The 57671-nt window shown below is 42.3% G+C and carries 50 protein-coding genes and 2 pseudogenes (1 of these 52 running past the window's edge); 27 read left to right on the top strand and 25 right to left on the bottom strand.

What is annotated here, in order from left to right; all coding sequences use genetic code 11:
• Window positions 1-926: the 5' portion of an alpha/beta fold hydrolase gene (locus tag FTU65_RS01550; protein ID WP_180065738.1), read on the bottom strand. It extends 346 nt beyond the left edge of the window; the window shows 926 of its 1272 coding nt (coding positions 1-926); it begins with the start codon at window positions 924-926; its stop codon lies off the left edge, out of view.
• 116 nt (window positions 927-1042) lie between these two features.
• Here FTU65_RS01550 and FTU65_RS01545 point away from each other — a divergent pair, with 116 nt between their 5' ends.
• Together FTU65_RS01545 and FTU65_RS01540 are read left to right on the top strand one after the other, a co-directional pair.
• Entirely contained in the window at window positions 1043-1819 is a 777-nt protein-coding gene (locus tag FTU65_RS01545; RefSeq protein WP_180066227.1) for a class I SAM-dependent methyltransferase, read from the top strand.
• Window positions 1820-1828: 9 nt separating this feature from the next.
• Window positions 1829-2404, top strand: a complete 576-nt coding sequence (locus FTU65_RS01540) for a hypothetical protein (RefSeq protein WP_306669868.1) — start codon at window positions 1829-1831, stop codon at window positions 2402-2404.
• A gap of 127 nt (window positions 2405-2531) precedes the next feature.
• Here FTU65_RS01540 and FTU65_RS01535 read toward each other — a convergent pair whose 3' ends face one another.
• The 3 genes from FTU65_RS01535 to FTU65_RS01525 form a co-directional block, all read right to left on the bottom strand.
• Window positions 2532-2942 carry a GFA family protein gene (locus tag FTU65_RS01535; protein WP_180066047.1) on the bottom strand — a complete coding sequence of 137 codons (411 nt, stop codon included), beginning with the start codon at window positions 2940-2942 and terminating at the stop codon, window positions 2532-2534.
• A gap of 73 nt (window positions 2943-3015) precedes the next feature.
• On the bottom strand, window positions 3016-4221 hold the full coding sequence (locus FTU65_RS01530; RefSeq protein ID WP_180066045.1) for a TIGR03862 family flavoprotein: 1206 nt from the start codon (window positions 4219-4221) through the stop codon (window positions 3016-3018).
• 6 nt (window positions 4222-4227) lie between these two features.
• On the bottom strand, window positions 4228-4878 hold the full coding sequence (locus tag FTU65_RS01525) for an SAM-dependent methyltransferase (RefSeq protein WP_180066049.1): 651 nt from the start codon (window positions 4876-4878) through the stop codon (window positions 4228-4230).
• Window positions 4879-4961: 83 nt separating this feature from the next.
• Between FTU65_RS01525 and FTU65_RS01520 the strand changes: the two genes are divergently transcribed.
• Window positions 4962-5147, top strand: coding sequence for a DNA gyrase inhibitor YacG (locus FTU65_RS01520; RefSeq protein ID WP_180066224.1), 186 nt, complete (start codon window positions 4962-4964; stop codon window positions 5145-5147).
• Between the two features lie 93 nt (window positions 5148-5240).
• Here FTU65_RS01520 and FTU65_RS01515 read toward each other — a convergent pair whose 3' ends face one another.
• The 5 genes from FTU65_RS01515 to FTU65_RS01495 form a co-directional block, all read right to left on the bottom strand.
• Window positions 5241-5885 (bottom strand): MBL fold metallo-hydrolase, encoded by a 645-nt coding sequence (locus FTU65_RS01515; protein ID WP_078189772.1) that lies wholly within the window; start codon window positions 5883-5885, stop codon window positions 5241-5243.
• A 12-nt stretch (window positions 5886-5897) separates the two neighbouring features.
• Window positions 5898-6920: a ferrochelatase gene (gene hemH / locus FTU65_RS01510; RefSeq protein ID WP_180066221.1), complete on the bottom strand. Its 1023-nt coding sequence runs from the start codon at window positions 6918-6920 to the stop codon at window positions 5898-5900.
• A 65-nt stretch (window positions 6921-6985) separates the two neighbouring features.
• Window positions 6986-8014 carry a DUF4062 domain-containing protein gene (locus FTU65_RS01505; protein WP_180066041.1) on the bottom strand — a complete coding sequence of 343 codons (1029 nt, stop codon included), beginning with the start codon at window positions 8012-8014 and terminating at the stop codon, window positions 6986-6988.
• 122 nt (window positions 8015-8136) lie between these two features.
• Complete coding sequence (gene murI / locus FTU65_RS01500) at window positions 8137-9024, bottom strand: glutamate racemase (protein WP_168377950.1); 888 nt, start codon at window positions 9022-9024, stop codon at window positions 8137-8139.
• 49 nt (window positions 9025-9073) lie between these two features.
• A complete protein-coding gene (locus FTU65_RS01495) occupies window positions 9074-9682 on the bottom strand; it encodes a DUF1285 domain-containing protein (RefSeq protein WP_168377951.1) in 609 nt (202 codons plus the stop codon).
• Window positions 9683-9876: 194 nt separating this feature from the next.
• On the opposite strand from FTU65_RS01495, the gene FTU65_RS01490 reads away from it, so the two are divergent.
• On the top strand, window positions 9877-11589 hold the full coding sequence (locus tag FTU65_RS01490; RefSeq protein ID WP_180026642.1) for an electron transfer flavoprotein-ubiquinone oxidoreductase: 1713 nt from the start codon (window positions 9877-9879) through the stop codon (window positions 11587-11589).
• Between the two features lie 560 nt (window positions 11590-12149).
• On the opposite strand, the pseudogene FTU65_RS01485 reads toward FTU65_RS01490, so the two are convergent.
• Window positions 12150-12338 (bottom strand): annotated as a pseudogene (locus FTU65_RS01485) (transposase); the annotation flags it as partial.
• Window positions 12339-12694: 356 nt separating this feature from the next.
• Here FTU65_RS01485 and FTU65_RS01480 point away from each other — a divergent pair.
• Both FTU65_RS01480 and FTU65_RS01475 read left to right on the top strand, forming a co-directional pair.
• Complete coding sequence (locus FTU65_RS01480; RefSeq protein WP_111885928.1) at window positions 12695-13471, top strand: hypothetical protein; 777 nt, start codon at window positions 12695-12697, stop codon at window positions 13469-13471.
• A 4-nt stretch (window positions 13472-13475) separates the two neighbouring features.
• The gene (locus FTU65_RS01475; protein ID WP_180066218.1) at window positions 13476-14021 is read left to right on the top strand and encodes a hypothetical protein; all 546 of its coding nucleotides are present in this window, start codon (window positions 13476-13478) and stop codon (window positions 14019-14021) included.
• 167 nt (window positions 14022-14188) lie between these two features.
• On the opposite strand, the gene FTU65_RS01470 is transcribed toward FTU65_RS01475, so the two are convergent.
• Together FTU65_RS01470 and tusA are read right to left on the bottom strand one after the other, a co-directional pair.
• On the bottom strand, window positions 14189-16936 hold the full coding sequence (locus tag FTU65_RS01470; protein ID WP_180066215.1) for a type VI secretion system Vgr family protein: 2748 nt from the start codon (window positions 16934-16936) through the stop codon (window positions 14189-14191).
• A 133-nt stretch (window positions 16937-17069) separates the two neighbouring features.
• Window positions 17070-17327, bottom strand: coding sequence for a sulfurtransferase TusA (gene tusA / locus FTU65_RS01465; RefSeq protein WP_111885617.1), 258 nt, complete (start codon window positions 17325-17327; stop codon window positions 17070-17072).
• Between the two features lie 200 nt (window positions 17328-17527).
• Between tusA and FTU65_RS01460 the strand changes: the two genes are divergently transcribed.
• Both FTU65_RS01460 and lnt read left to right on the top strand, forming a co-directional pair.
• Complete coding sequence (locus FTU65_RS01460; protein WP_078189781.1) at window positions 17528-18367, top strand: HlyC/CorC family transporter; 840 nt, start codon at window positions 17528-17530, stop codon at window positions 18365-18367.
• Complete coding sequence (gene lnt, locus FTU65_RS01455) at window positions 18364-19923, top strand: apolipoprotein N-acyltransferase (protein WP_180065772.1); 1560 nt, start codon at window positions 18364-18366, stop codon at window positions 19921-19923. Before FTU65_RS01460 ends, lnt begins: the two co-directional genes overlap by 4 nt.
• An 83-nt stretch (window positions 19924-20006) precedes the next feature.
• Here the strand turns inward: lnt and FTU65_RS01450 are convergent, their stop codons facing one another.
• The 4 genes from FTU65_RS01450 to gspF form a co-directional block, all read right to left on the bottom strand.
• A complete protein-coding gene (locus FTU65_RS01450; RefSeq protein WP_180065770.1) occupies window positions 20007-20345 on the bottom strand; it encodes a tRNA-binding protein in 339 nt (112 codons plus the stop codon).
• Between the two features lie 250 nt (window positions 20346-20595).
• A complete protein-coding gene (locus tag FTU65_RS01445; RefSeq protein WP_078192809.1) occupies window positions 20596-20931 on the bottom strand; it encodes a hypothetical protein in 336 nt (111 codons plus the stop codon).
• A 283-nt stretch (window positions 20932-21214) separates the two neighbouring features.
• Window positions 21215-21652, bottom strand: a complete 438-nt coding sequence (gene gspG, locus FTU65_RS01440) for a type II secretion system major pseudopilin GspG (RefSeq protein ID WP_078189784.1) — start codon at window positions 21650-21652, stop codon at window positions 21215-21217.
• Window positions 21653-21688: 36 nt separating this feature from the next.
• Window positions 21689-22894 (bottom strand): type II secretion system inner membrane protein GspF, encoded by a 1206-nt coding sequence (gene gspF / locus FTU65_RS01435; RefSeq protein WP_078189785.1) that lies wholly within the window; start codon window positions 22892-22894, stop codon window positions 21689-21691.
• A gap of 150 nt (window positions 22895-23044) precedes the next feature.
• On the opposite strand from gspF, the gene FTU65_RS01430 reads away from it, so the two are divergent.
• The 11 genes from FTU65_RS01430 to FTU65_RS01380 all read left to right on the top strand — a co-directional run bounded on the left by FTU65_RS01430 (window position 23045) and on the right by FTU65_RS01380 (window position 32633).
• Window positions 23045-25267 (top strand): primosomal protein N', encoded by a 2223-nt coding sequence (locus tag FTU65_RS01430; RefSeq protein ID WP_180066212.1) that lies wholly within the window; start codon window positions 23045-23047, stop codon window positions 25265-25267.
• A 78-nt stretch (window positions 25268-25345) separates the two neighbouring features.
• The gene (locus tag FTU65_RS01425; protein ID WP_180066209.1) at window positions 25346-27187 is read left to right on the top strand and encodes a monovalent cation:proton antiporter-2 (CPA2) family protein; all 1842 of its coding nucleotides are present in this window, start codon (window positions 25346-25348) and stop codon (window positions 27185-27187) included.
• A 50-nt stretch (window positions 27188-27237) separates the two neighbouring features.
• On the top strand, window positions 27238-28113 hold the full coding sequence (gene hslO / locus FTU65_RS01420; RefSeq protein WP_180066207.1) for an Hsp33 family molecular chaperone HslO: 876 nt from the start codon (window positions 27238-27240) through the stop codon (window positions 28111-28113).
• 246 nt (window positions 28114-28359) lie between these two features.
• A complete protein-coding gene (locus tag FTU65_RS01415) occupies window positions 28360-28812 on the top strand; it encodes a DUF2147 domain-containing protein (RefSeq protein WP_180010246.1) in 453 nt (150 codons plus the stop codon).
• 284 nt (window positions 28813-29096) lie between these two features.
• Window positions 29097-29561 carry a DUF2147 domain-containing protein gene (locus FTU65_RS01410; RefSeq protein ID WP_168377964.1) on the top strand — a complete coding sequence of 155 codons (465 nt, stop codon included), beginning with the start codon at window positions 29097-29099 and terminating at the stop codon, window positions 29559-29561.
• A 189-nt stretch (window positions 29562-29750) separates the two neighbouring features.
• Window positions 29751-30215 (top strand): DUF2147 domain-containing protein, encoded by a 465-nt coding sequence (locus tag FTU65_RS01405; protein WP_078192815.1) that lies wholly within the window; start codon window positions 29751-29753, stop codon window positions 30213-30215.
• Between the two features lie 141 nt (window positions 30216-30356).
• Window positions 30357-31319 (top strand): DnaJ C-terminal domain-containing protein, encoded by a 963-nt coding sequence (locus FTU65_RS01400; RefSeq protein WP_180066322.1) that lies wholly within the window; start codon window positions 30357-30359, stop codon window positions 31317-31319.
• 10 nt (window positions 31320-31329) lie between these two features.
• Window positions 31330-31668, top strand: a complete 339-nt coding sequence (locus tag FTU65_RS01395) for a chaperone modulator CbpM (RefSeq protein ID WP_111885626.1) — start codon at window positions 31330-31332, stop codon at window positions 31666-31668.
• Between the two features lie 81 nt (window positions 31669-31749).
• Window positions 31750-32013 (top strand): YdcH family protein, encoded by a 264-nt coding sequence (locus FTU65_RS01390; protein ID WP_078192816.1) that lies wholly within the window; start codon window positions 31750-31752, stop codon window positions 32011-32013.
• 184 nt (window positions 32014-32197) lie between these two features.
• Entirely contained in the window at window positions 32198-32398 is a 201-nt protein-coding gene (locus FTU65_RS01385; protein ID WP_180066204.1) for a hypothetical protein, read from the top strand.
• 28 nt (window positions 32399-32426) lie between these two features.
• Window positions 32427-32633, top strand: a complete 207-nt coding sequence (locus FTU65_RS01380) for a DUF2147 domain-containing protein (RefSeq protein WP_180066201.1) — start codon at window positions 32427-32429, stop codon at window positions 32631-32633.
• 35 nt (window positions 32634-32668) lie between these two features.
• Here FTU65_RS01380 and FTU65_RS01375 read toward each other — a convergent pair whose 3' ends face one another.
• The 6 genes from FTU65_RS01375 to FTU65_RS01350 form a co-directional block, all read right to left on the bottom strand.
• Complete coding sequence (locus tag FTU65_RS01375) at window positions 32669-33937, bottom strand: magnesium transporter CorA family protein (RefSeq protein WP_180066198.1); 1269 nt, start codon at window positions 33935-33937, stop codon at window positions 32669-32671.
• Window positions 33938-34075: 138 nt separating this feature from the next.
• Complete coding sequence (pnp, locus tag FTU65_RS01370; RefSeq protein WP_171262611.1) at window positions 34076-36163, bottom strand: polyribonucleotide nucleotidyltransferase; 2088 nt, start codon at window positions 36161-36163, stop codon at window positions 34076-34078.
• A gap of 273 nt (window positions 36164-36436) precedes the next feature.
• Window positions 36437-36706 carry a 30S ribosomal protein S15 gene (rpsO, locus tag FTU65_RS01365; protein WP_005007057.1) on the bottom strand — a complete coding sequence of 90 codons (270 nt, stop codon included), beginning with the start codon at window positions 36704-36706 and terminating at the stop codon, window positions 36437-36439.
• 868 nt (window positions 36707-37574) lie between these two features.
• Window positions 37575-39362 carry an exodeoxyribonuclease V subunit alpha gene (gene recD, locus FTU65_RS01360; protein WP_373886719.1) on the bottom strand — a complete coding sequence of 596 codons (1788 nt, stop codon included), beginning with the start codon at window positions 39360-39362 and terminating at the stop codon, window positions 37575-37577.
• A gap of 134 nt (window positions 39363-39496) precedes the next feature.
• Complete coding sequence (locus FTU65_RS01355; RefSeq protein ID WP_180066195.1) at window positions 39497-43267, bottom strand: UvrD-helicase domain-containing protein; 3771 nt, start codon at window positions 43265-43267, stop codon at window positions 39497-39499.
• A complete protein-coding gene (locus FTU65_RS01350) occupies window positions 43264-47049 on the bottom strand; it encodes an exodeoxyribonuclease V subunit gamma (RefSeq protein ID WP_180066193.1) in 3786 nt (1261 codons plus the stop codon). Before FTU65_RS01350 ends, FTU65_RS01355 begins: the two co-directional genes overlap by 4 nt.
• Before the next feature lie 179 nt (window positions 47050-47228).
• On the opposite strand from FTU65_RS01350, the gene FTU65_RS01345 reads away from it, so the two are divergent.
• Entirely contained in the window at window positions 47229-47750 is a 522-nt protein-coding gene (locus tag FTU65_RS01345) for a hypothetical protein (protein WP_078189799.1), read from the top strand.
• Window positions 47751-47889: 139 nt separating this feature from the next.
• On the opposite strand, the gene FTU65_RS01340 is transcribed toward FTU65_RS01345, so the two are convergent.
• Complete coding sequence (locus FTU65_RS01340) at window positions 47890-49308, bottom strand: phosphate--AMP phosphotransferase (RefSeq protein WP_180066188.1); 1419 nt, start codon at window positions 49306-49308, stop codon at window positions 47890-47892.
• A 205-nt stretch (window positions 49309-49513) separates the two neighbouring features.
• Between FTU65_RS01340 and FTU65_RS01335 the strand changes: the two genes are divergently transcribed.
• From FTU65_RS01335 to FTU65_RS01305, 7 genes are all read left to right on the top strand, one after another.
• Window positions 49514-50227: a hypothetical protein gene (locus FTU65_RS01335; protein WP_180066185.1), complete on the top strand. Its 714-nt coding sequence runs from the start codon at window positions 49514-49516 to the stop codon at window positions 50225-50227.
• A 225-nt stretch (window positions 50228-50452) separates the two neighbouring features.
• A complete protein-coding gene (gene ubiE / locus FTU65_RS01330) occupies window positions 50453-51397 on the top strand; it encodes a bifunctional demethylmenaquinone methyltransferase/2-methoxy-6-polyprenyl-1,4-benzoquinol methylase UbiE (protein WP_180066183.1) in 945 nt (314 codons plus the stop codon).
• A 16-nt stretch (window positions 51398-51413) separates the two neighbouring features.
• A complete protein-coding gene (locus FTU65_RS01325) occupies window positions 51414-52082 on the top strand; it encodes an SCP2 domain-containing protein (protein ID WP_180066180.1) in 669 nt (222 codons plus the stop codon).
• Window positions 52083-52100: 18 nt separating this feature from the next.
• A complete protein-coding gene (locus tag FTU65_RS01320) occupies window positions 52101-53720 on the top strand; it encodes an AarF/ABC1/UbiB kinase family protein (RefSeq protein WP_180066177.1) in 1620 nt (539 codons plus the stop codon).
• Between the two features lie 353 nt (window positions 53721-54073).
• Entirely contained in the window at window positions 54074-54229 is a 156-nt protein-coding gene (locus FTU65_RS01315) for a hypothetical protein (protein WP_171263744.1), read from the top strand.
• Window positions 54230-54335: 106 nt separating this feature from the next.
• Window positions 54336-55415, top strand: coding sequence for a patatin-like phospholipase family protein (locus FTU65_RS01310; protein ID WP_180065746.1), 1080 nt, complete (start codon window positions 54336-54338; stop codon window positions 55413-55415).
• Window positions 55416-55487: 72 nt separating this feature from the next.
• Window positions 55488-55802: a hypothetical protein gene (locus FTU65_RS01305; RefSeq protein ID WP_078189807.1), complete on the top strand. Its 315-nt coding sequence runs from the start codon at window positions 55488-55490 to the stop codon at window positions 55800-55802.
• 71 nt (window positions 55803-55873) lie between these two features.
• Here FTU65_RS01305 and FTU65_RS01300 read toward each other — a convergent pair.
• Window positions 55874-57433, bottom strand: a pseudogene (locus FTU65_RS01300) (carbonic anhydrase); the annotation flags it as partial.
• 4 nt (window positions 57434-57437) lie between these two features.
• On the bottom strand, window positions 57438-57671 hold a 234-nt coding region (locus FTU65_RS01295; RefSeq protein WP_218949630.1), incomplete at its 5' end, for a transposase.

Here is a 57671-nt window from a genome sequence, read left to right as displayed (position 1 = left end):
ACTAAACCATGATCAAACTGGTCGAGTAACAGGTTACGATTATCCTGAGGTAAAAAGGTCGTGATTCCCAACTTTTGCAGATCTTGCTCACTGACTTGTTTGTTATTAAATAATACCCGTAATAAGGTCTGTTTTTGTTTGGCATCAAAAAATTGTGGATCAAGCTGAAACGAATTGCTTTTTAAAATTTCACCCAAGGCATCTCGATGGCGAGTCAGTAAATTTTCGATAACTTTTCGATAATAAAATTTGCTGTTTTTCTTAACCCGACGCATTTTTTGATAAAAATACGGCGCATCAAAAGGATGTCTCAAGAAATCATTTAACAGTTCAGAACTCGCCAACACTGCAATGGCATCATGCCCTGTAAACGGCAGATGCAACACATGCACATGCGGAATTAAAGCCTGTAGTTTTTCAAAGTGAGCGCGATCTTCTGGACAATAAGGATCATACACCACGATATATTCGCGTGTAGTCGATACATCTTCAGCAAGTACTCGCATATTGGCATGCAGATTAGGTTGAAAGAACATGCCATAGCGTGTATCGACAATGTCTTCAGGGTCTATGGAGTACTGCGGCACCATACTGACCACACGATGGAATCCAAATAAATTGGCATACTTAATGGCAGCATAGCCGCCCATGGAACCACCATAGGCAATACGCATCTCAAATTGTTCGAGGATCGGCTTGATGGCTTGATACATCGGTTGCATTGACGATGCTGGAAACCACGATTTTTGTTTCGGCATCACACCGATCACATTAAAATCATATTTTTGCAAAGACTTCTCGGCATTGATGCTCAAACCCTTGGCACGGGTAATCAAATCACCGAAGGAGAAAATAAGCTCACGAGAATTGCCAGGCTGAAAAATGACACGAATTTGATCATCTTCAAAAATGATGTGCTTTTCCATTGTGCTTTGCTCCAGTCCTTGTTGCGTCACGCTTTTCCTTCCTTGTTGCATTCAAAGTTTATCTTGTTCCGAATATGCTATTTTATAGAGGCCATACAGATTAAAAAGTGCAGAATATGACACATTCAATACATCCTGCCGCACAACAAGGCTTTAGCTCTGCAGCTGAACTCTATCAACAAGCCCGTCCTGACTACCCGATTGAAATCAGTGCGTGGCTACAACAACATTTAGCTTTAGCCCCTCAAGCCCATCTGGTGGACTTAGGCTCAGGTACAGGCAAATTTCTCGAGTATATTCGCCCACTCAGTGAAAATATCACCGCGATCGAACCTGTGCATGAAATGCTGCAACAATTGCAGAAAAAACATCCGCATATTGCAACTTTAGCCGCCCAAAGTGATCAGATTCCACTGCATGATCATTCTGTGGCAGCGGTATTTTGTGCCCAATCTTTTCATTGGTTTGCCACCCCTGAAACCCTCAATGAAATCAGTCGTATCTTAGTTCCCCATGGGGATCTTGTATTGATTTGGAACCAACGTGATATCCAAGTCAATTGGGTCAAACAACTCGCTGATGTCTTGAGTGAGCTCGAAGGTGACACACCACGTTATCATAGTGGGCAATGGCAAAAAGTGTTTGAGCAGCAGCAAAAATTTAAATTAATTGCCGAAACGACCTTTCAACAATTGCATCATGGTACAGTGGAACACGTGGTTTCCAAACGATTATTGTCCACCAGTTTTATTGCAGCGTTAAGCATGGATGAACAACAAAAACTGAAACAACAATTTGAAAATATCGTGGCTGAATCAACCCAAAAGACTGCACAGGATTTCATTGATTTCCCCTATATCACGCATGTCTATATCTTTAGAAAAACACATTAGGACACGATTATGCTCATGCCAATCTCTTTTAAAAAACTCTGTGTCATCTTCCTCATGGGTACGGTGCTAGGACTCACTGCATGTGAAAAATCATCAAAAACGGTGGAACAAAATAGTGAAATCAGTTCCGATGATCAAATCATGAAAGAACTGAATAGTGATCCTATTAAAAACTTTGCCAAGACCCCAGATGATCTACACGACCTCACGCTTCTGACGCAATATGACGAGAGCTTTAGTCAAATTAGCGATGAGATGGAAGATGAGCTGATGAAACTGCGTGAGGAAGGCAAACTCACTGATGAATTTGCCACACAGCGTAAGCGTGACAACATCAAGTCGGCGCTGAATATGCTCAAAGAACTCGAAATGAAAACTGAGCAAGGCCGTTATATTCAAGGTTTGATGTATCAGTACTGGGACAATCAATCACAAATTTATCGTGAGAAAAATCAAGCAGCCGATGGTGAGTTAAAAAATCCTAGTGATAGTGTCAAAGGTCTCGGTCAGTTTATTCATGCTCAAGAACAATTGGGACATTGGCAAGAACAATATCCTGAACTACAAAAAACTCGACAACCCTAATCATCCACCCTGTTGCAATCTATGCACCCAAATTCAACATGGATGAATGAGAAGGTGACACGAGCTTAAAACTCAACCTCAAGGGCAAATTCATGCCCTTGAGGTGATTGCTCAATCTTAATTTGCGCTATGGTCGTTCAGCATATTGTGGTAAATCGCCTGCGATATCATCCCATTCAGCTTTGGATGCAACAAAGATATGACACATCGGTTTCTGCGTCATAGGTGTATCTAAAGTGCCTATTCGTAGACGGTAATAATCAGGCGTTTCAGCCTTAATACTGATGATCGGCGAACCACATTCACTACAAAAACAGCGCTGCGTGGTTGCCGTAGACGCATATTGTTTCAGAAACTGCTCACCAGCCACAATTTTAAAATCTGCTTTCGCAATCGGGGCATTGGTTGCAAATGCCGTGCCATTGGCTTTGCGGCACCGAGAACAATGGCATTGCACGATCTCACCGATCGGACCATTGATCTCATAACAAACCGCTCCACACAAGCAGCTTCCGGTATATTGTTCTTGTACGCGCATAGTGGTCTTTCTTAGAAGAATTTCATCTCAAAATATCACAACTCCTCAGCAAGATTGTGACAATTTGAAGCGCTTAGCTCTGCAAAGAAACCAAATAGTTTTGAACCCCTTCACCCGCTGCTCGACCGGTTGCAAGGCATGCTGTCAGCAAATAGCCCCCAGTAGGCGCATCCCAATCCAACATTTCCCCGCAGACAAATACTGCAGGATTGCTCTTCAATTGTAAGCCATCATTTAGGACTGAACGCTTCACACCACCCGCGCAGCTAATCGCCTCATCTATCGGGCGAAATCCGTCAAGTTGAATATTTAAGTGTTTAATTTTCGCTGCAAGTAAGGCTGGCTCATGCCATAAAGATTTATCTACCAATTCACGGACCAGCGCAGCTTTCGCCGCATCTAAACCAGCTTTACGCCAAACATTGGTTAAAGACTGCTTCTTCGAAGGCTGTAGTTTCTTTGCCAATTGCTCAACACTTTGATCTGGCAATAAGTCCAAAGTTAGCTGCATGGGCTGAGCAGATTTCACCTGTTGACGCAGTGCTCGACCTTGTTTGTAGATCAATCCACTTTCCAGTCCATAGTGTGAAATGATGATATCACCTTGGGTCGGCTCGGCTTGCTCGACCCATGCATTGACCCGCTTTAAAGGCTGTCCAAACACGGGCTGCATGAACTTCGACCAAACGCGTTCCACACCGGCATTACTGGCCTGAAAAGTTTCAATACTCTCAGGCTGCAGCCATTTTTGCCATGCGCCATCACTGCCTAAACGTGACCAAGACACAGCCCCACATGCCATAATAATCGCATCAAAGCCAAGCACTTGACTTGATTCATCAACAAGGTTTTGAATCGTTAGCTGATTGGACTGTAAGTCCAAAACTTGATGTCGATAATGAAACTGCACCCCGTCTAGACTGAGACGTTTTAACCATGAACGCAGTAAAGGCGCAGCTTTCATTTCAATAGGAAAGACCCGACCCGATGAACCAATATAGGTTTCAATACCCAGTCCCATCATCCATTGTTGAATCCATGCTGCATCCCACTGCTTAACCCATGGACTCAGCCATTCCACTTGATCATAGCGCTGCACAAATTGTTCAACGGGTTCTGCATGCGAAATATTCAGCCCCGTCTTGCCCGCCATTAAAAATTTACGGGCTGCCGATGGTTTTTGCTCATAAACATGAATATCATAGTCAAATTGGCTAAGCACTTCCGCAGCCATCAATCCCGCAGGCCCTGCCCCAATGATTGCAATACGCTGAGTCATGCCCAATTATTCCGCAGATGCTTCGGTGGGTTGCTTGCCTTGTAGCGGCTGAAAATCATCAAAACGTGTGGTGTAATCTACAGGCTTGGTAATGATTAGCTGCTGACAGAGTTCACCACGTTCTAGATATTTAATCTCAAAGTGTGTACGTGCTGAAGTCTCTGCAATGCGTTCTTTGACAAAAGGTAGCTTCCAAACATCGATTAACTGCTGCTGCGCTTCCTCAATATATTCAGGAATATTACTCGCCAAGGTAATCTGACCACCCGGCTGCAAACGCGACAATAGAAATTCAAAAAACGGCATATTTAACCAGCGCTGTGCAGGATTATGCGGTTCAGGGTTTGGGTACAAAATAAAGAATTGCTGTACTTGCGCAGGATGTAAGGCATGTACTACCCAAGGCAATGCATCAGCATGAATTGGAGTTAAATTGTTTTGCCCTTCAAGTTGATGCTGCTTTTGCATTGCCACAAATTTTTCACATGTACGCTCAACAGCAATCAATTGAAATTCAGGATGATTGGCTGAAAACAATAATGCGTGTTTACCTTTACCAGCCCCAATTTCCACACAAATCGGTGTGGAATCAATCGGCTGAAAATCACGGGGAGCTCGCATACGCTGCGCTTGAAATTGACGAATAGGCATAAACAGATCAAACTAAACAGAACGGCATAAGTCTAACAACTGCGACTGTATTTGCCTAATTGAATCATCCGTTTTTGCTGGAGTTAAGCATGCCCACCACCATGAATTGTCCACGCTGCGGCGCATTGACGACTTGGGAAAATAATGAATATCACCCGTTTTGCTCAGATCGCTGTAAATTGATTGATCTCGGTGCATGGGCCAATGATGAATATCGTCTGCCGACACAAGATGCACCTCAGGCCGATGGTGGCCGTGAAGAAGACCAATTCTAAGGACTCAAGTGCATAACCCTATTATTTAGGTAAATAAAACAGGAATCCGTTTGGATTCCTGTTTTGTTAATTTAAGTTTCTCAATCTAGTTGCTTAACCCGCTTTACCAGCAACGAAAGGATTATGTTGTTTTTCATAACCAATGGTACTCATTGGACCATGCCCTGAAATAAACTGCGTGTCATCCGGCAAGCTAAAACATTCACGCTGAATGGAGTCGAGTAATTGTTGATGGTTACCGCGTGGAAAATCTGTCCGGCCTATCGAGCCTTTAAATAACACATCCCCCGTCCAGAGCACGGCATATTTTGCGTTATAGAACATGACATGACCTGGTGTATGCCCCGGTGCAAAACGAACTTCAAACTCTTCTGCACCCAGCTTCAAGGTTTCGCCGCCTTCCAACCATTGGGTCACATGGACATTTTCAGGGATCGGGAAACCGTATTTCGCAGAAACCTCCTGAATCATGTCCAACCAAAACGCATCTTCTTTATGCGGGCCAATCACTGGAACATTCCAAGCTTGGGTTAATGCCCCAACCGCACCTGCATGGTCTAAATGGCCATGCGTTAACCACAAGGCTTTGACCGTTAAACCGAGCGCTTCAACTTCGGCTTTTAATTTTTCAGGCTCTCCCCCTGCATCAATCAAGACCGCTTCTTTCGACTCAGAGTCCCAAACAATGGAACAGTTTTGTTGAAATGCCGTAACGGGCACGATTTTAACTTGCAACATAGGGCGAAAACCTCAAGGCGATGAATGGGCTAATGTTTGCTTTAAGGCATCAAGATTAGCTTGAAGTAATAAATTGAGCAATGCGACATGATCATCCCGCGCGTTTAATGCAGGAATATAACCATATTCACCACCGCCTGCAGCTTGGAAAATTTCAGCATTTTGCAGCGCCAACTCTTCTAGCGTTTCCAAACAATCCGCTGAAAATGCAGGGCTCATAACCTGTACCGATTTCACGCCTTGTTTGCCCCATGCGTCCAAAGTGGCATCAGTATAAGGTTTCACCCATTCTTGCTTACCAAAGCGAGATTGGAAACTGATTTCATATTGATCTTCAGTTAAACCAAGCGCTTGCGCGACTAAATGTCCTGTTACACGGCAACGGTCAGCATAGGGATCACCCTTGTCTGCATAAGGCTGTGGAATGCCATGAAAAGACATCAATAACTTATCCGCGACCCCATGCTCCGCTTGATAATCACGCACACTTTGCGCCAAGGCCTGTATAAACACAGGATGCTGGTAATAGTCACGAATAATGCTCAGACCCGGTAAATTGCGTTGCTGCGGAATCCATTGTGCGATCGCATCATATAGCGGCGCAGTCGATGTTGCTGAATATTGTGGGAATAGTGGAAACAGGACGATGTGGTCTTGTGGCTGCTGTGCCAATTGATCTAAAGCTGCTTGAATGCCTGGATTGCCATAGGTCATGGCAGGAACCACCTTCAGTTCAAATTCTGGATACGCTTGAGTTAAATGTGCTTTTACAGCGTCAACTTGCGCCAACAATATTTCACGCATAGGCGAATCATTGCCCCAAACCATTTCATAGGCATGCGCCACACGCTTTGGTCGAAATGGCAAAATGAACAAACGTAGAATGATTTGCCATATCGGTTTCGGGATTTCAATCACCCGCTGATCTGACAAAAACTGTTGCAGAAAACGACGCACTGCGGGTACAGTTGGCGCATCAGGCGTACCTAGATTCGCCAGAATAATGGTGACTTTAGCTTTCTCGACAGGCAACATTACGCTTTTTCCATCAATTTGAATGACGCTAATGTAGCAGCTTTTTATCCATTTAATAAAATTGATTAATATGCAGATTTAAATTGAAAAACTCGATCATTATCAAGCAAATTACTTTCTAACAATTTTTGACCTTTACTGGTTACTTGCCACAACATCCGCTGACGGTCATCTCGGCCATTGGGCACAATCCAGTCATTCTGCCGCATCTGGCTTTTAATGCTGTGTAAAGCACGAATATTCACTTGTGCCCGCGCAACCGCATGAGCACGTGGCATCTCAATACGTGCATCATCCAGACCTGTTTCATTCAAAAACTCATTCATACGTTTAGAGAAGAATTCTTCAGGGGTTGGATTAACAAAGGTTGCGCCTAAAATCGACAAGAGCTGCGCCCACGTCATTTTCTTCTGTACTTTTAATTCTTTGAAATTACCATCTTGATAAGCGTGCATGCGGTATTCAAATGAAAATAGTTCATGCATCGACACTTTTGGTAAAGATAAGAATGGATCAACTTCGCGTTTTCCAGACTCTGTTTCGAGTTGAACTAACTGGGCTTTTAAGCGATCAATTTCATCATGTAAAGCTTGAGTATTCTGTGGGCGCACCCAACCTGTAACAGGATAGCGTTCTAGCATTTGTGGCATGTTCAATCGAACTGCCATTTCTAAATCACGCAAGGTTCGATAGCTAAAGACTTGATCCACTTCATTTTGCAATAGCTTACGAAAGTCTTTGAATTTTTCACGTAGCTCAGGCTTTTCATCATGCAAAGAAAGATCACGTGAATTTGGATCTTCATGCATAAACACAATGACCGGCTTTTGTTTCGTCACTGCATAAATATATTCAAGGTGCATATAACCCACACCTGAAACAGACTGCTCGCCATACTGACTACCCAGTAAGATCACCACATAATCACAGTCATCAATTTGACGACGCGCAAAAGCCGTACTTAATGGTGTGCGCTGTTCCAACCCCCAAGAGAAAAAACCCATCCCTACAAGAGTCTGTGCCAATATGATCCGTTCTGGCTGCATTTCACTGCCAGATGTGGAAATGAATACTTGATAACGCTTATCGAGCATTAGAGATCCTCTTCCCGTTGCACGCTATATCCAGCACTCAAAAAAGTGGTTGCTGAAACATACAGCATGACTACCCCAAATAGATTTAAATTGTTTTATCTAAAATCGTTCAATCACAATGATTAAAATTCTAAACTTGCCGCCTGAATATTGCAGATTTTCCAAGTGATTTGATCATCTTGAATTAAGCGTGCTACCACAGGTGTTAAGTTTTCCGCATTATTTCCACTGACATAACATTCGATACGCAGTGAATCTTGGCGGTTATGCTCAAATAATAACTCATTTTTAATCAAAATTTGGGCTGTTTGTCGTGCAACCGCAAATCCTGAGTCAATTAATGTCAGCTTCTGACCAAAAATATACTGAATTGCCGATTTTAGGAAGGGGTAATGCGTACATCCAAGCACTAAATAATCTGCACCTGCATCTACAACTGGCTGTAATATCTCAGTTAATGTCTGCAGGCAAGGCTCAGTCATTTGCGCCCCCGCTTCAACAAAGGGCACCAATTCCAAAGAAGTCACTGACAAAACTTGCACCCCTGCAGGTTCAGCAAATCGCTGCATGACATCTTTGATTAATTTACCCCGAAAAGTCGCAGGCGTTGCGAGGACAGCCACAGTTTTACTTTTGGTCTGTAATACCGCGGGTTTTAAGGCTGGAACCAAGCCAATAATCGGAAAATTTTCACCGTAGTGTTCACGCAAATAATCCAAACTAAATGCCGATGCCGTATTGCATGCCACCACCGCGACTTTACACCCCTGACGGTATAACCACTCAATCGCATGTGCAGTCAGTTCACGGATGTCCTGATCTTGACGCGGTCCATAAGGGACATGTGCCGTATCTGCAAAATAAACAATCCGTTCATTCGGTAAATAACGTGCAATTTCCAACGCAACAGACAAACCACCAATACCTGAGTCAAATACCCCAATAGGCGCATCAGCAGTCGCTTTTGGCATGGGTACATTTAAGGGGTAAATGGGATGAATGGCGGTCATAGGGTCACTTTAATTTAGATTCAGAATGACAAGGTGGAAAGCTTAAACCTCAGGTGCCTAATTGCAAGTGCAAATCACCACTTTGTAACACTAAAATGGACTCCCCTTGCTCATTTTCAAGCAGCTCACCCATCTCGACTAAATGAAAAAATGCAGCACGTTGAATTAAGGCATTTATACCAAAACGAACATGCACATAAGGACGTAGTTCACCCTGATATTCACGCATAAAAATCGGATGTTCCTGATCAACAATAATCAGGTCTTGGGTGGTTGTGGTGAATTGAATATAGTTTTTAGCGTCAATCTCAACGTGATCCACCTGATTGACAAATAAAGGCTCATCTTCCACCTGTATTTCAATTTGTTCCACAGGGGTTTTTAAATAGAATTTCCCATCTTCTTTCCAAAGCACGGTTGAGAACAGATCTATGAGCGCTTGTCGCTTGATCAATTGACCATCGTGCCACCATTCTCCATTGGCTAAAACCTTCAAATCCATTGCACCACAATGCTTTGGATGCCATTGATCTAATGGGGGGATTGACCTTTTGTGACCGGACTGTCCATCTTTTAAGTATTGTGCAATGTTCATTAAATTTCTATCATCCCTATTAATGAATTTTTTCGTCGGGTTTTCGTTCAATTGCTGCTTCATCCGCCTAATAAATACCTTAGTGACGGAAAAATAATATGATTCAGCCAATTGGCTAGAACTCGGTTTAAAACTATACTAGCCCACAATATCAAAGACACGATAGAAAAATTGTGTCTGGGCATTAAGAACACTCATGGCAGCACCATTTAAATGAATTGAATGGATGCCACCTTCCGAAATATGAGGAGTCCTACATGGAACACATCGAACGTGAATCGATGGAGTTTGACGTAGTTATCGTCGGTGCAGGTCCTGCCGGCCTATCTGCTGCGATTAAAATTCGTCAACTTGCAATTGAAAATAACCTAAACGATCTGTCCGTTTGTGTCGTGGAAAAGGGCTCCGAAGTGGGTGCGCATATTCTATCGGGTGCTGTGCTTGAACCCCGCGCGATGAATGAATTGTTCCCAGATTGGAAAGAACAAGGCGCACCGTTAAATGTGCCTGTGACTGAAGATAAAACCTTCTTCTTATTGTCTGATGAAAAATCACAAGAAGCACCGCATTGGATGGTGCCTAAAACCATGCATAACGATGGCAACTATGTTATTTCGTTAGGTAACGTTGTTCGTTGGTTGGGCGCTAAAGCTGAAGAATTAGAAGTATCTATTTTCCCAGGTTTTGCCGCTTCTGAAATCCTTTACCATGAAGACGGGACTGTGAAAGGTATTCAGACTGGCGACATGGGTATTGGTAAAGATGGCGAACCAACGCACAACTTTACCCCTGGCTATGAACTTCATGCGAAATACACATTATTTGCTGAAGGTTGCCGTGGTCACTTGGGTAAACGTCTGATTGCTCAGTTCAACTTAGATAAAGATGCTGATCCGCAACATTACGGTATTGGTATTAAAGAACTTTGGGAAATCGATCCTGCTAAGCACAAACCAGGTTTGGTGATGCACGGTGCAGGTTGGCCTTTAAGTGAAACAGGTTCTTCAGGCGGTTGGTGGTTATACCACGCTGAAAACAACCAAGTGACATTAGGTATGATCGTTGACTTGTCATACACCAATCCACACATGTATCCATTTATGGAAATGCAGCGCTGGAAAACACATCCACTGATCAAGCAATATCTTGAGGGTGGTAAGCGTATTTCTTATGGCGCACGTGCGGTTGTAAAAGGTGGTTTCAACTCATTACCTAAATTCACTTTCCCTGGTGGTAGCTTAATTGGTGATGACGCAGGTTTCCTAAACTTTGCGAAAATCAAAGGCTCTCATACAGCAATGAAATCAGGTATGCTGTGCGGTGAAGCTGTATTTGAAGCGATTGCTGCGGGTGTGGAAAAAGGTGGTGACCTTGCCATTGCACGTGTGACTGAAGGTGAAGACTTCTTCACTAAAGAGTTAACTGCGTATACTGACAAGTTTAACAACAGTTGGTTGAAAGAAGAGTTATATAACTCTCGTAACTTCGGCCCTGCTATGCATAAGTTTGGTCAATGGATGGGTGGTGCGTTCAACTTTGTTGATCAAAACATCTTTAAAGTGCCATTTACACTACATGACTTACAGCCCGACTTCAGCGCTTTAAAAACTGTCGATGCTGCGAACTTCAAACCGAATTATCCAAAACCAGATGGTAAAATTACATTTGACCGTTTGTCTTCTGTATTTGTATCGAATACGGTACATGAAGAAAATCAGCCTGCGCATTTAAAACTGACAGATGCTTCTATTCCTGTAAATGTGAACTTACCAAAATGGGATGAGCCTGCTCAGCGCTACTGCCCTGCTGGTGTTTATGAAATTATGGAAGAGAATGATGGTTCTAAGCGTTTCCAAATAAACGCGGCAAACTGTGTTCACTGTAAAACGTGTGACATCAAAGATCCGTCTCAAAACATTACTTGGGTAACACCTGAGGGTGGTGGTGGTCCTAATTATCCTAATATGTAATCTCTTTTGAGATTGAAATAAACCCGCTTAGTGCGGGTTTATTTATTAAGCTTCAACATAACCAGGTGAGATTTTTTAAATAGAAAAAGGCTTTGTTGCATAAATATGTAAGCATCTGATTTAAATAAATTTAATTTTGGATCAAAAAATAATCAAAACCTTTAAAATCATATAGTTATGAAATCTTTGTGCAACAAAACCATAGAAAAATATAAAATAAATAAACCCGCAAACAGATACGTAATAAAACTATTTGAATTACTCTCTTCTTCTAATCCACTAGATTTAATATAAGTAAAAGCTAATAGGGCTAAGAAAATTAATATTACAAAAAACCTAAAAACTTTCCACTTAACACCCAACTATTTTAAACCAATTTTAATAAATTGAATTCTATATTATTCATTTAAATTAGGATTACCAACAAGCTCACCAACTAAATTATTTCTTTTTCAATCTCAAAAATCCACTCATAATATTAACTTAAATTTTTGTTCAATATATCAATTTTAATAGGCGTTTGTACAAATGGACATGTAATATTGTGCTATCCAATCTTAACCACAAAGTTTTATGATACTTTTTACGAAACCCGTAATCATACGTAAAGAAAGGCGAAATAGAAATTTGATCAAACAGTATTAAATTATTATATCGAAATAGGTTTGATTTCGTCCATGCTCACCTAATGGCTGAGTATACTATTGAGTCCGAGAATCAAACCAAATCGAAATATTCGCTCGCTTTATTCAAGAAGACCAATTGGTTGTACAATAGGCCTTGAGTGCAAGCATCTTTATTCGGGAATTATATTGCTGAAGAAGCCTTTAAGAATATCTCCTTGTACAACAAAGCCAATTTTTATTAAAAACGTAGTTAATCTATGAAATTTCTCATAAACTAAGGAGTTTACTTCCACTTCGAGACGCTAACCTAGAATATATTTCAAAACATTACAAGATGTGGCATTTAAGAAAATATGATATACATAAAAGTTAAAAATGTAACATTTAAAAAACATAAATGTACTTAAACGAGTATTTATCTAATAAATTTTAGATTATAATTTCTACTATTGAAAAATATAAATAGAACTTAGATTTAAATGACTGTACAAAGAAACAATCCTTTTGCTGGCCTATATGATACAGCAGGAAGAGCAACTAATTCATACGGATCTTCAAATGTTCCTACAAGATATGGCACTCTTCAAAATATTGAAAATGTTAAAATTACAAAAAAATGGACAGTTCATGATCTTAATCGAATAGTTAAGAACGGAATTCAAGGATTAGACGATCCAACTAGAAATTGTAGCATGTGTTGTTTAAATGCTTTAGCAAGCAATATCAATGCCTTATATGCGGGTTATTCACCCAAATCAATACCAACAAATAATACAATGATTCAAGCAACTGAAACATTAGTCAAAAAAGGGTACGCTGTACGCTTAAAAGATATTCAACCTACTATTAAAAACACTACTAAAAGATTCACTACAGCTGCAGACATATTAGATAATGATGTTGAGAAGTCAGTATCTGCTAATATTTCAGCAGCTTTAAGTAAATTAACCCCTGATAATTCACTAATGTTTTTTTCTGTTGGTATTGCTTACGGATATCACTCAACCATAATAGCTGTATCTAAAATATCAACACTATCTGTTGGTGGCGGTGGTATTCGCCTAAGTGGAAACAATAACAAACCACTTTTTTTATTTATTGAGGATAATGGTGGTGCAAGAAAATATTATGGTCCAGAATTGGATGTTAAGTGTTGTCAATATATTGTTGGAGCAACTAGACATTATAGAGGTCGAAATAATCTAAATGCCAACCTAGATGCTATAATCTTCCAATTAAATGTCCCAAATAAATAAAATTATGAAAATAAAAAATTACACAATAGCAGGAGCCATTTTTCTTTTTGGCTGTACTTTTCAAAAAAATGATATATCACCTACAAATATTGATATAGATCTACTACGAAATAGTTTTAAAATAAAAAATTTAAACTTTGTGCACAATAAAATCAATAATGATTTTTTTTCAGAGAGTTTAAGTAAATGCTTAGGCCCAAACCAAAAAAACAATCTTAAATTAAAAAACACATATACCATTAAATTTAAAGATAATATAATTTCAAATGTCACAGAATACGAAATACAGAAAAATCAACTCTCTTCTTCTGTTAATAAAATAACCAATAATTTCCTAATAACACCTAGATCTAATTTTTCCAAATTATGCTGGGAAGATACTTATACAAAACCTATTTACAGTAAAAACTTTGGGACAACTTTATTTGTTTTCTCAAGCAATGAAAACTATATCTTTAACTCAAAGAATGATTCAATTAAAAGCACTATTGAAAATAACCCTCAGGACTATTATTTAGACGACATTATATCAATAATCAATAATCAATAATCAATAATCAATAATCAATAATCAATAATCAATAATCAATAATCAATAATCAATAATCAATAATCAATAATCAATAATCAATAATCAATAATCAATAATCAATAATCAATAGATACCTCTTTCAAACATAAAAAACTAAATTTAATTTATAAAAGCTACTAAGTAAATTAAAGTTCTAAAAAGACTTTAATATCTTCTGCGGACTCTGTGTAAAAAATTTCAGTGTAGCCTTCTTTATTCGTTCTACCTTTTTTTGTTCGCCCATTTTTAAACTTTGCCAGATAACCTACATTTTTATATGGCTGACCATTATCATCAGTAAATTTAAATTGTGCATTATATCTTGAACTATCAGGCATGAATGGGAAGTTAGAAATATCAACTCTCTCCCCTCCCACAAACTTATGCTGCCCCGCCTTCACCTCAAACTTTCCAGCCGTAGTAGGCAATACACCCGCACTGCTGATTTCGATTTGACTACCACCTGCTGTCAGTACTATTTTCTTACTCGCTTTAATTTCGACTGTATCTTCAGTGGAAATAATTTGAATACCTTTTCGTGCAATCAGATCCGCCCCATCTCCTTGCGCTTGGATTTCAACTTTGCCTTTACCAGCATAAGCTCTTAAGCCTTCTTGTGCTGCAAATAGACTGATCTTGTTTTGTGCATGGGCAATCAAGGATTTTTGGCTACTGAGGTTGATGCTATCGCCTGCACTTTGGCTGATCTGCCCATCCGCTGAAAGATGAATATCTTCCTGACTACTCACAGCAATGGAGTTTGGTGCAGATAAAATCATTAAGGCTTGTTTAAAGGCATCAGCTTTTTCTTTACTGCCTTTTTCGATTTGGCCAAGGAAGTTTTTCAGATTATCTAAGACTTCAAGCGGGTCAGTTTGCTGGTTTTTCGCCACTTCACTTAAAGCTTTGCTGCTGTTTAAGTTAGCTTCGATTTGATCTTTTGCAGCTTGTGCATCGAGGTGCATTGCTGCTGCTTGTTGTTGTGGGTGTGTGCTGACAAGAAGCCCTTGTCCTGCACGTACTGCGCCCCATTGGTCGGTTCTCAGTTCAAAACCTTCACCTCGCCCTGCACTTTCTGCGGTTTCTTTGGGATGACTAAGGTTACCGAGGTTGAGCTGAGTGGCGCCATGGGTACTTTGTAATTGTGTTGAGATTTGTCCAGTCGTGTCATCAAAGCGAAGTTGTCCAAAGCCTTCACCTTGGACTTCCTTACTTTTTATTCCAGCCAGTTTTTTGGTGTCTGGCAGTTTGCCTTTACTATCAAATTGGGTTGGACTGCGCTGTGCTTCATGTATGCGCCCCACTACAAATGGTCGGTCAATATTACCGTCAAAGAAATCAATAACTACGATTTCATTAATGCGCGGTAAGAAGCGTGCGCCATAACCTTCACCTGCCCATGGAGTAAGTACATCGACCCATGCAGAATCCATATCATTGTCATTGCTGCCTGCACCACCATCATGGCTGTGGTCATCTCCACGGGTAAATAAGAAGCGGACTTTGATTCGTCCCCATTCATCCACATGTATTTCTTCACCGCTTGGCCCAACAACTTTAGCCCGTTGCGGATGGGTACTTGGACGGTGTTCGAGTGGGTTATATTCAGGAACCGTCGCAATATTGCGACGTTGTAATGTGAGCTGATTGGCCTGACGCTCGGCCTGTTCATGGATGGTTTTAATATTCCACTGACTTTGTTCAATCAGTTGATTGACCTGTTCAGAGAGGTCTTTAGGTAAGTTATTTTGGTTATAGAATTTTTTTCCTGTGATTAAAAATTGTTTGTCTGCACCACTGTGTTGATCGATTTCTGGGTGTTCATTCAATTCAAACCAATAACCCACTTGGGTATCACGCACAGTCGATTGTGCACTGAATTTTTTCGATTGTAGCTCGTGATAGCGCGTTAGGTTTTGATTCAATTTTTCAATTTGGCTATTGGATGAAGCGGTAGCTTGGTCTTCGCCTTTTAAGCCTTGCATCCATGCAGGGCTGACATGCCATGCTTGTTCCAAACTTAAGCTAGCATTGTCTTGGCTTTGGCTATGCTGATGTTTGCTTTGAACTGAACCTGCGCCTTCTTCTTGGCTGAGTCCATCGGCTTGCCAGCGCTGTACATGGACCGCAGTCGGCTGAATGCTACGCTCACCGATCAAGCTGGTGATGCTGTCTTGTTTTTCTGTGGCACTAGAACGATGAAAGCGGATACTACGACGGCTGAGTGCTTGATATTGGCTATTGTCATCAATCAGGCGGAGTTTTTGTTTTTCAATTTGGGCTGAGGAATGCGGCACTTTCAACTGTGCTTCATCGATGAGCCAGTTAATGCCTTCACTGCGCCAAAGTCGCGTTAAAAAGTCATAATCGCTTTCATTCGACTGCATGATGAAAGGTCGAACGTCATAGTTTTGGCTTAAACCGCTTAGATCTAGCGTTAGACTGGCAGCAAAGAGCGGACTTTTGCTTTGCCATTCTTTAAAAAGAGTCTCACTAACATCGCGCACCGATTTGTTCATAAACACACGGCTGTTGCGGCGTTTATGCCACAGTGAAGTTGCATCTTCTAAAGTGAGTTTATATAGGGTGAGTGAACCGTCACTCTGCCCTTGAGCCGCCTCTGTAATAATACCGGTGGTACGGAAGAGTTCGCCCTGATCGGTCACTTGATCAACGGCAACCTGTGCGCCAATAAATTGTTTTAGTGGAATAAGTGCATTGGTGGATAGGCAAATCAAAGTCGCTTGTACGCCTTGGTTTAAGATATGCTCCCCATCAATACGTTGAATAAAAAGCTCTTCATTCAACGCAGGGTTGGAAAATTGCACATGAATGGCACGTTTTTGGGCGGATAAGCCTAATTTTTCAAGTATAAGAGCAATCGAATTTAACATTTTAAAAGTCTGTTTTTAAACTTTGTATAATTATGCTTCGAATGATATAGGCTAGCCATCAGACTTGACCAGCCTATTTTATTAATAAAAATGTAACATCTTAATAATTATTATTTTTTTACAATCTCTTAAATTAACCTTTCTGAACCAAATAATGGAATTCTTTATTTCCATTTTCATCAAGACGTTCTTCTTGAAGCAAAAGCTCATGACCTAAATGCATACAAAATTTCGGAATATCCCAAGAGGTCGAATTATCTGTTGCAAAAACCTCAACAATATCGCCCGATTTTGATTTACGAATGGCTTGATGCAACATCATCACAGGCTCAGGGCAACGTAAGCCACGGGTGTTTAATTGAATTGATGGGGACACAGAAGGCTCAGACATTAGAAAACTCAGTATTAAAATCTAGGGCTATTTTAGCATAATCCTGACGACCGAATGTTAGCTTGAAAAATGCAAACGATAGCGTCTTAAAATGACTTGATCGCTCATCATCTAGATCAACATTAACAATAGACAACTGTATTTTCTACGGTATGATAAAATCATCATTTATTAGATATTAAGAGTCTTTAGGAAAGATCATGCAAGAGGAATCCGGCCCGTCGTGGGGCATGCGCGGCTTACGTAAATGGCTGGGCACTGCACCAGAAACCCGTGACGAACTGTTGAAATTGGTACAAGATTCACGTCGCTTCTTAGAACCCGATACAGTTGCCATGCTCGAAGGGGTACTCGACTTACCTGCAACTAAAATCCGCGAGGTCATGACCCCCCGTACTGCGATGATCAGCTTGCAAGAAGATGATGAGCTATTAGATATTTTGCATGTACTTGTTGAATCTGCACACTCACGTTTCCCAGTCTTTTCCTCAGACCAGCCAGACAATGTTGTCGGTATTTTGTTGGCCAAAGATTTGTTGCCATTTTTGACAGAACCGACCACCAAAGTCGATATTCGTGCATTAATGCGTCAACCCTTATTTGTACCTGAGAGCGCGCGTTCTGACCAAGTTTTACGTATGTTGAAAAATACCCAAACCCATATCGCTGTAGTGATTGATGAATATGGCACAACTTCAGGCTTAGTCACTTTAGAGGACATTCTTGAAGAAATTGTGGGTGAAATTGAAGATGAACACGACAAAGTCGATGAAGAAGCTCAATTTATCATTCCAGATGAAGACCCACTAAGTGCAAATACATGGTTGGTTCAAGCACTTACACCAATTGAACACTTTAACAATCTTTTAGATGCTGATTTTTCAGATGATGAAGTAGAAACTGTGGGCGGCTTACTGCTACAAGAAATGGGCTTGGTCAGTGATTTACAAGGTCAAGTGATTGAACTTGAAAACTGGGAATTTACCATTTTGGAGGCAGATGCACGTACCATTCATCTGATCCGAGCTGTCCGTAAATGAGAACCTACTTTGATAAGCTGCTAAACCACTCACAACAAAAAAAACAGCTACCTTTCATCTATCCTTTGCTGATTGCATTATTTTCAGGTGCCATCTTCAGCTTGTCGCTGGCACCTTATCATTATTGGTGGTTGGCAATTTTATCTCCAGCCCTGTTGTATGCCTGCCTAAGTCAACGTGCACCTAAACAATCGTTTTTCATTGGTCTAGCTTATGGCTTTGGCTTATGGTTTGTCGGGGCTTTTTGGCTATATACCTCAATCCATGTCTATGGTGATACCAATTCAGCACTCAGTGTTTTGATGATTGCCATTATGGCGATTGTGATGGGGCTGTTTACCGCAGTTCAGAGTTGGCTCTACCGCCGCTTCTTTCCAGAAACCCCACTGACCTTTGCGCCACTGTGGGTGTTTTTCGAGTGGAGTAAAACTTGGGTCTTTACCGGTTTTCCATGGCTGTTTGCAGGTTATGCCTTTACTGAACGTTTCCTCGATGGCTATGCACCATTATTCGGGATCTTCGGTGTTTCATTTGTGGTCATCTTATTGGCCTGTGCACTGGTCGAAATCCTCAGAAGACGTGTGATCTGGATTGTACCTTCAGCGATCGTACTTGTAGGTGCATGGGGCGCTGCTCAACTGCAATTTGTACAACCTAAAAATACCAAGCCACTCTCTGTTTCCTTGATTCAAGGCAATATTCCGCAAGATTTAAAATGGTTAACAGAATACCAAGCTCAGACCTTAATAAAATACGCAACCTTAAGTCGTACTGAGTGGGGCCGTGATGTCATTGTCTGGCCAGAATCTTCGATTCCAATGTTCCAAACTGACATTGAACCATTTTTGGATGCCATGAATGTGCAGGCCCAAAAAACTGGAACAGCATGGGTCACAGGAATTCCCTATTGGGATTTAGCCGAATCACAGCAAAATAATCACCCGATGTATTACAACAGTATTATGGCAACTGGTGATGAAGCTTCAGGGCTGTATAAAAAGCAACGCTTAGTGCCCTTTGGTGAATATATTCCTTTATCAGGTATGTTGAGTTGGGTGTTACCTGCGTTGCAAAATGACCCCTCCATGAGTGGTTTTTCACGTGGTGCGAACGACCAAAAACCATTACAGGTCAAAGGTCATGATTTAGGGGCTGCGATTTGCTATGAAGTGGCTTATCCCAATTTAACCCGTCGTAATGCCAGTCAAAGTGATTTCCTTGTCACCATTTCAAATGATGCTTGGTTTACTGGCACGGCAAGCCCACATCAACATTTACAAATGGTGCAAATGCGTGCCAAAGAAAATGGGCGCTGGTTTATTCGTGCAACCAATACCGGCATTACTGCGTTTATTGACCATACCGGACATATTGTCAAACAAGCGCCAATGGATAAGGATGCGGTCTTACGTGGCGAGCTTCCAGCAATGCAAGGTGAAACTCTATATACCCGTCTCAGCGATTGGCCGATATTAATTTTCTCCTTCCTTTTATTGGTTCTGGGTTGGATTTATCGCCCGCGTAAAGTTGATATTTCTTTTAAATCACGCCGTTGATTCGGCTACAAAAGATCAAAAAACCGAGCCAAAGCTCGGTTTTTTATTGATAAACTTTCAGGGTGCCAGCTCACCTTACTTTTTCAAAGTAACTTAGTACCTAGGGGAATCTCTGCATCAGGCACACAAAGAGCAACATGCCCCTCTGCATTATGAAAGCCTGTGACCAAACACTCTGACTGGATCGGACCAATTTGTTTTTTTGGAAAATTCACGACGGCAACGACCAATTTTCCCAATAGATTTTCCGGCTGATATAGCTGTGTAATTTGCGCACTGGATTTTTTAATGCCCAGTTCCTCTCCAAAATCCACATGGAGAATGTACGCGGGTTTACGTGCTTGCTCAAAGACTTCAGCCTGCACAATTTTCCCCACACGTAATTCAACTTTCAAAAAATCTTGCCAATCGATCTGTTGCATTTTTCCCTCTTTCTTTTCTTTGTTGTACTTCATCCAACTATCTAAGATCTGATATGTAAAGATTATAAAAATTTCATTCAGGCTGACCATATGTGAAACAGACATTCGATGCGTCAAAACGGACAAAGCAAGGTTATGTTAGAGCGCGTACCATGTAGAAGTATGCACTGATGTACGCTACGAACTGTTCATTAACACGAGACATAAAAAAACTGGAGCAAGCTCCAGTTTTGAAGGTTTAATTTTGGGGTTATAACTGCGTAACTAAATAGGAAAGCATGGCAGCTAAAGATACCATTGGAATATATCGATAAAGACGAACAACCAGTTGTTCGATGGCAGATGCATGTTCTTGTTTTAAATTTGCCACAGTCGCTTTTAATGCAGACCAAAAACTTAAAGCCAGTAATGAACTCATTAAGCTCATGGCAAAGAAGCCCACCATAATTTGGCTACTGCCCTCAGTGCTTTGCCATAAATACACAATGCCTTGACTGATCGGCAGAATACTTAAAATCAAAAGAACAGATTTCAGCATAGACCAATGAAATTGGTTAATTTCATCCGTTAATAATAATGCTTTCATGCTATCCTCCATGGCTAAAAAAGTACCATAAAAGATATTATGCGCGGTTTTATTTAAATGAAAAGCCTATATTTATTCATATTTTGCGATTATTGTAATCAATAAAATTGGGAATAATTCTTATTATAAATATCACATATTTTGCATTATGTAATTTAAATTAAATTCAATAACTTAATATTAATTTTATAATTAAGATTTATTATCACTTCACTCAATATTGAAACACCCTATTAAGTGAAGTGATTAATTCCATTAAAACTGAATTTATAATTATTCTCAGTTAGTGTTTATAGTAAATATCAGCATCATTTTCTTCACCACCAGACTGACCGTCCGCACCAAATGAATAAAGATCATAAGGACGGCCTTCAGAACCTGGAATCACATATTGAATGTCATTGTCCCAACTGTCTTTTGGATAGCCACCTTTGATGTAGCCACCTGGCAACCAGTTTTTAGCAGACTCAGGTTTAGTGACCAAAGCATTTAATCCGCCGTCTTGCATTGAAGGGAATTTACCATTGTCCATTTTGTATTGATCTAATGAGCCAGCGACACTTTTTAAAGTAATCGCCGTAGTATCGACTTTGGCTTTTTCACCACGGCCCATCACGTTCGGTACAATCAGCGCTGCCAAAACACCTAAAATGACAATGACCACCATCACTTCAATTAAAGTAAAACCTTGTTGCTTCATATTTTTTGTCTTCACTTGCATGTTACAAATCTCTGTTCACATCATTGTTCGAATGTCTTAAATCATATTATTCATATTCACGATTGGCAGCATCACAGCAATCACGATCACCAGTACAATGCTCGCCATAAATACCAACATCAGCGGTTCAAGCAACGCCAATAAAGTTGAAATTAAAGTCGTCACTTCTCGGTCTTGCATCGTCGACGCACGTTCGAGCATCCGATCTAATTCGCCTGAACTTTCACCACTTTTGATCATTTGTACCATCATCGGTGGGAAATAACCACTTCGCTCAAGCTGTGTTGCTAAATTACCACCTTCTGTTACTTTCTCTGCCGCAAGGTTGACCGAATCTCGAATCACCCAATTATTACTGACCGCTGCGCCAATTTTTAAAGCATCGACCAAAGGCACGCCAGACTTGGTTAAAATCGACAAGGTACTGGCAAAACGAGCGGCATTAATGCCTTTAGACAGTTTGGAAAATAATGGTAATTTCAAAGTCAATCGGTCAAAGGCATAATGTCCCGCCGCTGTTCTGAGGAATCGAACCAAGAGAAAAATCGAGACTACGCTACCGACCAATAAAAATGGCCAGGCCATTCGAATAAAATCACTGGCTTTCATTAAAGCGACCGTTATCCACGGCAAGGCATCTTTGCTTTGATCAAAGGTTTTGACAATATCTGGGACCACATAGGTCATGAGTCCCATCACAATACCGAAAGACATTAACATCAGGATGATCGGATAAATCATCGCACCCTGCACTTTTTTTTGCATGGCAAAGCGATTTTCGGTGTAATCGGCAAGTTGATCGAGAATGAGATCGAGATGACCTGAACGCTCACCTGCTGCAATCGTGGCAATATACAGTTCAGGAAAGCGTCCCGCTTGTTGTAGTGCGTTGGCTAAAGAATGTCCTTCCAAAACTTTAGAACGCACCGACATCAACAGGTTTTGCACATGGGCTTTTTCGTTTTGTTTTCCCACAGCACGAATCGCTTCTTCTAATGGTATTGCAGCGGCAACCAAAACTGAAAGTTGGCGAGTCAATAAAGCCAAGTCATAGGCATTCAGCCCTTTTTGAAACCAGCGCTGCTGCGCGTGTTTGTCTTTTTGCTCTATCGGATCGACAGCAACTGGAATGAGTGACTGATCTCTGAGCTGTTGACGAATTTGACGCGCAGAATCACCCTCAAGTACACCCTTCTGCTGCTTCCCTGAAGCGTCTATGGCAGTAAACTGATATGCAGGCATTGTAATGCTCTAATTTTCCAAAATTTCTATCAGCGCAGTTGCGTCTGACCATCAAAATCATTCATATTCTTAGATATAAAATATGAGCTCACTCTAACACAACTCCTTTACGATCACGACGAAATTTAATCAGGAACTTATCCACGTTTTATGGCAAATTCAGCGAGCATTGCAACACCTATTTACCGCGTTCGAGTCGCCGTTCCGGTATATTTATACGACTGCTTCGATTACAGCTTAAACCAAGAGCAATACCAACAAGCTGAAGTAGGTGCACGCGTTGCTGTATCTTTTGGTCGGCAAAATTTGACCGGTATCATCGTGGAAAAAATTGCTCCCGATGCACCACTCGATTCAAGCTTTAAACTCAAGGCCATTACCGAACTTCTTGATGATCGTGCCATTTTAGATGAGAAAGTTTTAAATTTATTGACATGGTCTGCACAGTATTACCAATTTCCGATTGGTGAAGTGATGCAAAGTGCCCTTCCGACGCTGTTACGCCAAGGAAAGCCCTATAATTTATTGGCACGGACATGGAATCTGATTGACCATAATGCTGAAGCCAAAATTAAACGTTCAGAGCGTCAACAAGAGGCGTATAAAATACTAAAATTACATCCCACAGGCACAGGTGAAAATCTTTTAAATTTGTCAGGTGTGGAAACCGCGACACTCAAAGCATTAGAGAAAAAAGGTATCTGCCAATGTGTCTTGGCGGAACAGGACTTTAGCCCGATGCCCATGAGCATGGCGCAAATGCCACTCACTGCAAATCCTGACCAAAAAAAAGCGATCGATAGCGTATTAAAAGCACGTAAAAAATATCAGGCCTTCCTGCTCGATGGCTTAACTGGCAGTGGTAAAACTGAAGTCTATTTACAAATCATGCAAGAGGTTCTAAAGCAAGGCAAACAAGTCTTGGTTTTAGTGCCTGAAATTGGACTTACCCCACAGACCATTAGCCGTTTCCAATCACGTTTTCATTGCAATATTGCTCTACTACATTCGGGTTTGAACGATTCAAAACGTATGCAAGCTTGGCAAGCTGCGCAAACAGGTAAGGCGTCAATTATCTTAGGCACGCGTTCTGCAATTTATACCCCACTGCCTAATCTAGGTTTAATTGTGATTGATGAAGAGCATGATCTGTCCTTTAAACAACAAGAAGGCTTTCGCTATCACGCTCGGGATGTCGCACTTTACCGTGGGCATCTGGAACAATGCCCTGTAATTTTAGGTTCTGCCACGCCTAGTATCGAGTGTTATGCACTGGCGAAACAAGGCAAAATGACCGTACTGGAATTGAACCAACGTGCGGGCACCGCGGTCATGCCGAAAATGCACATCCTTGATTTGAAAGTGGCACAGAAACAGCATGGAATCAGCCAACTTTTGATTGGTGAAATCCGTAAACGGCTTGAAAAAAAAGAGCAAGTATTGGTGTTCTTAAACCGTCGAGGATATGCCCCGGTTTTAATTTGTGAAAGCTGTGCATGGCAGGCCAAATGTCCGCACTGTGATGCCAATTTCACGGTACACCGCACACCCTATCAACACTTGCATTGTCACCACTGCGGCACCATTTACCGTATGCCAGAGCATTGTCCACAGTGTAATCACCAAGAACTGAAATCCGTGGGCATGGGCACAGCGAAGGTTGAAGAAAGCCTGAATGAACTATTTCCGCAGCATGACGTTATACGGGTCGATCGTGATTCCACCAGTCGCGTCGGCAGCTGGCAAAAAATCTATGACAAAATTCAAAAAAGCGAACCTGCCATTTTGCTTGGCACACAAATGCTGGCCAAAGGACATCATTTCCCTTACGTCACCTTGGTGGCGATTTTAGATATCGATTCAGGTCTGCTGAGTGTGGACTTCCGTGCCATCGAGCGTACTGCACAGCTCATTGTACAAGTCACTGGGCGTGCCGGCCGTGGTGAACGTAAAGGCGATGTGTTTTTACAAACCTTAAGACCCGACCATCCGCTTTTGAATATCTTGGTCAATGAGGACTATCGAAAATTTGCCAAAGAAACCATGAAAGAACGGGAAATGGCACAAATGCCACCGTTTCGCTATGCCGCATTGGTGCGCTGTGAGTCCAAAAACCAAGAACTCAATACTGAATTTTTACAGCAACATGCCCAATTACTGCGTCAGGACTCTGCTGGAATTATTGACATTTGGGGGCCGATTCCTGCCCCGATGGAGCGCAAAGCGGGACGTTATCAATCCCACATGGTTTTACTGTCTACAGATCGTGCGCGCTTACATTATTATCTGCGTTATTGGTGGCAAAACATCTTGCATAACAAGCCATCAAATATGAAATTGAGCCTCGATATAGACCCACAGGAACTCAGTTAAACGCGTACAATTCAGTCTGAAAAATCAGTCATACTGAATTGCAACTTTCGACCAAAAATACAACTCTAGGACGAGTAAATGTCACTACTGTTACAGATCACAATTTTCCTTGGCGCATCCTTATTGCTTGTCCCTTTGCTCAAGCGCTTTGGTATTGCAACGGTATTGGGATATCTGTTCACTGGTATTTTGCTCGGCCCCGATGTCTTTAACATTGCCAGTGATCCCCAAGCGATCCAAGAGCTCGCTGAGTTTGGCGTGATCTTACTGATGTTCCTGATCGGCCTCGAACTCCGTCCACAGCGGCTATGGAGCATGCGTAGTTCTATTTTCGGCATGGGGAGTTTACAAGTCGGTCTGACCGGTCTGCTTTTAGCGCTAGGCAGTTTTTTTGCATTACAACAAGGCATTGCAGCCAGTATCGTTATCGGTTTCGCTCTCGCTCTTTCTTCTACTGCCTTTGTCTTGCAGATGCTGAGTGAGAAGCAGCAATTAAACACCACCTATGGGCAACAATCCTTTTCGATTTTGCTGTTTCAAGATATGGCTGCAATTCCCCTGATTGCAGTCATCCCCCTGCTCGCAGGGACAGAATCATCACATCACGGAATCGCCTATTTCGCTGCCATCATTGCGACTTTTTCAGGCTTATTTTTATTTAGTCGATACTTAATGCGACCGTTTTTCCGCTTCGTCGCGAAAAGTGGCGCGCATGAACTGATCACCGCTGTCGGCTTATTTATTGTACTGGGTGTCGTGGTGTTGATGGATGTACTCGGCATCAGTACCACACTCGGCGCCTTTCTAACAGGCGTGCTATTGGCCGACTCTGAATTCCGCCATGAACTCGAAGCCAGTATTGCTCCGTTTAAAGGGCTTTTACTTGGGCTGTTCTTTATGACCGTGGGCATGACCACGGAACTGTCATTATTCGTTGAAATACCATGGTTCATTATCGGTGGTGCGTTGGCACTGATGCTCATCAAAATGGCGTCACTTACCGCGATTGCGCGTTATCTTAAAAATACATGGCGTAACAGTATTTTACTGGCAACCTGTTTGGCTCAAGGCGGTGAATTTGCCTTTGTGGTCTTTAGTGTGGCGAAAAGTGAAAATGTCGTACAGCAAGCCATTTTGGAGCCATTAACCCTCATCGTCACTTTGTCGATGGTGTTGACCCCTATGTTGTACTGGTTAATACAATCACAAATTTTGCCACGTTTTAATCCAAAAACCATCCCCGAATATGACGACATTCCGGATGAACATAATCCTGTGATTATTGCGGGCTTTGGACGTTTTGGACAAATCATTGCTCGTGTGGCGCATTTACAGCATTTGTCTTTTACCGCCATTGATAGCAACTTAGACAAAGTCGATTTCGTACGTAATTATGGTGGTCATCTATATTATGGCGATGCCACACAACCAGATATTTTACGCGCTGCGGGCATTGAACATGCCAAAGTGTTCGTCCTTGCCATAGATGATATTGAAGACTCGATGAACGTGGCGCGTCATATTCGCCTGAATTACCCTCAGTTAAAATTATTGGTCCGTGCGCGTGACCGTCATCAGGTGCATCTGCTGCGTGATTTGGGGATTGAGCATATTTGGCGTGAAACCTATTTATCCTCTTTAGGAATGGCCTATCACATGCTGTGCGACTTAGGCATCAGCGATGAAGATGCCTATAAAAGTATCGAATTGTTCCGTGATTATGATGAAAAACTGCTGACTCAACAGCAGCAAATCTATACCGATGAACAAAAAATTTATGAAACGCATCGTAACGCTTTAGCTGAACTGGAACATTTGTTTGAAAGCGATGCGCAAGCCCGTGAAAAACCTACAGGTGTTGATTTACAACGCAGCTTACAACGTCATCGTATTGATGTCACAAGAGATGATAATGAATGACTTGTGTTTTACAATATCGTCACCATTAAAGCAGGGTTATGGAGAATTTTATGTCAGATTTACGCCAACGCTTTTTTATTGAAGATAGCCCTGTTCGTGGAGAAGTGGTTCATCTTGAAGAAGCCCTACAAACGATTCTTGCACAGCGTGACTATGCACCTGCTGTACAAATTCTCTTGGGTGAAATGCTCAGCGCGACTGCCTTGTTGGCCAGTACCTTAAAAATTAAAGGTCGTATTAGCTTACAAATTCAGGCTGCAGGCACATTTAAATGGGCAATGGCGGAATGTAATCATCTCGGTGAAGTTCGCGCACTTGCAGATTATGAAGAAGACCCGCACTTTCAAGCCGCTGAAGACAGCAGCACAGTACTGAAAGCCTTGGTAAACCCAGTACTTTTCATTAATATCGAGCCTGAATTTGGTGAGCGTTATCAAGGGATTGTACCTTTAGACAAACCGGATTTAGCGGGTTGCTTGATGCAATATTATGATTTATCTGCACAGATCCCAACACGTATCGTCTTAGCAAGCAGCAACAGTCGTTCAGGTGGTTTACTGATTCAGTTATTACCTCGGAATAGCGAAGAAGAACAACGCCGTGTCGATGAAGATCTATGGCCACGTTTAACCATGCTGACTGAGACTTTAAAAGCAGATGAGTTAACGTCTTTATCTGCAAATGAAATTTTATATCGTTTATATAACGAAGAAGAAGTTCGTTTACCTGAAACTGAAGCCTTAAAATTTGGCTGCACGTGTTCAAAAGAACGCTGTGCGACAGCACTTGAACAAATTGGTGTTGCTGCAGTTCGTGAAACCCTAGAGTTTCAAAACCCAATTGAAATGGATTGCCAATTCTGTAATACAAAATATACCTTTACTGCAGAAGAAGCTTTATCCCTTTTTGGTCAACACCTCAGCTAAATCATTGCATGATTAAAAGCCTAAATCTAAGCATCCTTCGGGGTGCTTTTTTATTATTCCGATTAAATTCAAAACAGCTACTTTCTTCCGCTTAGACGAATGGTTTCGAACTTTAGAACCTCAACATGATCAGCTGTATTTGCGATCAATTTTTTTTCGAGTAGAATCGCGCCAGAAATAAAGTCAATAAAACCAACAAAGCTTTATTTTTAATTGAAAAATAATGTAAAAAAAACTGGATAAATTATGAAACTCAAAACACTCGCTATTGCTTTAGCCATGTTCTACTTTGGCCCAATAACAGCACATGCAGCAGACCTCGTCGGGACATGGAAAACCATAGATGACAAAACAGGCTATGCCCGTGCTGAAGTCCAAATCACCAAATTAAAAGACGGCAGCTATAGCGGTAAAATCACCAAAGTACATGCCATCCCTAACCGCCCTGTCACCACGATTTGTGAAAAATGCGAAGGTAAACTCAAAAATGCACCCTTAATTGGTTTACCGATCTTCTCTGGCTTTAAACATAATGCAAAAGAGAATGCCTATACCGATGGCAAGGTGATCGACCCACTTTCAGGCAATACCTATCAAGGTAAAGGGCAATTGAATGCGCGCGGCAATGTCCTGACACTTCGAGGGTATGTCGGGACCACGCTTCTCGGCCGGACGGTATCTTGGATCCGCGTCAACTAAAGCGGCCATTCGGCTTTCATTGGCATGATGAACTCAACTCCAGACGAGTTCATCATGCCGATAATAATCTACTTTGAGATGAATTCCGACTATTTTACTAGTGCGTAGACGTTCAGCATAAACCTCATTTAGCGCCAACTCGTTCATGTTTTGGCTCAAAATATAAATACCAATTCTTAAAAAATCACTAGAATATTCATATTATTTCAGGCTACATTAAACCCATAATATTTTTATGCCTTTAAGTTTTAGGCATCCGCTTTTTGTGTAATGTGGGTAATTGTATGGCTGTTAAATTCCTCCCTTCTATCCTGTTCGGCATGTTCTCCATCTGCAGTTTATCCTCTGCTTTTGCAGCGATTGACCCCTTAGTGGGGACATGGAAAACCATTGATGATCGAACAGGTTATTCCCTTGCCGATGTGGTGATTCGTAAAGATAAGCATGACCTGTATTCGGCCACTATTATCCAAAGCCGAAGCGTACCGGGAACGGCAAATGTTTCGACATGCACGCAATGCACCGGTGCTCAGAAAAATAAACCCATGGTCGGTTTAACCACTTTAAGCGGCCTAAGCGCTGATCCAGAAAAGCCCAATGAATTTGTGGGTGGAGTGATGCTCGATCCCAAATCAGGCAAGCACTACAATGCACGCGCTCGTTTGATGAATAATGGTAAGCATTTGATCATCAATGGTCGTACTGAAGGCTCTGCAATTGGACGCAATGTCACTTGGGTCAAAAACTAAGCACGAGGCCTTTAAATCATTAAAGGCCATTTTTTAACTTAAAAATTAGAGTAAAAACTCCATATTAAAGCAGTGTTTTAAAAAAATATGCCAAATACATCACAAACTATCACATTGATTTTGTAGGACTTTATATATAACTTAGGCAAGTTACTCTAAAAACACAATTCTGAATTTTCAGGGGATGAAATGAAAAAAATATATCAACAATTATTTGCCGGAATACTACTTAGCACTTTGTCAGGATTGTCAATCGCTGCGGAAACCGATCCGCTAGTGGGGAAGTGGAAAACCGTCGATGACCGTACAGGATATTCGCGTGCAGACGTTGAAATTCGCAAAAAAGCCGATGGAAGCTATGAAGGCATCATTGTCACCACACGCAATGTCCCTGGCACTGAAAAAATGGGCGTCTGCTCGAACTGCCCAGGTGAATTGAAAAATAAACCTTTTATCGGCTTGCCATTTATTTGGGACTTTAAACAAGATCCAAAAAATCCACGTGAATTCCAAAACGGTAAAGTTCTGGACCCGATTGGTGGAAAAATCTATAAAGGCAAAGCAAGACTTAGTGCTTCAGGAAAACATTTAACTATACGTGGGTATGTTGGTGTATCTGTGATTGGTCGTAGTGTCACTTGGATAAAATATTAATTTTAAATGTGTTTTTAAAAGCCTCCTCGTGAGGCTTTTTTATTGTCATGTTTTGAAACAATAAGATGCTGTTTGCCCCTATGACAGTTTGATGAACCCTTCTATATTGATTTAAACATGATCAATATTTATACAGAGAGTATGCCAGACAATCACTATCAAACTTTAGGGATCGCCCGAGATGCTTCGGCAGATCAAATTAAAAAAGCCTATCGAAAATTGGCGCGTAAATATCACCCTGACGTCAGTAAAGAGGCTGATGCTGAAGCGCGTATGCAAGCGATTAATGTTGCATACGACACCTTGAGTGATGCCGAAAAGAAAAAACAATACGATTTTGAACTCGATCATCCTCAAGGATTTGCTGGGTTTAATGCTGGCAACCAAGATGGTTTTGACCAATCTCAGTTTTATCGCCAATCGACGACTGATGGTCAGCATGCGGACTTTAGTGGATTTGAAGACTTGTTTGGTCGTTTTGGGCAAGGCTTTGGTGGCGGTGACTATCAGTATCAACGTGCAAACCGCCAAACCAAGAGCTTCCGTGGTGAAGACCAACACGCCAGTTTAGAAGTGGATTTAGAAATCGCATTTCATGGTGCAACGCAGAATATCACCTTGCAGATTCCGAGCTTAAATGCCCATGGTGAGCCTGAAGTTCAACGTAAAACCCTACAAGTCAAAATTCCTGCAGGCATGAAATCAGGTCAACAAATTCGACTCTCCGGCCAAGGGCAAGCTGGCTATAACGGTGGAGCTGCTGGTGATTTATACATTGAAATTTTGTATAAACAAACCGAGCAAACCCGTGTAGAAGGTGCTGATATTTTCCAACAACTGAATATCAGTCCTTGGGAAGCAGCATTGGGTCAAAAAATTGCATTTACCAGTCCTGATGGCAAAACATTAGAGCTACAGATTCCTAAAAATGCGCGTACTGGACAGCAGCTACGATTAAAGGACAAAGGGATACCAAACAAAACACCCGGACAGCTTTACCTGGTTTTAAATATAGTGATACCAGCTGTACAAACAGAACAAGAGCAACAAGCTTATGCGGCTTTTGCTCAAGCTTTTCCGTCATTTAATCCACGACAGTCTTAAGGAGAGCACCATGACAACAATTCATTATCGTGAAATTGTCTGTGACGGATGTAAACAGACTGAAATCGTAGACGAAAAAAGTAGTTTTGATCTACAACACTTTGCCTCTGCCTGTGGGCAAAGTCCAGAATGGGTTCTGCAACTACTCGAATACGATATTCTGCCTAGCCGTTCAGAAGACAGGATTCATCAATTTTTTGGCGATGATATATCTCGCGCACGGCGTGCGTATCGGCTTCAACGAGATTTCGATGCCAGTTTTACTGCGGTCGCTATGATGCTTGATTTAATTGACGAAGTTCAACAACTACGTCGCCAAGTCAAACACCAACAGTTTCATTCACATTAAATGTAATCATGAACGCTCTGCCTCGCAGGGCGTTTTTCTTTTCTTGTAGAGTTTGTCTTGTAGAGGAAGTGATCGACAACCATGAAAACACGAGATTGCAATAAAAAAGTCAAAAACATGTTTCCTGAGTACCGTGATTTGGTCTCTCAGTTACGTGATGAAAATCCATATTTTGCACGGATCTTTGAAGAACATGATGAGTTAGATCGTGAAATTATTCAATTGGAATTAAATCCTGTCAATCACCATAACACGGATATTGAGACTATTAAGCGTAAGAAATTAAAGCTAAAAGATGAAATTTATCGCTTGCTGAAAAGTAACGAAAATGATGATATCTCTTGAGATATCGATTCATGTATAGGGGATTTTTCATGATGCATGTCGTTCGCAGTACAACCCACGAGGCTACGCAATTGAATTACTAAGACCATAAGGATCGGTCAAATCGCGTTGTACTGCAGATTCTTTAAAAAACAAAATGTAAAACAATTACATCATGACAAAGGATTCATCATGCACATGCATCATGTCCTATTGGGTGGCATTACTCAGTTTCAGCGCTCTGTTGCATGCCAGTGATAAACGAGTATTTGAAAAACCATGGATGACCAAACAGGATATTCACGCGGCGATGTCACCGTCGTTAAAAATGCCGACGGGACGTATAGTGGAACACTCACTGCAATATGCCCATTGCCGTACAAACCCTTGGTTGAAGTATGCTTAAAATGTAATGGCAAACTCAAAAATGGGTTTTGATAGGTTCCGAAATTATCAAAGAATTTAAACCAGACCCACAACATCCAAATCAATATAGCAATGGAACCGTGCTGGATCCCCTCTCGGGCAATGTCTATAAAGGCAAAGGCAAGCTGAGTGCAAATGGCAAACGTTTAACCATGCGCGGCTATATTGGCGTGTCTGCACTCGGACGTAGTACCACATGGATTCGTAATGATTAGCAACTAAACCCACCCATCAGAGAAACTGACGCGAACTATTTGAGTTTCGTCAGCTTCTCAATTTCTTTCATGGTTTTAACCGTACCTTTGACTGTGCCCTTCACCGTCTGTTTGATTGGTTCATAATCCATAAACCAAAACAGATTCATGTGTTGATCGCCGTGCTGCTGTGCCAACATATCAATCACGCTTTTTTCACCGCGCCCGACCAAATGCCGTCGATAAAAATAATACAGCAGTAAAATCGTGGTCATCAGCATGATGCCGAGCATGATCCAAAAACCGGTTGGCGATTTGAGTCCCGGAATAAACTCAAAGTTCATACCGTATATACCGGTTAATAAGGTTAATGGTGCGAAAATCGCCGTAATAATCGCTAAAATACGCATATTTTCATTGGTTTGGTTGGCAACGGCTGAAAAATGCAGATCAATGGCGGCCTGCACGGCACTGCGTAATCGTGTGGTATGTTTTTGAATGCGTTCGATATGGCTGGTTAAATCATCTACCCGAACCAGCATGATATCCTGCTTTTCACTGCGCTTTTTGCCTTTTAAATGTGGGTAATTATCTACAACTTCATCACGCAGTTCTTGCAAGGCTTCAATTTGCTCTTCACACAAATTTTCCACTTGCTGAAAAGCCATATTTTCCTGCAACAGTTGATGCCACTTGGTAAAACGCCGATGCCCTTGCAGCAATTCTTGCTGCCAAAACTCGACACGGCGGGTCAATGGAACACGTAAATCCAAGTATCCATCCACCATATTATTCAGTAAACGCAATGCCAAATCTAAGGGTGTAAGGGCTAATTTTCGTGGTTTATTTTGTTCATCAATCGGCCGAGAAATTAAGGTTTCAATCCGTTGGATATAACTTTCAATGGCTTTGTTGCCTTTTTCGCGCACCGTGATCAGCACTTGGGGCGTGATCAAAAAACTGATCGGGGTGGTCGCCAAACCAAAGACCCGCTCATGCTTTTCAAGCGCGTCGGCGCCTGCAACAATTTGGTCATCGGGGGTGACCATTTTTCTAAAAATTAATAAATCGTAATCATCGAGTGTGTCAAAGGCACACGGATGCTCTAGATTTAAAATATCCCACAGATGATATTCATTGACCCGTAGATCACACGCCTGAATAATCTCACGCTGCCATTGCTCAGGGCGGTTGACGACATCTTCACGGGTACAATCAATCCAAATAAACTCAGGCTCAAGTTCAGGATGATGCTCACATTGCACTTGGTCTTGCACATAGATATGCGCGGCTGTTGGATGCTGAAAAAAATAATAGGTTTGCATATCTCATTTATTATTGTGTTTACTTTTTGCATGATGCCATAAAAAAAGCCTTGAGCAAGTCAAAGTTCATACTCTGACTGCACTCAAGGCTTTTTAGAATCCATTCACAGAGCCGAAACCCTGTGAATCAACAAACCATTAAGCTTGTTCGATGTCTTTCATGGTTAATTTGATACGACCGCGGTTGTCGACATCAGCAACTTGTACTTTGATCTCTTGACCTTCAGATAATACGTCTGAAACGTTCGCAATGCGTTCGTTAGAAATTTGAGAGATGTGAAGTAAGCCATCAGTACCTGGAAGGATGTTTACAAACGCACCAAATTCAACGATACGAATCACTTTACCAGTGTAGATTGTACCTGGTTCGATTTCAGCAGTAAGCGCTTGGATTTTCGCAACAGCAGCAGAAGCAGCCGCTTTAGTTTCACCAAATACGCGAACTGTACCGTTATCTTCGATATCGATTGCTGCTTTAGTTTCTTCAGTGATCGCACGAATCGTTGCGCCACCTTTACCAATCACATCACGGATCTTATCAGGGTTGATGTTGATCACTTGGAATGTAGGCGCGTGCATAGAGATTTCAGGACGAGCGCGTGAAATTACTTGGTTCATTGCATTTAAGATGTGCATACGACCTGCATACGCTTGGTTCAATGCAACTTCCATGATCTCTTCAGTAATACCTTCGATCTTGATGTCCATTTGAAGTGCAGTAATACCGTTTGCAGAACCTGCTACTTTAAAGTCCATGTCGCCAAGGTGGTCTTCGTCACCCAAGATGTCAGAAAGAACTGCGAAACGCTCGCCTTCTTTGACTAGACCCATCGCAATACCCGCAACTGGCGCTTTAAGTGGAACACCTGCGTCCATAAGTGATAGAGAAGCACCACATACAGAAGCCATTGAAGATGAACCGTTAGATTCAGTGATGTCCGATACGATACGGATCACGTACGGGAAGCGGTCAGCTGCTGGAAGTACAGCTTGTACACCACGACGCGCTAAACGACCGTGACCGATTTCACGACGTTTAGGACCAGATTCACGACCAGTTTCACCTACAGAGTATGCAGGGAAGTTGTAGTGCAACATGAAGTTGTCAGTTTTCGTACCCGCTAATGTATCTACCATTAACGCATCACGTGTATTACCCAAAGTTGTTGTTACCAACGCCTGAGTTTCACCACGTGTGAATAATGCAGAACCGTGAGCACGGTCTAACACGCCAACTTGTACGTCAAGCGCACGAACTGTTTTAGTATCACGGCCATCAATACGTGGTTTACCTGACAAGATGTTGTCACGTACTGTACGGTATTTCAGGTCTTCGAATAATTCAGCTAAGTCGTCAGCGATACCGTCAACGTCTTCTTCTGGAACAAATTGAGCAACAGCTTCAGCTTGAAGCGCATCAAGTGCTGCATAACGATCGTGTTTAACAGCGATTGTGTATGCTTCAGAGATTTTCGCTTCAAACGCTTCTTTTAATTTTGCACGAAGGTCTTCGTTTTTCGCAGGTGCAGTCCAAGTAGACTCTGTTGCACCAGCAGCCGCAGCAAATTCTTTAATCGCTTGGATCGCGATTTGCATTTCGTCATGACCGAACAATACAGCGCCAAGCATTTGGTCTTCAGAAAGTTCTTTCGCTTCTGATTCAACCATCAATACTGCAGATTCTGTACCTGCAACCACAAGGTCAAGGTCAGATTCTTTAAGCTGTTCGTGGTTCGGGTTAAGGATGTATTCACCGTTGATTAAACCAACGCGCGCACCACCGATTGGACCACGGAAAGGCGTACCCGCAATTGCAAGTGCAGCAGATGTACCTAACATTGCAGCAATGTCAGCATCCATCGTTTTGTCAGAAGAAATCACAGTCGCAGTCACTTGGATTTCGTTGTAGTAACCTTCTGGGAACAACGGACGGATTGGACGGTCGATTAAGCGTGAAATAAGAGTTTCAGCTTCAGACGCGCGGCCTTCACGTTTACCGTAACCGCCCGGGATACGACCTGCAGCATATTGTTTTTCTTGGTAGTTAACAGTCAATGGGAAGAAGTCTTGACCTGCTTTAGCTGTTGGTTGAGCAACAACGGCAACAAGAACTTGTACACCACCCATAGTGATGATTACAGTGTTCGCTTGACGCGCAACACGACCTGTTTCTAGGACAACTTGATGCTGACCGTATTGGAATTCTTTACGAATAATATTAAACATCGACATGTTTTATTTTTTCCTGATTTTATTCTAGTGGAGACCCCTAAGGTTTGGCATTCACTCAACGCCCCAAACGCTGCAACATAAATGACAAAGCTTAGAAGCCGACCTCACTAGATATTAAAAACATTAATTAAAAATGCTAATTTGAGACACAAAGAAGGAGCGAATCAACGCCCCTTCCCCATTATCCAACCAAGGTTGGATAGACTTTAGTTTTCAGTAATACAGCACTAAGCATGCAATAGTCCGAAAATAAAAGTTTAAATCGAATTAACGACGTAAACCTAAAGCAGCAATCAATGCGCTGTAACGAGTAGCGTCTTTACCTTTAAGGTAGTCAAGAAGCTTACGACGTTGGTTAACCATACGGATAAGACCGCGACGGCTATGGTGGTCGTGTTTGTGCTCTTTGAAGTGACCTTGTAAATCATTGATTTGAGCAGTTAAAAGAGCTACTTGAACTTCTGGTGAACCAGTGTCGTTTTCAGCGCGAGCGAATTTTGCAACGATCTCTGCGCGATCTGCGTTTGTTAAAGCCATTCGATTTCTCCGAGATGCTTATAAAGTTAACTTTTGATACGAATCAACTGATAAATCAGCTGACTGCCGTGCATCACTACAGCAAGTGCATTATATTAAGGGAAAATCGTCCCAATTGCAAAAAGAGATGGCCGACTTCGTCAGGTTTTCATGACGATAATAGCGCCTTTTTTTTCACATCGATTCCATTATAAATTTTTTATATGTTTCGATACTTTATGCGACACAAAACCGCATATTTCTAACATGTTGAATGCGATGTCATTGAATGAATTTTAAACTGATTTTTTGATATATTTTGCCACTCGATGTTTAGCATGCAAAACTCAAACTGGAATGATTAAAAAAAAGCCCGAGCTGGGCTCGGGCTTTTTTGCGCTGTAGTTTCTTCTTTTTTAGTTATTGTTTTATTATTTATTGTTTTATGTGGCGCTTTTCCGCGTCCTTATGTCAAACATTCCATGTTTTAACTTGCACTTCCTTATGTGGTAGATTTTGCCACAACGGCTATTAGATAAAAGTCGTATTTTTCGTATCTATATGTAAGCTTTTTCGTACATCAGTTAAGCTCTATTTCTTTTCTGTTACAGCGTATAGGCATTTCTTATTTTCCAGACATAAAAAAGCCCTGTAGTCTCTCCCAAAACTACAAGGCTTAGCGGCTGTAAGTTTCCTATTTCCTTACTTCACTGTAAGTTCGCTGTCTTTTGACGTTATTCTTATACTTTTGCGATTTTACTCAACCATCCGTGTTGAGTTCTTTTTCTGTGAAGTCATCTTCTCAAAAAGCTCTAAAAAGCTCTATGCGCAAATCTCCTGAATCGATGTAAGCCATTTCTTACAAAATACGGTACATTTTGCCTAGGCTTTACAAAGGTAGGTGATTGTTAATTTTTTCTAACAGACCACTAACTCGCGCTGTTCTTTTTATAAGCGCTTTTGCCAATGCATCTTTTGCAACAAGCAAACTCACCACTTTTTTGGCACGAGTGATGGCGGTATAAATCAGCTCTTTACTCATCATTTCGGTAGCATGATTTTCCAAAACTACCGCCGTATGGGTAAATTCAGAACCTTGAGACTTATGTATGGTCAAGGCATAGGCGGTTTCTATACTTTTAGGTAACCGTGTTGCCACCACCCATTTATCCAAACTTGGAAAATAAACCTCAAACTGCGACTTTTCCGTCATCGGTCGTTTTAAGCAAATCCCGATATCACCATTTGATAGTCCAAGTTGATAATCGTTATAGGTCATCATGACTGGACGACCGACATACCAATCCCCTTGTTTCAACACACCCAAGGTATTTAAGACCCGAAGTTCAATCTGCTGATTGAGTTCGTGTAAGCCTAATTTTCCATGTCGAATGGCCGATAGAATCCGATAATCATCAAAATAGCGAATCAATTGGGCTGACCAATTTGCATATTCAGCGGGTTGCTCTGGCCATTGTTTTAACCATGCCACATAGGGCTGAAAACCATACATCAGTTGATCATAATATTTTGCCCAATGTGCCGCACTGTTCGTAGCGTCGGGGAGATATTGCAACTGAATCACATCGCTCATATTCGGTGTCAGTTGAATCGGCTGAAGTTCGGATGCAGATACCACCTGATGTTCGAATTTCGCCAGAACTTCAGTGGTTGTTTGCTGTTGTTCTTGTTGTTGAATAAAACGAGCAAACTCACCAATGGCTGCACCCTGTACAAAACGGCGGCTGGTCTGTAAATGGGTACGGTTGGCTTGTAAGGCATCGACATCCTGAAGGTTGGCCAAAACAGCGCCAACATCGACCGAAGCCAACTGTTCTGCATCCCCTAAGAGAATCAGCTTGCTGTGTTGAGGGATTGCCGCGAATAGCATCTGCGCCAAACTTAAATCCAACATGGAGGCTTCATCGACCACAATGACGTCATAGGGTAAGCGTTGGCGCTCATTAAACCGCGGGATAGCGCGCGTCCCTAAACCCAATAGACGATGCAAAGTTACGGGTTTCAAATGTTTGTGAATAATCGAATAATGCTGCAATGCAGGATCTTTAAACGCTGCTTGTAAGGCTTCTTCCATTCGCTGCGCCGCTTTTCCTGTCGGCGCTGCCATCGCAATTCTTAAATTTGGATTTTGCTCATTCAACACGGCAATAATCCGAGCCAAGGTATAAGTTTTACCTGTCCCAGGCCCACCGGTAATGATATTAAAATTGTGCTGACACACCATGTGCAGTGCTTGGATCTGATGGGGATCGGTCAGTAAATCCTTTTCAATATTAAGCATCTGCGTTTGATTGAGATTTTGCTCTGTTTGCTGTTTTAAACGTGCAACTTGCTTGGCTAAAGCATTTTCTAGTGCCCAATAGCGATAAAGATAAAGTCGCTGTGAATCAAAAATAAAAGGCGCAACAGGTGTTTTTTCAGCTTGCTCATGCTGAACCATCTGAGCCAAACATTGAATCTGCGCATCTTCGGCCAAAATACAACTATCGCCTTTTTCCACGGCTTGCATCAATTGTTGAATTAACTGATTTGCAGCAGGATGACTGGCCTGATTGGGTAAATAATGTTGGATTAAATAGTCAATCCAATCCGGCAAAACCTCATCTAAATCAGCTTTTTCTTGGGGATTTTGGGGAACTAAAACCTGCGTTTCCACAGTATTTTCTTGTCCCGCATGCAAAGGCTGTGCTGACAAGGCTTTTTGATCATTTTCCACACAGTTATCCTCAAACTTATCCACAAAGCAACTTATTGTTTCAGCGTGAATATTTTTATCTTTTTCGTGCTTTTTCACGTTTTAGCCACAACCTTTTCGCTCAATATTGCATCGAGGTTTTGAATGAATGTATCCGCCGGCTTCCAGTGATATACTCCACGATCGGACTGTCCATCCATACCACGAAGATACAGATAACTCGCCCCACCCAAATGCTGCGTCATATCATAGTCTTTCATCACGGCTTTCAAATAACGATGCAGGGCCACCAAATATAATGCAGCCTGCAACCAGTAACTGGAATGACTCATACTTTCTCGAATATAGGCATGATCATAATGTGCAGTCTGATCGCCTAAGAAATTACTTTTATAATCGGCAATGTGATAGCGCTGACCATCAAAATACACCAAGTCAATCGACCCCGTCAGATAGCGTGCTGTAAACACATCATTCAAATCTTGTATTTGTAAATCTGGCTCTTTTAGGCTTTCAAATAGCATGCGTATTTTACGTATCGCCAATGCACGATCTGCCATACTCAAATGAAAATCCATTTCCGAACGATATTCGCCATCGTTTAACTGATGCAAGCTAAAACCATCATGCAATGGTGTATGAATAATTTGACTGTACCATTCCCGCATTTCTTCAATCAGTTCAGCTTCATCTTGCTCAGGGTTTGCCGTTTGCCCGAACTGTTTCATTAAGTTTTGCAACATTTGCGGCGAATCAAACTCAACATCACTATGAAAACGTGATGCGATGGCTTTGGCCAACTTCTCTTCTGGGGTGCTAAATCGAACTTTTTCCATCAATTTATGCAAGAAACTTCCGGGCTTGGTTCCCTTTGGAAAATGCCGTTTAATCCAGCTTATTTTCTCTGCCGTTTCTGCTTCAACGATTTCAAGCTGTTCAACTTCATCGGCAGCACTGTCTTCTGGCTCGGTCATGACCGCTGCCAGTTGGTCACGTTGTATATGTGTCTTATGTGCCGTACGCGTGAGCGCGGTAAAACTGGTGGTTTCCCGTGGATAAAAATGGCTGTCGGGAATTTCTTCCGCGTCTAATACAACAGTTTCAACCTGAGTCTGAGTCAAAATTGGTGGTGCTGCACGCAAAACATCAGCATCCACACTTTCTGCATGTTGGAACAGATCAGGTTCGCTTCCACGCCAAAAAGTCAGTCCTGAACGCGCTTCTGCCATTTGTTTCTTTTCTACTTCATGATGACGTAGCACGGCATAGACACGATAACTGGCACGGGTCAACGCCACGTACCACAAGCGATGATGCTCTGCTTCATTGCGCGCATCATTTTGTTGAATATCATCTTCGGGTAAGTCCGAAGACTTCACGGCAATCACACGTTCTAACCCAAGGCTTTTTTGCTGATTGTCTTTAAGGGAAAAATTCAAATTGCCTTTTTCACTTAAGCCTGCATTTGCTCCCAATAAAAATACACAACCAAACTCTAAGCCTTTGGATGCATGAATCGTCATCAGTTGCACCCCCAATTGCCCAGTCAATTTTCGCTCTTGGGTACTTTCATTATTGATGCCTAAATTGATTTGGCGAATAAACCATTGATAAAGCTTATGTGCACCTGTGTAATGTTCACTTTGCTGACTTAATAATTCTGCGATATGGCGTAAATTCACCACTGTGCGTTCATTATCTCGACTTTGCCCAGCCACCAAACGCGTCCACACCTGAAAGACCGTCATGCAGCTATTCCACGCGCTGCGGAATCCTTGCTCATTCCAAATTTGTCGAATCTGTTCGAGTTTTTCGATGATGTCGCTCAGTCCATCTGCCTGCTGTTCAAGTGCGACCAGTTGTTTCAGATCAAAACCCAATAAACGGCTCAGCAGCGCACGTTTCACCTTGGCTTCTTGATAGGGATTCAAAATCGCGGTCAGCAAAGCGGCTACATCTTGTGCGACGGAACTTTTATAGACACTGTCCCGAGATGCTTTATAACAAGGAACGCCGAGCTGCAATAAACATTGTTGCACTTGCTCTAAGTCGAAATGGTTTTGCCCCAAGACCGCAATATCGTTTGCTGTCAGTGCTCGCTGGGTATTGTTGTCTTGAAAATATAAATGTCCTTGCTGCGCTTGGTTGAGTAATGACTGAATCTGCCAAGCCACTTGCTCAGCTTCATTCAGCGTTTCATCCAAAGCCAACCAACGCAGAGGTTGTGGATTGACTTGATCATGATCAATCAACGGCGGATGCTCACGCTCACCTGCTTGAATCGGGGTGTATTCAACTTGCTCACCAAAGTCCGTTTGCCGATGAAACAAGGCATCCACCACTTCAACCAAGTTTTTGACTGAACGATGGTTTTTGTTCAAGGTATAACAACGTCCACCCTTGGTTTGAATATCATGACGCGCTTTACGATAGGTCAGCATGTCACCGCCACGGAATCCATAAATCGCCTGTTTCGGGTCGCCGACCATAATCATACAGCCCTGATGTAAGCGCTCCTTGACCCGCCAAATACTGGACAGCATGTCATCTTGATCTTGGTTGGTGTCTTGAAATTCATCGACTAAAATCAGCGGATATCGTGCTAAAACATGGGCAGCAAAACTATCTTTCCCCGCTGCTGAACTTTGCTGTAAGGCTTCCGATAAGGTCCGAATTTGTTGTGAAAAGGTGGTTTCCCCAGCGTGGGACAACACTTGAGGCAAACGCTTTTTGACTTCCTGCGCCAAATAAAAATTTAGATATTGTTCTGCTTGATTGATATGTTCATAAGCGCTGAGCACCGCTCGGAGTTGTTGAACAAAAGCATGTTGATAAAACGCTTTTGAGACATCAGGCTGCTCTTCAACGACTTTGTCTTTAAAGACACGTGGCTTAAATTCAGTTTTATTCGGATCATAAAACAATGAGCGAATGGCTTTCATCGTCGGTTGTAACACGTCGGACTGGGTCAAAACCCCTTGGCTACCCGCAGCTTCAAAGTGCTGTAAAAACTCGGGAATGCGTGTGTTAAAGGTGACAAAAAATGCCCCTTTATTAAAACGTCGAGCGTCCACCAGGTTTTTATAATGACTTGCGGCATCAAAACACGCTGCAAGCTCTACACGAGCGGCAGGCAGCATTTGTGCAAGCTGATGACACATCGCTTCAAAATGTGCCAAAGCATTTTCGGGTAATTCAGGGACACGTAAATCCACCGATGGGAAGTTTAGACTTTCCTTTACCACGCCCAGATAGTATTCAGGGCCTTTCAACTGATGATTCAACAGCAAATATTCAATCAAATGCGCAGGCTGCTGCTGAATCCAATCTCTTAATAAATCATGAATAATACGTTCAATATGTAGATCTTCATCTTCACTGATTTGCACCTGTTCGATACGACCACTTTCAAAGGCAAATTCACGTAATAACTTTTGACTAAAGCTGTCTAAAGTTCCGACAAAGAGTTCTTCATATTGTTGTAAGACCACGTTCAGCCGATTGTAGGCATAATCTAAATGATGCCCATGATCTTTCAACACCTGCTGATACAAAGGGTCACTCAAACTCTGCTGAAGTTCGGCCAACTCATCTTGAGGTGCCGCGAGCAGGCCATAAATAAAGTCACGGGTTTCTTCAATCCGCAGTCGTACCCGCGCTTTGAGTTCCGCTGTGGCTTTACGGGTGAAAGTGGTGGCAATGACCTGATTTGGCATATAGCGATCGAGAAAAATCCGCACCATCAGACTGGAAAGCGTATAGGTTTTCCCAGTACCCGCAGAGGCTTCAATCCAGTGCAGTCCGGTAAAGCTCATGTCTGCAATCGGGTTGGTGGACATTTTCATCGCTTGCTGTGGCATATTCATTTTTTCACCTCAGGCTTGATGACATTAAGTTTTTTTAGGCCGTCATCCGCCTCGGTATCCATCACATGATATAAACGTTCTGCATAATAACGACAGGACAATGCCAGAAGCTCATCTGCCGCTTGTTGCTGTAAAATAAAAGTCCAATCGCGATGGTGGCTATTGGCTTCATTCGACTCCAGCTCCACTCCACCAAAACTATGATTTTTCAGCCATTCCTCTTGAAGCTTTGCAAAATTATCTGGCATGAGTTGGCCTGTTTCATTTTCCACCCAAGTGCATTTTTCTTGGCGAATTAAAGCAGCAGGCAGCACCACAGGACGTTTTTGTGCATGTTTCCACATCGCCATCCATTCACTGAGCTGTAGCTTGGCTTGTGCAGAGCTTAATCCACAACAGACAATGCTTTTATCATTACAAATCACTTCACGACGATACGTCGCGCCCTCATCGCCTAAGTCTAAATAGCTCAACCACAATAGATATTCGAGCCAGGTTTGCGTCTGACGTTTAGGCTTTGCCCCAGACGCCATACAGCTTAACCAATGCATACTCTGAGGGTCTTCAGGCACAGTGATACTCAGTATCAAATGTGGTTCAAGCTGTAGATTTTGTAAGGTAGTCGCGGTTACACGGCGTCCATCTAAACGCTCTAATAACTGTGCCTGCTCTTGCAAACTGAGCTTCCAAGTCGCTATTTGGCTATGTCCCACAGGCAGTACATCTTGGAACAAGGCCATATCGGGTTCAGCTGAGGTCGTAGAGTTCTGATCCTCTGTTTGATCGACACGAGAGGCAGGCTGCACATAATGCTTTTGCAATAAGTCACGGACATGATATTGCTGTAAACGGTCGAGCAATAAAGGCTCTTGCTGTGGTAATTGGTCACCGGTATAGACACTGGCCACGCCAAGCGTTTTCAAATATGCACGAGCTGGAAACACCACATCTTTAATCCATTCCTGACCATCCAAAACCCGTACTTCTTGTTCATCATGCACAGGATAATCACGGTTAATCCACGATTGGCGTTGACCAGACTGATCTAAAATATGTTCCGCCACAGCAAACCATTGATCTTTATATCGTAGGTTTTTCGACTGCTGAAAACCCATCGGGTCAAATGGCTGCAAAGGATAAATATGGTATAGCGGCTCGAGCTGCTGTGGAATGCGTAAGCCATCCAAATCCAGCATGGCATCATGTGGTTGGTTCAATTGCTGCGGCTGAATCATCCGTGCGAGGAATTGGCTAAATTCATAAATCACGGATGATGGCTCACGACTTTCACCATCATTGACATCAAAGCCATTATAGAAAATCCACAAGGACTGTCGGGCAAATAACAAGGCATCTAAAAATGCACCTTTATCATCTTCCAAACGTGAGCGATCACCCAATACCGGTTTAAACACATCCATCAAATCAAAAGGCACTTGCTGATCACGACGTGGAAACTTACCACTATCCATGTTCATCAACACCACCAATGAAAATGGGACTTGGCGGATTTTCCCCATATCCGCAAAGGTCACGGATCCTGTCGGTTCGATCTGATCGGCAGAGCTATCGATGCCTTGTTGTATTTCTTTGAGCAGCAAAGATAATGGCAAATTAAAGCTATTGGGGAGCGACTCAACTTTATCACTTTGAGCATTGTGCAGACGTTGCGTCATCGCACGCATTACACTGCGAATGGTTTCAAATGCTCGACCACTGGCTTCCACAAAAGGCTTTAAATCTGCATCTAATTGTTGCAACCACACTTTGACAGTCTGTGTGCTGAGATTCGGATTGAGCCAATCTCGACGCGCACTGATATCTCGGTAGATCTGAATTAAAGTTTGAACCAACTCAAAATCACTACTCGACACCCCTGCAAAACTTAAGGTGTCCTCAAATACGGCATGTTGTGGTATCGCAATTCCTAAAGCTAAACGGTCTAATGCAAATTTAAAGGTATAACGATAATCTCGGTCTTGCTCGGACAAATAAGCCAACATGTGCTGTTCGTCTAAACCACGACGGAAACCAGCTTGAATCAGCAGTTCCATCATACGTTCCATTTGCACATGGTCGAGCTGATACAGTTCTTGCACCGCATTCAAATTCAGCCAATCATGAAAATCTTCTGCGGTAAAACGACCTTGGCTAATTTCAATGCGTCCAACGAAAGCTTGCCATGCATTTTGAATATCTTGGCTGACCACCCCTGCAATTTTTACTGGGATATAAGGTAAATCCACCGCACTGCGTCCCATGCCACGAGTCGTCGAAAAGACCGTCCGAATATGCGGTTCAAGCTCTTTTAAATTTGGCACCAAGACCAAGATATCACTCGGATGGCGTGGCTCCTGTTCCGTGCCCTCGGCCAACCAATGTACCAACTGCTCACGTAAAACCTCTAATTGACGCAGGCTAGAATGACAGACATGAAATTGAATCGATTCATCTGAACCCGCGAGTGCATATTGATGCTGCTTGGGTTCTTCTAAGGTCATGATGTCATATTGAATTTGAGCGAGCAGCGTTGTCGGCTCGGTGTCTGGAAAAATATCTTCCCAACCTTCGCCACCAGACATATTCACCAATAATGCAAAGTTATCCCGCGCACGTTTACCTAAACGCGTCAGTAATGAATGCTGAGATTCACGAAATTCCGCATTGGTCGTACTCAGATAGGCCTGAATTTGTGCCGTGCTGACATTGGGATTTCGCTCAATATAACGCTGTTGTAATTTCAAGTTATAACGATCTTTCCATACGGGATCGACCATGTCTGCCCAATACTCACGCGATGGGTTGAAATACAACAGATGCACTTCGGTATACGCTGCCAAGCGATATAAAAATTTCAGTTGTGCAGGGGGTAATTCTAAGGTCGTAAAGACGAAAATCTGTTCAGGCAAACCGTTATAGGTTTGGTGACGCTCATCATCATCGCGCTCATCATCCTCAGCATCCAAATCAAATTGCTGCTGCCGATTTTGCTCAGCATGCGCCAAGGCAAACCAAAATTTATTGTCTATTTCCTGACGGTCATTAAAGTCTTTTTGGAATACTTGATGCCACAGCCAACGCTGCCAATGCTCCAGTTGTCGAGCCTGAGTCGGTAGATATTCATCAGCTTGTTCAGGTTTCAGACCTGTAAGTTGCATAATATTTAACGGCTGGTTATAACTCCACGCTTTTAGCCAGTCAGTATCGCAATGTGGACAAACCCAGTGCTCAACACCTTCATCTGGGGTATGAATACAACTGCCACGAAAGGCCATGTAGTTGGTAAAAAGCCGAGTGACTTGAGCAGCGATCCAATACAACATTTCTTGCCGCTTTTGCTCACGTTTTTTTCGATCTGAAAGCTGTGCTGTACTGTCAAAAATACGCTGGACTAAGGGCTGCACATCTGTCGGCATCTGTGCAGCATCAAACTGATCAGCCGCAATAAAAACCGCTAAAACATTATAAATACGCCATTGCATAATCAACGGCGGCATGTTGATACCTTTAATCCGCTCACGGTCTTGTTTATTCGGCAAGGCCCAATCGTAGGCTTTCCACTGCAGCCCTAAAATTTTACGATGATGCTTAATATTGGCACTAATACTGATTTTTTCAGCAATTTGCTTTTCTAACCATGCAGCAATGGCTTGATCGGGCACCACGATATGTCGTTCTTGCAAGACGGACAAAGCATTGGTCGATTGATTCGATTTCAATTTTTCGATTAGACAATCCACCAAAACTTCGATTCGTTGACTTTGAATTACATGTATTGCCATGGATTACCTTTACAGCCTGAGTGACCAACTACTACAAAACAACAATGATTATTTACTATACATCTTGGGCTGTCTATGCGACTTTGACAAGAGAATAGATTGCAAAAAATGCTTTTAAACAAGTATCTTAATGATACTTTATGAGAAAAAAACCAATCCAGTATCAAGGGTATCTGCTTATGAAAATTGATAACATTCCTGATTCCATCGACCCTAACTTAAATCTGGAAATTATTCGCGCTGAATGCTTAGAGCTTGTGAAAAAACGTGCTTATTTTTCAGCAGGTGCAGCCATTATTCCTGTGCCATTTTTGGATGTGGTGATTGACGTCGGAATTTTGTCACAGCTCATTCCAGAAATTAATGCGCGTTTTGGTTTAGCGCCAGATCAAATTAGTGTGTATGACCCGAAAACCAAACAGATTCATTGGACGGAACTGCGTAAACGTGGTGTCGAATTTTCAGGCTTAGTGGTTGCACGAACCGCGATGAAAAAATCGCTGAATAACATTGCGGCAAAATATATTACCAAACAAGTGACCAAATTTATTCCACTAGGTGGACAATTGGTGGCAGCCAGTTTGGGTTATATCGTGATGAAAAAAGTCGCTGAAACCCATGTAGAAGAAAGCTACCAATTGGCGAAGCGTATTCAACAGAAATTTCCGAACCAACCTGTCCCAACGCCGAACAATGTTTAACGGCGATATCTAGCGCATCAACATAGTTTACAAATCAAAGTGATCTAAACCATAGATCTAAAGATGAAGTAAATCTGAAAATGAGCGAGTTTTGAAAATGAAGAAAAAAGCCACGAATTGCGTGGCTTTTTTCATAAAGTCAATCTGCTTTCAACTGCGCTAAAATCGTTTTTAGCACTTGTAAACGAGCACTATGCTTATCATTGGTCGCAATCACATGCCACGGCGCATATTCTGTATTCGTGCGTTGCAACATATCTGCAGCAGCTTTGAGATAGTCATCCCAACGGTCACGATTCCGCCAGTCATCTGGAGTAATTTTAAACCGTTTATGTGCGGTTTCTTCGCGGGCTTTAAACCGCGCAGCTTGCTCATCCTTATCTATGGCTAACCAGAACTTGATGACAACCGTTTGAGTGTTATATAGGTCCTTTTCAAAGCGATTAATTTCATCGTATGCCCTCTGCCATTCAACGGTATTAGCAAAGCCTTCAATCCGCTCAACCAAAACACGACCATACCAACTGCGATCAAAAATCGTGATTTTCTCTTCAGGGACAATTTTATTCCAAAAGCGCCATAAGTAAGGACGGCGTAGTTCATATTTTTCAGGTGCTGCTATGGTATGAATTTCATATTCGCGTGGGTCTAACTTTTTAACAATACGTTTAATTGCTCCGCCTTTCCCTGCGGCATCCATCCCTTCAAAGACGATCACCACGTTGCGTGAATCAAAACGTAAAGCTTCAGCCACCTTACGGCTTAATTTTTTTAATTCTTTTTTATAATCGGCTTCATCAGCGACGGCAGTGCTGGGTTCCAATAACGCCTGTGGGGTTTTGGCTTGTTTCCAGCGCCCCACCGCCGTGGTTTCATGTGTTGGACAATGTTTTAAGGTCCGTAAAATATGCTGTGCAAATTGTTGATCACGGACTTGCTCATCTTCACAGTCGATGATGACCCAGTCATGGCTAAAACGCTGACGTAAACGTTGTAGGTTGTCATATTGCTTTTTATTGCGCCAATCTAAACCATGCAATTTATGCCAACGCGCTTCACTCGGGTCCATTTCATCCAAACGTTTTTGTAAGGATTTCCAAGACAAATCGAACCAGACTTTAATCACATCGACATGATTATTTTTTAGGTCTTGTTCATAGGCTCGCATGTTCTCAACATATTCATCAAATAAGGTTTCATCCAAAGGCTTTGACACATGCATGGCGGTACTGAGCAAATCACTGTACCAGTTTCCAAACATCACCATGATTTGCCCTTCGGCAGGAATAAACCGTGCATAAGACTGCCAAAAGGTTTGTTTTTGATTAAACATGATCGGGGCATCCGCTTTCACCCTTAAATAGCGTGGATCGACCCATTCTCGGAGCTGTTTGACAGCCTCGCCCTTACCCGCAAGCTCGATTCCACTCACTAAAATCAACACGCTTTTGGCATTGGGCTGACGGCTGGTATTTTTTAGTTGATACTGCGCTTCAATCAGCTCAACCGAGAGTTGTTCTTCATCCATCAATTGAAATTCTGTTTCTTTTAAGCTCATGGCGGACCCTTGGTTTTATTCTGTTTTGAGTATAACCATGCCCTTCACCCCACAACAATGCTTTCATGTATATGCTGAAATGCAAAATATGACCGTTTCTGCAACAAACTGACTCAGATTGACCTATAATTTCGTCACTTTGTCATAGCCCTAAGCTCCAACACCCACTAAGATTCAAACATCTAAAAAATAATTGAGACACTCAATGTCCAAACTTGCGGTATTAGATGATTTACTTGAACTGTATTACCAGTTGAATTACCACAAAAAGCCAGAAATTTTACAGCGTTTACAAGATGTCCAGCAGTGGCAAAAGCAGCGCATGCAACGTACGCATGCTGTGCAATTTGCTGAAAAACACAATGTACTGATGTCTGAATATTTTATTAACCGTTTATATGGCGGTCCTGATTTTGATGCATTAGCTGCACAAATTGCACGTCTCACCCGCTATGCGCACAAAGCTGAAAAATTGATTCCAGACAATGCTATAAAGACTGGTACTTCGGGCGTACAACTTGCCATTTTAGCCGTACAGCTTGATGAACAAGTGGCCATGCAATTATTAGAAGATTATCCATCCAATCTGCCCCTAACCGATGAAATGATGCGCCAGACTTATCTTAAGCTCGATCAGGGCAAGGACCGTATGTTACAGCTGCAACTATTGGACGATTTAGGTCGTAATTTAGATAAATATATGCGCTCATTTATGGTCTATACCGCCTTTAAGATGTGCAAAGGTGCAGCAATAAAATATAACTTCGAAGTGATGTACGACTTTATGCAAGATGGCTTCTTGGCGATGAAACCGCTCAAGTCAGCAGAAAAATTTGTCCGCGAATTTACCGCTGTAGAACGCCAAATCGTTGACCGTGTACATGCCGGTGACCCGAACCCGTTTCAGCCTGCGGCTTAACAAAACTCACATCCCACAAAGCCCATGTTTGATATAAAACAAACTGGGCTTGCAAGACTGAATTCAGATTTTTTATAGGGGTTTTGCAAAGCAATTACAGCAGCCCCTTATTTTTTCTGTATATTATTCACCACAAACGCAAATGACTGCTGTATAACAACAGAGAATCTGTCATCATGCTTACAAAGTAACATTAACCCTATTTATAAGTTAGGAGTGACTCTAATGTCTAACGAGAATCAAACGCCTGTCCCTACACCTGAGTCGGCACAAAATACAGACAAAGCGAGTCCATTCTTAACTGAACCTTTACCACAAGGGACAGCGCAAGGTCAGCAACAATCTTTAGAACAACGTCTGACCGACACACCTGTGACAGGTTCAGTACCCAAATATAATCTGCCACGTGGCGCGAATACTGGTAACGTTGGGGCAACCACGCACTTTGGTTATCAAACCGTGAGCAGCGAAGATAAAGCACAAAAAGTAGCGGAAGTCTTCCACTCAGTGGCTGCAAAATACGACATCATGAATGATTTAATGTCATTTGGTATTCACCGTCTATGGAAACGCTTTGCCATTAACATGTCAGGTGTACGTCGCGGTCAGCACGTCCTGGATATTGCAGGCGGTACAGGCGACCTTGCCAAAGTATTTAGCCGTGAAGTTGGCCCGACAGGTCATGTGGTGCTTTCAGACATTAATGAATCGATGCTCAATGTCGGTCGTGACCGCCTCATTGATGCTGGTTGTACCAATGTCGATTTCGTTTTGGCCAATGCTGAAACTTTAGAACCTTTTGCAGACAACAGTTTTGACCTATTGACCATTTCATTTGGTCTACGCAATGTGACTGACAAAGATGCTGCACTAGCTGCAATGTACCGCGTTCTTAAGCCAGGTGGTCGTTTACTGATTTTAGAATTCTCTAAACCGGTATTTGAACCATTCTCAAAACTGTATGACTTGTACTCATTCACTGCATTACCGATCATGGGTAAAATCGTAGCGAATGACTCTGAAAGTTATAAATACCTTGCAGAATCAATTCGTATGCACCCAGACCAACGTACTCTTAAAGGTATGATGGAAAATGCGGGCTTCCAAAACTGTGATTACCACAACTTAACGGGTGGTATCGTGGCTGTACACCGTGGTTTCAAACTTTAATACTGCAGGCTGAACTATGTGGTCGATTCTCGCACTTGGTGCAGTTGAACGCTTAATTCATCATGTCATTGATTTGGATGCTATTACTCGCATCCAACTGAATGAATTGCAAGGCAAAATGCTGCGTGTGGTGATCGACTCACCACAGCTGTCGGTGGATGTGTTTTTTGACGATCAGAAAGTTCGCTTAGAACCGACGCCAACAGGACATACTGAAACTGCATCCATCTTTGAGCAACGCCCTTTCGAACAGCAGTCAAGCATAACTGAAGCAACCGCGACCTTACATGTCAAAACAGTAGTCGAGCTCCTCAAACTGCTGTTGGCTGAAGATGTCGGCAATATTCCATTGCAAGGTGATTATCACTTATTGCAGGATATCCAGCGCATTATGCAGCAAGCTGAGCCTGATTTAGCTTCGCATCTAAGCCCTTGGATTGGTCCAAGCCTTGCGCATGAAATTGGTAAGTTACAACTTGCACCCAAACATCTCAAACGTACTTTACAAAGCCATTTGTTCTTTGCTGAAGACGCGTTAAAAGAAGATTCAGGCTTGCTTGCCCCACGCTGGCAAATGGATGACCTGAATCAAGACACCCGAATTTTGAATCAAAATCTGGACCGTGCAGAAGCAAAAATTCAGCAGCTGCACAGCCAAATTGACTCATTACAAGACAACACTTAAGACTAGGTAATTGCATATATGATTCCGCACGTTTCACGTTTACTCGACCTTTGGCGCATTGCTGCGCACTATAGACTCGACACGTTGTTTCCTGCGGAAGAATTACCGGAAAAAGCCCGTCATATTCTTTCCCTCATTCGTATACATCCTGCAGCACGTTTAAGCAAAGAACGTAAAAATCCACTGAAGCTAAAACAAGCTTTAGAAGATATGGGACCTTTGGCCATTAAACTCGGTCAATTACTGTCTACCCGTCGTGACTTGATTCCACCTGAAGTTTTACAGCAATTGGTGCTTTTACAAGACCGTGTAAAACCTTTTTCAAATGACGTTGCCAAAATGCGCATTCAGGAATCACTCAAAGCCGATGTTAATACCTTATTTGCACGCTTTGACGAGCAGCCTTTAGCCGCAGCATCTATCGCACAAGTGCATACTGCTGCACTGCATGATGGTCGCGAAGTCGTAGTGAAAGTGACTCGCCCGAATATTCGCAATCAAATTCTGCATGATTTTGAAATATTAGAGTGGCTTGGTCAGTTCCTTGAAAAACGCCTAGAAGCCGCTCGTGCCCTGCATCTGTCTGAAATTATTCAAGACTACCGTCAAATTATTCTCAATGAATTGGATTTGACTTTAGAAGCGGATAACACGCGTCGTATGCGTCATTACTTCACCGGTTCAAGCATGATGTACGTGCCTGAAGTCTATATGGACAGCCGTGATGTCATGGTCGAAGAGCGTATTACGGGTGTACCAATTTCAGATATTGCGACCTTTGATCGCTTGCGCATGGATCGTAAAGATTTAGCCGAAAAAGGGCTCACCATTTTCTTTACCCAAGTGTTCCGCGACAACTTCTTCCATGCAGACATGCATCCGGGGAATGTCTTCGTCGAAACCATTAATCCAAGCAATCCACGCTTTATTGCCTTGGACTGCGCGATTATGGGTGAGCTTTCAAAGCACGACCAAATGACCGTAGCACGCATGCTGCTTGCGGTTATGAACAGCGACTTTATGCAACTGATTCAAATCGTGCATCAAGCGGGTTGGATTCCACCGGGTACAGATCAAGATGCATTAGCACGTGAAATGCGTCGTACGGTTGGCCCGATGGTCTCTAAACCAATGCATGAATTGGACTTCGCCGGCATCCTGATTCAAGTGATGGATATTGCGCGTCGTTTCCATTTAGAGATTCCGCCACAACTGATGTTGCTGCTCAAAACCTTGGTCCATGTCGAAGGTTTAGGAACTGATCTCTATCCTGAATTGGATATTTGGAGTTTGGCAAAACCAATCCTGACCGATTGGATTAAAGCGCAAATGAATCCTCAGAAAAACTTAAAAGAACTCGGACAAAAAATTCCAGACTTACTTTTAGGTGCGCAAGATTTACCAACGCTGATGATCGACAGTCTGAATGGTTTAAAAAATCAGTCAGCTTGGCATGCCAAACAACTCAATGAACTGCAAAGCATGCGCTTGCAAATGGAACATCAGCAAAAGCGTAGTTGGGTCTTTGGCAGTGTTATGGCCATCTTTCTCTCCATTGCGATAATTGCGCCATGGTATGTTTCCATCGTATTAATTGCACTTTCAAGCTTACTTGCCATTTGGCGTGTGTTTAAATAATCTGTATTTAAATGATCTTGATGTATCCATAAATCCTTTAAGCCTTTTGACAATAAAGGGCTTAAAGCTATAAAAAAAAATTTAAATAAGGCTGAACGCCATGTCATACAGTTATTTAGGGGTACTGTATGGTCGAAATCTACTCCGAGCATGTGCAACAGTCTCGCTGTATAGTTTTTCGACCCTGCTTGATGTGTTGGTTAAACTAAATATACACATGCCGTTTCTAAACTGGCAACCGTCAGCCAACACCACCCTGTATAGGATGCAGCGTAGCTGCTGCATTTTGGTGGATCATTATCTTTAATGCACTTCCCTGTTTATTCCTGCTTTGTTTGCCACAGCAAAAACTGATGGCCGGGTTAAATTATTGGTTATTAGCTGGGGCCGTGGTTTTTATCATTAATCTATTTGCTTGGGCGGTCTTCCCAATGGCGACATGGGCAATCGTCTGCCTCAGTTTGTTTCAATTGCATCGGCATAATGAACAATTATTACAGCATTCGTGAGTGGTGCCCTGATATGACTGAGAAGTCATTTGTCGTAAGTTTCAGCCATTGGGTCTGTGCAAAAACGCACTAGAATAATTCTACGACTGTATTTTAAGCGACTACCATGACTCAAATTTTGCAAAAAAAACCGCCTGCGCTCAATATCCGTGCTGGCCATTTAGCACGCCAACTGATTGAACAAGAAGGTTTAAACGCTGCTCAAGTGGATATCCTGCCCGGTGCTGCTGGTGGCCCGAAAGGCATTGGTATTCAAGGTTTAGATCAGGCGATTTTTGCTGACTTTTTGCCACGTGCGCAACAAAAGCGTACTTTAATTGGTTCATCGATTGGCAGTTGGCGCTTTGCCAGTATTGCTGCTTGGGGAGCTATCGAAGGCACGAAACGCCTCTCTGAGCTGTATACCAATCTGAGCTTTCATAAAAAGATGAGTCGTCAAGAAGTCAGCGATGTGTGTCGTGGCATGCTGATCGATTTGATTCAAGGTCAAGAAGCGGCACTGGTTAATCACCCAGATTATCACCTCACTGTGCTTTCAGTCAAAGCTCAGCATATTTTCCAAAGTGATAAAGCTCTGCCGCTATTAGCCTCTGTCGCAGGAATCGTGGGCACGACAGCGCTCGCACGTAAACACAGTCGTTATTTCATGCAGCGTGTAATTAGTCAGCCTGTGTCAGGTCATCAATTTACCGTGGCGGATGATGGCTTTACCACGCATTACCATGCATTGACTCAAAATAGTGTTATGCCGTGGCTTATGGCATCTGCATCTATTCCTGGTGTTATGGCCGCGATCCGTGATATCCCTGATGCACCACAAGGCAGTTACCGCGATGGCGGCCTAATCGACTATCACATTGACCTGCCCTTCCAAAGTCAGGGCATCGTGCTGTATCCACATTTCACAGATAGCATCACCCCCGGTTGGTTTGATAAATTATTTAAACGTCAGGCTAATCCAGACAATCAAGCGCGTACCCTGTTACTATCACCTTCACAAGAGTACCTTGCAAGCTTGCCGCTTGGCCGACTGCCTGACCGTAAAGACTTTACCCTCAAAGGCTTAGACAACCAACAACGGATTAAAATGTGGAACCAATGTGTGGCTGAAAGTCAGCGTATGGGCGATGAGTTTTTGGAGTTGGTTGAAAAGCAACACTTTCCAGCAGTCATGCAAGCACTCTAAGCGTTACAGTAATCTCTTGCGAGGGACGCTATAATCCTGTTTCAGAATTTTGAGCTTATTTAGTATAGATTTATGCGGATATTTTTAACTGTTTTGCAGTATGCCTGCATCGCTTTTGCACTTTTCCTTGTTTATCAAGTGTCAACTGCCTTGATCAGCGGCCAATACGATTTAATGGAAGTGGTGGCAGATGTCGGTACCATTTTAATTTGTATCGATTTGGCGGTGTTTTTATTTACCAGTAATGCAAAACAAGGCATTAGCATCGAAGACTATGCGAAACAATTGGAACAAAAGCCGTCAAAATTGGTATATGTCACCCGTAAATTGGGACATTTCGGTATTTTGCTGATCATTACCAGTTGGATTGTACCGATGATTCGCTAATGTATTTTAGTTCAATAAAAAGGATCATCATGTGTTCATGATGATCCTTTTTTTATGTCATCCGATTTTATTTATCCGAAGAAATTAACCCGTCCAGTTTTTACATCATACACCGCACCAACGATCGCCACTTTGCCTTCTTGCACTAACTGCCGTAGCACTTTACTATTTTACAAAATATAGCGGATGTTGTAATGCACATTCATTTGCGTCACTTGCTCTAAAAATGCCGGACTCAGCGTTTGTGGTTGCATCAATTCGGCAACACGCGATACAGACTCATTGAGTGGCCCCAGCACATATTGAATATGCGGCATACGCGTCAAGCTCTGAATCGATTGACCGGCTAAATGCAACTGACAAGCACTGCTAACCGCACCACAGTCCGTATGACCAAGCACTACGATCACTTTGGCACCTTTGGCTTCGCAGGCAAATTCCAATGATCCCAAAACTTTTTGTCCCGCGACATTCCCCGCAATGCGTAAACTAAATAAATCGCCAATTCCAACATCAAAGATCATTTCAGTCGGCGCACGAGAATCCATACAACCTAACACTGCCGCAATCGGATGCTGTCCTTCTTCTGCGGTCACCCGCAGTTGACGATAGATATCTCGTTGCAAACGCTCATTTTGTACAAACCGCTCATTGCCGGCTTTAAGCAAAGCGAGCACGGCCTCCGGAGTCAAATGTTGCTGTAAAGCTGCGGTACTGATATCTATATCTAATGCCGCCTCCTGCGCATCGGCATAGTGTGCCTTGAAACCAATCAACTGCACTTGCACTTTACGCTGCACAGCCTTTTCCTGTTGGTACTCTTGAATGAGTTGGAAAATATCAGCATCCATATCACTCACATGTGTGGCATCAATCACCACTTGTTCGCCGCGATGGATATGTTCCAATGCAGATATTAATGCCGAACGGTTGAGAAAACTGACTTGTGAAGGCAATTCAATCCGTGTAATCACCCCATGTAAATGATGCTCTTTATACACCTTCAGTCCCTTATTAAAATTGGCATATAAAATAAAGGCCGCACTACTGGCTAAACCAATCAAGATTCCGAGCAATAAGTCTGTGAGTAAAATCGCCAACAAGGTAATGATAAAAGGAATAAATTGTTTCCAACCTTTTAAATACAACTGTTTAAACAATTTGGGATGTGTCAGTTTAAACCCAGTGAGGATTAAAATTGCGGCTAATGCTGAAAGCGGAATCATGTTCATCAAAGGCACTAAACACAGCACGGCAAACAAGAGCAATACGCCATGAAAGATGGCAGAACATTTACTTTTAGCTCCAGCACTAGCATTGACAGAACTACGAACAATTACTGACGTTAGCGGCATCCCGCCTATAGCACCCGAAACGACATTGCCGATGCCTTGCGCCCATAACTCTCGGTTGGGGGGTGAAGAGCGCTTATGCGGATCCAATTTATCTGCTGCTTCTAAATTCAATAGAGTTTCTAATGACGCCACAACCGCCAAAGTGATAGCGCCCGTATAAATCAGAGGATTATTTAAAGCGGTCCAATCCGGAAAGATCATCACATTTTGTGGCTGATCCCAAAGGTTAGGAAGTTGGATGAGATTTGATGGATGAACTGCAAAAGACGAGCCACTATAGCTAAATACCAAATAAATCATTACAGTAATCTTTAAATAATTTATCAATATCTTTAACTCTAAACTTAGTTCGAATCGCCTTGACTCGTGACCACATATTTTCTATTGGATTTAAATCTGGACTATATTTAGGAAGCCACACAATGTAATGGCCTGCACAACGTATCAACTCCTGAAGTCTTTTCCCTTTGTGAAAGGTCGCATTGTCCATAATCAAAACACTGCTTTCTTTCAA

The sequence above is a fragment of the Acinetobacter sp. YH12129 genome (genome assembly GCF_013418685.1).
Lineage (GTDB): Bacteria > Pseudomonadota > Gammaproteobacteria > Pseudomonadales > Moraxellaceae > Acinetobacter > Acinetobacter amyesii.
Note: the sequence above shows the minus strand (reverse complement) of the source record. Positions and strands in the feature narration are given on the sequence as shown.

Bases quoted from the DNA above. Each gene is read 5' to 3' on its own strand.
- FTU65_RS01545 (WP_180066227.1), top strand. From the start codon at position 1,043: ATGACACATTCAATACATCCTGCCGCACAACAAGGCTTTAGCTCTGCA.
- FTU65_RS01540 (WP_306669868.1), top strand. From the start codon at position 1,829: ATGCTCATGCCAATCTCTTTTAAAAAACTCTGTGTCATCTTCCTCATG.
- FTU65_RS01535 (WP_180066047.1), bottom strand. From the start codon at position 2,942: ATGCGCGTACAAGAACAATATACCGGAAGCTGCTTGTGTGGAGCGGTT.
- FTU65_RS01530 (WP_180066045.1), bottom strand. From the start codon at position 4,221: ATGACTCAGCGTATTGCAATCATTGGGGCAGGGCCTGCGGGATTGATG.
- FTU65_RS01520 (WP_180066224.1), top strand. From the start codon at position 4,962: ATGCCCACCACCATGAATTGTCCACGCTGCGGCGCATTGACGACTTGG.
- FTU65_RS01515 (WP_078189772.1), bottom strand. From the start codon at position 5,885: ATGTTGCAAGTTAAAATCGTGCCCGTTACGGCATTTCAACAAAACTGT.
- hemH (WP_180066221.1), bottom strand. From the start codon at position 6,920: ATGTTGCCTGTCGAGAAAGCTAAAGTCACCATTATTCTGGCGAATCTA.
- FTU65_RS01505 (WP_180066041.1), bottom strand. From the start codon at position 8,014: ATGCTCGATAAGCGTTATCAAGTATTCATTTCCACATCTGGCAGTGAA.
- murI (WP_168377950.1), bottom strand. From the start codon at position 9,024: ATGACCGCCATTCATCCCATTTACCCCTTAAATGTACCCATGCCAAAA.
- FTU65_RS01495 (WP_168377951.1), bottom strand. From the start codon at position 9,682: ATGAAGCAGCAATTGAACGAAAACCCGACGAAAAAATTCATTAATAGG.
- FTU65_RS01490 (WP_180026642.1), top strand. From the start codon at position 9,877: ATGGAACACATCGAACGTGAATCGATGGAGTTTGACGTAGTTATCGTC.
- FTU65_RS01480 (WP_111885928.1), top strand. From the start codon at position 12,695: ATGACTGTACAAAGAAACAATCCTTTTGCTGGCCTATATGATACAGCA.
- FTU65_RS01475 (WP_180066218.1), top strand. From the start codon at position 13,476: ATGAAAATAAAAAATTACACAATAGCAGGAGCCATTTTTCTTTTTGGC.
- FTU65_RS01470 (WP_180066215.1), bottom strand. From the start codon at position 16,936: ATGTTAAATTCGATTGCTCTTATACTTGAAAAATTAGGCTTATCCGCC.
- tusA (WP_111885617.1), bottom strand. From the start codon at position 17,327: ATGTCTGAGCCTTCTGTGTCCCCATCAATTCAATTAAACACCCGTGGC.
- FTU65_RS01460 (WP_078189781.1), top strand. From the start codon at position 17,528: ATGCAAGAGGAATCCGGCCCGTCGTGGGGCATGCGCGGCTTACGTAAA.
- lnt (WP_180065772.1), top strand. From the start codon at position 18,364: ATGAGAACCTACTTTGATAAGCTGCTAAACCACTCACAACAAAAAAAA.
- FTU65_RS01450 (WP_180065770.1), bottom strand. From the start codon at position 20,345: ATGCAACAGATCGATTGGCAAGATTTTTTGAAAGTTGAATTACGTGTG.
- FTU65_RS01445 (WP_078192809.1), bottom strand. From the start codon at position 20,931: ATGAAAGCATTATTATTAACGGATGAAATTAACCAATTTCATTGGTCT.
- gspG (WP_078189784.1), bottom strand. From the start codon at position 21,652: ATGCAAGTGAAGACAAAAAATATGAAGCAACAAGGTTTTACTTTAATT.
- gspF (WP_078189785.1), bottom strand. From the start codon at position 22,894: ATGCCTGCATATCAGTTTACTGCCATAGACGCTTCAGGGAAGCAGCAG.
- FTU65_RS01430 (WP_180066212.1), top strand. From the start codon at position 23,045: ATGGCAAATTCAGCGAGCATTGCAACACCTATTTACCGCGTTCGAGTC.
- FTU65_RS01425 (WP_180066209.1), top strand. From the start codon at position 25,346: ATGTCACTACTGTTACAGATCACAATTTTCCTTGGCGCATCCTTATTG.
- hslO (WP_180066207.1), top strand. From the start codon at position 27,238: ATGTCAGATTTACGCCAACGCTTTTTTATTGAAGATAGCCCTGTTCGT.
- FTU65_RS01415 (WP_180010246.1), top strand. From the start codon at position 28,360: ATGAAACTCAAAACACTCGCTATTGCTTTAGCCATGTTCTACTTTGGC.
- FTU65_RS01410 (WP_168377964.1), top strand. From the start codon at position 29,097: ATGGCTGTTAAATTCCTCCCTTCTATCCTGTTCGGCATGTTCTCCATC.
- FTU65_RS01405 (WP_078192815.1), top strand. From the start codon at position 29,751: ATGAAAAAAATATATCAACAATTATTTGCCGGAATACTACTTAGCACT.
- FTU65_RS01400 (WP_180066322.1), top strand. From the start codon at position 30,357: ATGCCAGACAATCACTATCAAACTTTAGGGATCGCCCGAGATGCTTCG.
- FTU65_RS01395 (WP_111885626.1), top strand. From the start codon at position 31,330: ATGACAACAATTCATTATCGTGAAATTGTCTGTGACGGATGTAAACAG.
- FTU65_RS01390 (WP_078192816.1), top strand. From the start codon at position 31,750: ATGAAAACACGAGATTGCAATAAAAAAGTCAAAAACATGTTTCCTGAG.
- FTU65_RS01385 (WP_180066204.1), top strand. From the start codon at position 32,198: ATGTCCTATTGGGTGGCATTACTCAGTTTCAGCGCTCTGTTGCATGCC.
- FTU65_RS01375 (WP_180066198.1), bottom strand. From the start codon at position 33,937: ATGCAAACCTATTATTTTTTTCAGCATCCAACAGCCGCGCATATCTAT.
- pnp (WP_171262611.1), bottom strand. From the start codon at position 36,163: ATGTTTAATATTATTCGTAAAGAATTCCAATACGGTCAGCATCAAGTT.
- rpsO (WP_005007057.1), bottom strand. From the start codon at position 36,706: ATGGCTTTAACAAACGCAGATCGCGCAGAGATCGTTGCAAAATTCGCT.
- FTU65_RS01355 (WP_180066195.1), bottom strand. From the start codon at position 43,267: ATGAATATGCCACAGCAAGCGATGAAAATGTCCACCAACCCGATTGCA.
- FTU65_RS01350 (WP_180066193.1), bottom strand. From the start codon at position 47,049: ATGGCAATACATGTAATTCAAAGTCAACGAATCGAAGTTTTGGTGGAT.
- FTU65_RS01345 (WP_078189799.1), top strand. From the start codon at position 47,229: ATGAAAATTGATAACATTCCTGATTCCATCGACCCTAACTTAAATCTG.
- FTU65_RS01340 (WP_180066188.1), bottom strand. From the start codon at position 49,308: ATGAGCTTAAAAGAAACAGAATTTCAATTGATGGATGAAGAACAACTC.
- FTU65_RS01335 (WP_180066185.1), top strand. From the start codon at position 49,514: ATGTCCAAACTTGCGGTATTAGATGATTTACTTGAACTGTATTACCAG.
- ubiE (WP_180066183.1), top strand. From the start codon at position 50,453: ATGTCTAACGAGAATCAAACGCCTGTCCCTACACCTGAGTCGGCACAA.
- FTU65_RS01325 (WP_180066180.1), top strand. From the start codon at position 51,414: ATGTGGTCGATTCTCGCACTTGGTGCAGTTGAACGCTTAATTCATCAT.
- FTU65_RS01320 (WP_180066177.1), top strand. From the start codon at position 52,101: ATGATTCCGCACGTTTCACGTTTACTCGACCTTTGGCGCATTGCTGCG.
- FTU65_RS01315 (WP_171263744.1), top strand. From the start codon at position 54,074: ATGGCCGGGTTAAATTATTGGTTATTAGCTGGGGCCGTGGTTTTTATC.
- FTU65_RS01310 (WP_180065746.1), top strand. From the start codon at position 54,336: ATGACTCAAATTTTGCAAAAAAAACCGCCTGCGCTCAATATCCGTGCT.
- FTU65_RS01305 (WP_078189807.1), top strand. From the start codon at position 55,488: ATGCGGATATTTTTAACTGTTTTGCAGTATGCCTGCATCGCTTTTGCA.